Source organism: Mesorhizobium sp. B264B1B (assembly GCF_020165765.1).
Lineage (GTDB): Bacteria > Pseudomonadota > Alphaproteobacteria > Rhizobiales > Rhizobiaceae > Mesorhizobium.
The window spans coordinates 278,353-334,885 of record NZ_JAIUIS010000008.1 but is presented as its reverse complement, the minus strand read 5'-3'; the positions used below and the strand labels follow the sequence as shown (position 1 = coordinate 334,885).

At 64.5% G+C, this 56,533-nt stretch carries 52 protein-coding genes and 1 tRNA gene (2 of these 53 running past the window's edge); 36 read left to right on the top strand and 17 right to left on the bottom strand.

All coding sequences use genetic code 11. The annotated features are described in order from the left end of the window. Both LB547_RS19080 and htpX read right to left on the bottom strand, forming a co-directional pair. Positions 1-820, bottom strand: partial view of an RsmB/NOP family class I SAM-dependent RNA methyltransferase gene (locus tag LB547_RS19080; protein WP_224655911.1) — the 5' portion only. The gene continues 563 nt to the left of window position 1, outside the view; only the first 820 of its 1,383 coding nucleotides appear in the window; the start codon lies at positions 818-820; the stop codon falls past the left edge of the window. Next, positions 817-1,830, bottom strand: a complete 1,014-nt coding sequence (gene htpX / locus LB547_RS19075; RefSeq protein WP_140518224.1) for a zinc metalloprotease HtpX — start codon at positions 1,828-1,830, stop codon at positions 817-819. The genes LB547_RS19080 and htpX overlap by 4 nt, the downstream gene beginning before the upstream one ends. Positions 1,831-1,948: 118 nt before the next feature. On the opposite strand from htpX, the gene LB547_RS19070 reads away from it, so the two are divergent. Then, on the top strand, positions 1,949-2,167 hold the full coding sequence (locus tag LB547_RS19070; RefSeq protein WP_140524986.1) for a DUF1674 domain-containing protein: 219 nt from the start codon (positions 1,949-1,951) through the stop codon (positions 2,165-2,167). A 60-nt stretch (positions 2,168-2,227) separates the two neighbouring features. Here the strand turns inward: LB547_RS19070 and LB547_RS19065 are convergent, their stop codons facing one another. After that, positions 2,228-2,902 carry an HAD-IA family hydrolase gene (locus tag LB547_RS19065; RefSeq protein WP_140566723.1) on the bottom strand — a complete coding sequence of 225 codons (675 nt, stop codon included), beginning with the start codon at positions 2,900-2,902 and terminating at the stop codon, positions 2,228-2,230. A gap of 181 nt (positions 2,903-3,083) precedes the next feature. Here LB547_RS19065 and LB547_RS19060 point away from each other — a divergent pair, with 181 nt between their 5' ends. From LB547_RS19060 to LB547_RS19050, 3 genes are all read left to right on the top strand, one after another. After that, positions 3,084-3,953, top strand: a complete 870-nt coding sequence (locus LB547_RS19060) for a transglutaminase-like domain-containing protein (RefSeq protein ID WP_140759206.1) — start codon at positions 3,084-3,086, stop codon at positions 3,951-3,953. Positions 3,954-4,244: 291 nt separating this feature from the next. Next, complete coding sequence (locus LB547_RS19055) at positions 4,245-5,723, top strand: TadE/TadG family type IV pilus assembly protein (protein ID WP_140759208.1); 1,479 nt, start codon at positions 4,245-4,247, stop codon at positions 5,721-5,723. A gap of 363 nt (positions 5,724-6,086) precedes the next feature. Further along, positions 6,087-7,349 (top strand): SAM-dependent methyltransferase, encoded by a 1,263-nt coding sequence (locus LB547_RS19050; RefSeq protein WP_140686003.1) that lies wholly within the window; start codon positions 6,087-6,089, stop codon positions 7,347-7,349. A gap of 1 nt (position 7,350) precedes the next feature. Here the strand turns inward: LB547_RS19050 and LB547_RS19045 are convergent, their stop codons facing one another. Further along, the gene (locus tag LB547_RS19045; protein ID WP_140759210.1) at positions 7,351-8,091 is read right to left on the bottom strand and encodes an MOSC domain-containing protein; all 741 of its coding nucleotides are present in this window, start codon (positions 8,089-8,091) and stop codon (positions 7,351-7,353) included. An 8-nt stretch (positions 8,092-8,099) separates the two neighbouring features. Next, positions 8,100-10,055, bottom strand: a complete 1,956-nt coding sequence (gene acs / locus LB547_RS19040; RefSeq protein ID WP_140759212.1) for an acetate--CoA ligase — start codon at positions 10,053-10,055, stop codon at positions 8,100-8,102. Positions 10,056-10,360: 305 nt separating this feature from the next. Here acs and LB547_RS19035 point away from each other — a divergent pair, with 305 nt between their 5' ends. Next, on the top strand, positions 10,361-10,633 hold the full coding sequence (locus LB547_RS19035) for an usg protein (RefSeq protein WP_140492921.1): 273 nt from the start codon (positions 10,361-10,363) through the stop codon (positions 10,631-10,633). A gap of 231 nt (positions 10,634-10,864) precedes the next feature. Here the strand turns inward: LB547_RS19035 and LB547_RS19030 are convergent, their stop codons facing one another. Then, positions 10,865-11,899 carry an aldo/keto reductase gene (locus tag LB547_RS19030; protein WP_140628133.1) on the bottom strand — a complete coding sequence of 345 codons (1,035 nt, stop codon included), beginning with the start codon at positions 11,897-11,899 and terminating at the stop codon, positions 10,865-10,867. Positions 11,900-11,957: 58 nt separating this feature from the next. Then, positions 11,958-13,139, bottom strand: a complete 1,182-nt coding sequence (locus LB547_RS19025; protein WP_140759214.1) for an MFS transporter — start codon at positions 13,137-13,139, stop codon at positions 11,958-11,960. A gap of 124 nt (positions 13,140-13,263) precedes the next feature. Here LB547_RS19025 and LB547_RS19020 point away from each other — a divergent pair, with 124 nt between their 5' ends. Then, the gene (locus LB547_RS19020) at positions 13,264-14,169 is read left to right on the top strand and encodes a LysR family transcriptional regulator (RefSeq protein ID WP_140492931.1); all 906 of its coding nucleotides are present in this window, start codon (positions 13,264-13,266) and stop codon (positions 14,167-14,169) included. 154 nt (positions 14,170-14,323) lie between these two features. Here LB547_RS19020 and LB547_RS19015 read toward each other — a convergent pair whose 3' ends face one another. The 3 genes from LB547_RS19015 to LB547_RS19005 form a co-directional block, all read right to left on the bottom strand. Next, positions 14,324-15,373 carry an aldo/keto reductase gene (locus LB547_RS19015; RefSeq protein ID WP_140492934.1) on the bottom strand — a complete coding sequence of 350 codons (1,050 nt, stop codon included), beginning with the start codon at positions 15,371-15,373 and terminating at the stop codon, positions 14,324-14,326. Positions 15,374-15,489: 116 nt separating this feature from the next. Then, positions 15,490-15,744 carry a type II toxin-antitoxin system Phd/YefM family antitoxin gene (locus LB547_RS19010; protein ID WP_140492937.1) on the bottom strand — a complete coding sequence of 85 codons (255 nt, stop codon included), beginning with the start codon at positions 15,742-15,744 and terminating at the stop codon, positions 15,490-15,492. A gap of 100 nt (positions 15,745-15,844) precedes the next feature. Continuing rightward, positions 15,845-16,507, bottom strand: a complete 663-nt coding sequence (locus tag LB547_RS19005; RefSeq protein ID WP_140524995.1) for a YggS family pyridoxal phosphate-dependent enzyme — start codon at positions 16,505-16,507, stop codon at positions 15,845-15,847. Positions 16,508-16,660: 153 nt separating this feature from the next. Here LB547_RS19005 and leuS point away from each other — a divergent pair, with 153 nt between their 5' ends. From leuS to LB547_RS18990, 3 genes are all read left to right on the top strand, one after another. Continuing rightward, positions 16,661-19,285, top strand: a complete 2,625-nt coding sequence (gene leuS / locus LB547_RS19000) for a leucine--tRNA ligase (protein ID WP_140524996.1) — start codon at positions 16,661-16,663, stop codon at positions 19,283-19,285. Beyond that, positions 19,272-19,850: an LPS assembly lipoprotein LptE gene (gene lptE / locus LB547_RS18995; protein ID WP_140518239.1), complete on the top strand. Its 579-nt coding sequence runs from the start codon at positions 19,272-19,274 to the stop codon at positions 19,848-19,850. The genes leuS and lptE overlap by 14 nt, the downstream gene beginning before the upstream one ends. Positions 19,851-20,113: 263 nt before the next feature. Then, positions 20,114-22,675, top strand: coding sequence for a DNA translocase FtsK (locus LB547_RS18990; protein ID WP_140554876.1), 2,562 nt, complete (start codon positions 20,114-20,116; stop codon positions 22,673-22,675). Positions 22,676-22,748: 73 nt separating this feature from the next. On the opposite strand, the gene fsa is transcribed toward LB547_RS18990, so the two are convergent. Then, positions 22,749-23,405 carry a fructose-6-phosphate aldolase gene (gene fsa / locus LB547_RS18985; RefSeq protein ID WP_140518241.1) on the bottom strand — a complete coding sequence of 219 codons (657 nt, stop codon included), beginning with the start codon at positions 23,403-23,405 and terminating at the stop codon, positions 22,749-22,751. A gap of 90 nt (positions 23,406-23,495) precedes the next feature. Between fsa and LB547_RS18980 the strand changes: the two genes are divergently transcribed. Beyond that, complete coding sequence (locus LB547_RS18980; RefSeq protein WP_140759216.1) at positions 23,496-25,679, top strand: primosomal protein N'; 2,184 nt, start codon at positions 23,496-23,498, stop codon at positions 25,677-25,679. A gap of 38 nt (positions 25,680-25,717) precedes the next feature. Here LB547_RS18980 and LB547_RS18975 read toward each other — a convergent pair whose 3' ends face one another. After that, positions 25,718-25,891 carry a type II toxin-antitoxin system Phd/YefM family antitoxin gene (locus LB547_RS18975; RefSeq protein ID WP_140759220.1) on the bottom strand — a complete coding sequence of 58 codons (174 nt, stop codon included), beginning with the start codon at positions 25,889-25,891 and terminating at the stop codon, positions 25,718-25,720. Positions 25,892-25,953: 62 nt separating this feature from the next. On the opposite strand from LB547_RS18975, the gene LB547_RS18970 reads away from it, so the two are divergent. From LB547_RS18970 to LB547_RS18940, 7 genes are all read left to right on the top strand, one after another. Further along, entirely contained in the window at positions 25,954-26,649 is a 696-nt protein-coding gene (locus tag LB547_RS18970; protein ID WP_140628116.1) for an aspartate/glutamate racemase family protein, read from the top strand. A gap of 95 nt (positions 26,650-26,744) precedes the next feature. Then, positions 26,745-27,140 (top strand): DUF4345 family protein, encoded by a 396-nt coding sequence (locus tag LB547_RS18965; RefSeq protein WP_140518245.1) that lies wholly within the window; start codon positions 26,745-26,747, stop codon positions 27,138-27,140. 235 nt (positions 27,141-27,375) lie between these two features. Further along, on the top strand, positions 27,376-27,936 hold the full coding sequence (locus LB547_RS18960; protein WP_140654857.1) for a F0F1 ATP synthase subunit delta: 561 nt from the start codon (positions 27,376-27,378) through the stop codon (positions 27,934-27,936). Then, positions 27,936-29,465: a F0F1 ATP synthase subunit alpha gene (atpA, locus tag LB547_RS18955; RefSeq protein WP_140492971.1), complete on the top strand. Its 1,530-nt coding sequence runs from the start codon at positions 27,936-27,938 to the stop codon at positions 29,463-29,465. Before LB547_RS18960 ends, atpA begins: the two co-directional genes overlap by 1 nt. 46 nt (positions 29,466-29,511) lie before the next feature. Then, positions 29,512-30,396 carry a F0F1 ATP synthase subunit gamma gene (locus LB547_RS18950; RefSeq protein WP_140492974.1) on the top strand — a complete coding sequence of 295 codons (885 nt, stop codon included), beginning with the start codon at positions 29,512-29,514 and terminating at the stop codon, positions 30,394-30,396. A 70-nt stretch (positions 30,397-30,466) separates the two neighbouring features. After that, positions 30,467-32,053: a F0F1 ATP synthase subunit beta gene (atpD, locus tag LB547_RS18945; protein ID WP_181169578.1), complete on the top strand. Its 1,587-nt coding sequence runs from the start codon at positions 30,467-30,469 to the stop codon at positions 32,051-32,053. A gap of 114 nt (positions 32,054-32,167) precedes the next feature. Continuing rightward, positions 32,168-32,575, top strand: coding sequence for a F0F1 ATP synthase subunit epsilon (locus LB547_RS18940; RefSeq protein ID WP_140492977.1), 408 nt, complete (start codon positions 32,168-32,170; stop codon positions 32,573-32,575). Positions 32,576-32,628: 53 nt separating this feature from the next. Here the strand turns inward: LB547_RS18940 and LB547_RS18935 are convergent, their stop codons facing one another. Continuing rightward, positions 32,629-34,119, bottom strand: coding sequence for a mannitol dehydrogenase family protein (locus tag LB547_RS18935; RefSeq protein ID WP_140566759.1), 1,491 nt, complete (start codon positions 34,117-34,119; stop codon positions 32,629-32,631). Positions 34,120-34,426: 307 nt separating this feature from the next. On the opposite strand from LB547_RS18935, the gene LB547_RS18930 reads away from it, so the two are divergent. The 7 genes from LB547_RS18930 (at position 34,427) to LB547_RS18900 (ending at position 40,085) form a co-directional block, all read left to right on the top strand. Continuing rightward, positions 34,427-35,404, top strand: a complete 978-nt coding sequence (locus tag LB547_RS18930; protein WP_140560744.1) for a TRAP transporter substrate-binding protein — start codon at positions 34,427-34,429, stop codon at positions 35,402-35,404. Positions 35,405-35,483: 79 nt separating this feature from the next. Next, positions 35,484-36,035: a TRAP transporter small permease gene (locus LB547_RS18925; protein ID WP_140493500.1), complete on the top strand. Its 552-nt coding sequence runs from the start codon at positions 35,484-35,486 to the stop codon at positions 36,033-36,035. Then, entirely contained in the window at positions 36,036-37,316 is a 1,281-nt protein-coding gene (locus LB547_RS18920) for a TRAP transporter large permease (protein WP_140560745.1), read from the top strand. Positions 37,317-37,324: 8 nt separating this feature from the next. Next, complete coding sequence (locus LB547_RS18915) at positions 37,325-38,101, top strand: FadR/GntR family transcriptional regulator (protein ID WP_140518248.1); 777 nt, start codon at positions 37,325-37,327, stop codon at positions 38,099-38,101. Positions 38,102-38,123: 22 nt separating this feature from the next. Next, positions 38,124-38,975, top strand: a complete 852-nt coding sequence (gene kduI, locus LB547_RS18910; RefSeq protein WP_140560746.1) for a 5-dehydro-4-deoxy-D-glucuronate isomerase — start codon at positions 38,124-38,126, stop codon at positions 38,973-38,975. Next, positions 38,972-39,736, top strand: coding sequence for a 2-dehydro-3-deoxy-D-gluconate 5-dehydrogenase KduD (gene kduD, locus LB547_RS18905; RefSeq protein ID WP_140518250.1), 765 nt, complete (start codon positions 38,972-38,974; stop codon positions 39,734-39,736). Before kduI ends, kduD begins: the two co-directional genes overlap by 4 nt. 10 nt (positions 39,737-39,746) lie before the next feature. Continuing rightward, on the top strand, positions 39,747-40,085 hold the full coding sequence (locus tag LB547_RS18900; protein WP_140518251.1) for a cupin domain-containing protein: 339 nt from the start codon (positions 39,747-39,749) through the stop codon (positions 40,083-40,085). A gap of 238 nt (positions 40,086-40,323) precedes the next feature. On the opposite strand, the gene LB547_RS18895 is transcribed toward LB547_RS18900, so the two are convergent. After that, complete coding sequence (locus LB547_RS18895) at positions 40,324-41,745, bottom strand: coniferyl aldehyde dehydrogenase (protein WP_140685994.1); 1,422 nt, start codon at positions 41,743-41,745, stop codon at positions 40,324-40,326. 189 nt (positions 41,746-41,934) lie between these two features. Between LB547_RS18895 and recQ the strand changes: the two genes are divergently transcribed. Next, positions 41,935-43,776 (top strand): DNA helicase RecQ, encoded by a 1,842-nt coding sequence (recQ, locus tag LB547_RS18890; protein ID WP_224702938.1) that lies wholly within the window; start codon positions 41,935-41,937, stop codon positions 43,774-43,776. A gap of 79 nt (positions 43,777-43,855) precedes the next feature. Here recQ and LB547_RS18885 read toward each other — a convergent pair. Then, a tRNA-Ser gene (locus LB547_RS18885) sits at positions 43,856-43,945 on the bottom strand. A gap of 573 nt (positions 43,946-44,518) precedes the next feature. On the opposite strand from LB547_RS18885, the gene LB547_RS18880 reads away from it, so the two are divergent. The 3 genes from LB547_RS18880 (at position 44,519) to LB547_RS18870 (ending at position 46,282) form a co-directional block, all read left to right on the top strand. Then, positions 44,519-45,187 (top strand): 50S ribosomal protein L21, encoded by a 669-nt coding sequence (locus LB547_RS18880; protein ID WP_140517511.1) that lies wholly within the window; start codon positions 44,519-44,521, stop codon positions 45,185-45,187. A gap of 100 nt (positions 45,188-45,287) precedes the next feature. Further along, positions 45,288-45,557: a 50S ribosomal protein L27 gene (gene rpmA, locus LB547_RS18875; protein ID WP_140493012.1), complete on the top strand. Its 270-nt coding sequence runs from the start codon at positions 45,288-45,290 to the stop codon at positions 45,555-45,557. 137 nt (positions 45,558-45,694) lie between these two features. Next, a complete protein-coding gene (locus LB547_RS18870) occupies positions 45,695-46,282 on the top strand; it encodes a GNAT family N-acetyltransferase (RefSeq protein ID WP_181173480.1) in 588 nt (195 codons plus the stop codon). Positions 46,283-46,476: 194 nt separating this feature from the next. On the opposite strand, the gene LB547_RS18865 is transcribed toward LB547_RS18870, so the two are convergent. Further along, positions 46,477-47,346 (bottom strand): endonuclease/exonuclease/phosphatase family protein, encoded by an 870-nt coding sequence (locus tag LB547_RS18865; protein ID WP_140493018.1) that lies wholly within the window; start codon positions 47,344-47,346, stop codon positions 46,477-46,479. A 129-nt stretch (positions 47,347-47,475) separates the two neighbouring features. Between LB547_RS18865 and obgE the strand changes: the two genes are divergently transcribed. The 5 genes from obgE to LB547_RS18840 all read left to right on the top strand — a co-directional run bounded on the left by obgE (position 47,476) and on the right by LB547_RS18840 (position 53,180). Continuing rightward, positions 47,476-48,507, top strand: coding sequence for a GTPase ObgE (obgE, locus tag LB547_RS18860; RefSeq protein ID WP_140493021.1), 1,032 nt, complete (start codon positions 47,476-47,478; stop codon positions 48,505-48,507). 7 nt (positions 48,508-48,514) lie between these two features. Then, positions 48,515-49,654: a glutamate 5-kinase gene (gene proB, locus LB547_RS18855; protein ID WP_140517608.1), complete on the top strand. Its 1,140-nt coding sequence runs from the start codon at positions 48,515-48,517 to the stop codon at positions 49,652-49,654. A 3-nt stretch (positions 49,655-49,657) separates the two neighbouring features. After that, positions 49,658-50,944 carry a glutamate-5-semialdehyde dehydrogenase gene (locus tag LB547_RS18850; protein ID WP_140759224.1) on the top strand — a complete coding sequence of 429 codons (1,287 nt, stop codon included), beginning with the start codon at positions 49,658-49,660 and terminating at the stop codon, positions 50,942-50,944. 248 nt (positions 50,945-51,192) lie between these two features. Then, positions 51,193-51,780 (top strand): nicotinate-nucleotide adenylyltransferase, encoded by a 588-nt coding sequence (locus LB547_RS18845; protein WP_140670736.1) that lies wholly within the window; start codon positions 51,193-51,195, stop codon positions 51,778-51,780. Positions 51,781-51,881: 101 nt separating this feature from the next. Further along, positions 51,882-53,180 (top strand): MFS transporter, encoded by a 1,299-nt coding sequence (locus LB547_RS18840; RefSeq protein ID WP_140517515.1) that lies wholly within the window; start codon positions 51,882-51,884, stop codon positions 53,178-53,180. Here LB547_RS18840 and LB547_RS18835 read toward each other — a convergent pair whose 3' ends face one another. Continuing rightward, complete coding sequence (locus tag LB547_RS18835) at positions 53,181-54,032, bottom strand: mechanosensitive ion channel family protein (protein WP_140759226.1); 852 nt, start codon at positions 54,030-54,032, stop codon at positions 53,181-53,183. 242 nt (positions 54,033-54,274) lie between these two features. Between LB547_RS18835 and rsfS the strand changes: the two genes are divergently transcribed. The 3 genes from rsfS to LB547_RS18820 all read left to right on the top strand — a co-directional run. Beyond that, the gene (gene rsfS / locus LB547_RS18830) at positions 54,275-54,652 is read left to right on the top strand and encodes a ribosome silencing factor (RefSeq protein WP_135902362.1); all 378 of its coding nucleotides are present in this window, start codon (positions 54,275-54,277) and stop codon (positions 54,650-54,652) included. Positions 54,653-54,736: 84 nt separating this feature from the next. Continuing rightward, on the top strand, positions 54,737-55,219 hold the full coding sequence (rlmH, locus tag LB547_RS18825; RefSeq protein ID WP_140517517.1) for a 23S rRNA (pseudouridine(1915)-N(3))-methyltransferase RlmH: 483 nt from the start codon (positions 54,737-54,739) through the stop codon (positions 55,217-55,219). 167 nt (positions 55,220-55,386) lie between these two features. Continuing rightward, positions 55,387-56,533, top strand: the 5' portion of a protein-coding gene (locus tag LB547_RS18820) for a murein hydrolase activator EnvC family protein (protein WP_140662830.1). It continues 233 nt past the right edge of the window; the window shows 1,147 of its 1,380 coding nt (coding positions 1-1,147); its start codon is at positions 55,387-55,389; its stop codon lies off the right edge, out of view.

Genomic DNA, 56,533 nt, shown 5'->3' with positions numbered 1-56,533 from the left:
GCGCGGCGCAGAGATCGGCGACGCGAAGCCCGCCGACATCACCGAGCAACCGGGCAGGCAGGCCGGCTGCGGCATCCTGGACCCACCATGCGCCTTCGGCGAAGCCAGGCAGTTCGGCGACCGGGCCGGCAAGCTTCTCCACCCGAATCGTGCCGGTCGGCAGGGCAATGCCGCCGAGCCTTTCGGCCCAGTGCTCCGGATCGGCCTTGACCGAGAAATCGACCGGGGCCTCCTGGCGGTGGGCGGCGAGTATCCGTCTGGCCTCGTCCACGCCATAGGCGGCCTTCAAACGGTCGGAAAACCATTTCGGCGCTTCGTCGGTGGTAGCAAGGGCCTCTGGAAGTTCAGCCTCCTTGATCCGCGCGAGCGTGCGCAGCACACCGTTGACCAGGCCGGCAAAGCGCAATGTGCGGGGATCGGACTTGGCATGGGTGACGGCGAGGTCGACCGCGGCGCTGTCTGGAATGTCGAGGAACAGGATCTGCGCGGCCGCCACATGCAAAATATGCGACAGCGCGGTGGCATTGGCCGGCAGCGGTTTTTCCAGACGCCGCGCCAGCAGCCCGGCAATGGTCATGCGATAGCGCAGCGCGGTGACCAGAATGGCGCGCACAAGACCGCGATCGCGCAGATCTAGCGCCTTGTATTGCGGATGGCCGTTTTCATGGTCGGTCAGGCCGTCGAGCGGCGTCCTCGCATCGATGACAGCTGCCAGCAGGCGCGCCGCCGCCTTGCGGGCGGCAAGGCCGGCAACGAACTCGCCGTCCTTTTTGTCTTCCTGACCACCTGTGCGTCGAGGTGCTCTGCCCGCCACGCTCACGACCACGGGCCCTTGGGCCCGGTCGGATTGCGACCCCATGGATTGGATTTGGGCTCTGCCGGCGGTTCCGGCGCGGCCGGCTTGCCCCACGGTCCTGCCGATTGCGGCTCGTCGGCCTGCGGCGGCACTGGCGCCTGGCGCTGCGGGGACCGCGATACGCCCCCGTCCATGCGCTGCGCCATCGCTTGCAGCGCGGCGATGCGGTTCTCGGTGCTCGGATGGGTGGAGAACAGACTGTCCATGCGCTCGCCGTGCAGCGGGTTGATGATGAAGAGATGAGCCATCGCCGGATTGCGCTCGGCGTCCGGGTTGGGTATGCGTTCGGCGCCGCGGGCGATCTTGTCAAGCGCCGAGGCCAGCCATAGCGGGTGTCCACAGATTTCGGCGCCGCGCCGGTCGGCCTCGTATTCGCGGGTGCGGCTGACCGCCATCTGCACGATCATCGCGGCAAAGGGCGCCACGATCATCGCCGCCAGCACGCCGACAAAACCGAACGGGCTGTTGTTGTCGCGGTTGCCTCCGAGGAAGAAGGCGAAATTGCCAAGCATCGAGATGGCGCCGGCGAAGGTCGCGACGATCGTCATCGTCAAGGTGTCGCGGTGCTGGACGTGGGCGAGCTCGTGCGCCATCACCGCGGCCACTTCCTCATGCGTCAGCCGTTGCAAAAGGCCGGTGGAAGCGGCGACAGCCGCGTTCTGCGGGTTGCGGCCGGTGGCGAAGGCGTTGGGCTGCGGATTGTCGATCAGGTAGGTCCTGGGCATCGGCAGGCCTGCCTGCTCGGCCAGTGCCTGCACGATGGCGTAATATTCGGGCGCGTTCTTCTCGTCGACCTCGACGGCGCGGTTCATCGACAGCACCATCTTGTCGGCGTTCCAATAGCTAAACAGATTGGTGGCGGCGGCGATCAGGAAGGCGATCATCATGCCGCCCGTGCCGCCGATCAGGAAGCCGACGCCCATGAACAGCGCGGTCATCGCGGCAAGAAGCATGGCGGTGCGAAGTGTGTTCATCGTCTGCTCCCGTCCTGGTCGTGATGTAAGGGGGTCGATCCTCGTGAGCTCATCGCTATATGATGGGAAACGCCGGTACCCGTTTCAATCGGCCTGTTTCAATCCGCCGGAATATCGCATGAACGACGAGACCAGTAAAACACCTGCCACTGATGACGAAGCGCGGCTGAAGACGCTGACGCCCGCCGCCCACCGCGCGCTTGAAGAGGCCGCGGCGCGGCGCGAGGACTACCGCCGCAAGGAAGCCGCGGTGCCGAAGGAAGTCGGCGGCCGCGGCGGCAAGGAGCCCGGCCGCTACGGCGACTGGGAGATCAAGGGCCTGACCAGCGATTTCTAATATGCCGGCCCAGCAAACAGCTAATTTGCTGGCAATCGGGTGTTTGATTGTCGCCAGAGCCTAGAAGGCCGCTGCCGCCGCTCGCTGCGGCTGGAGCGCGATCCAGCCGCGCTCGTCGACGGTGACGCCGATGGCGTCGTAGCCAGCGATCGCGGCATGCCGCGTCGCCAAGGGATGCCGGTGGGTGGCGTTTATGACCATGACCGCTGCGCCCGCCGCCTCGGCCGCCGTGATGCCCGCCGGGGCATCCTCGAACACGAGGCAATCGCGCGCATCGACACCGAGCCGCGTCGCGCCGAGCTGAAAGCAGTCGGGCGCCGGCTTGCCGCGTGAAACATCTTCCGCCGCGATCAGCACGGCAGGGACGGGGATGCCGGCGGCCTTCATGCGCAAGAGCGCCAGTTCGCGCGGTGCCGAGGTTACGATCGCCCAGCGCCCCGGCGGGAGCGCGTTGAGAAACGCGGCGGCGCTGGCGATCTGAACAATGCCCTCCAGATCGGCGGCTTCGGCCTTGAGCAAGAGGTCGGCCTCATGCGCCGGATCGACGCCCGGGAGCGCCAGACCGGCGATCGTCTCGATCGCCCGCACGCCATGGATCGTCGGCAGGAAGGCGGCGACGTCGAGCCCTTGCCGCCGCGCCCAGTCGCTCCACACCCGTTCGGCCGAGGCAATGGAATTGATGAGCGTGCCGTCCATGTCGAAGAGGAAGGCGGCGAATTTTCTGCCTGCGTACATGATTTTCCTTGATTTCGGGGAGGTCTTTCGAGGGAGCGCCGATGGTAACGTCCCGGCGCCGGCATTGGAAGCCGCGCGGCCACCTTTTCGGCCAGTCCCCTTTTCCGCAAGTCAGGGAACCGCGGTCCGCCTCCGGCGTTTCACCTTCGCTGCTTTTCCACGACCATCGAAGGGGGACGCGATGCTGATTCGGCTCGGCTACGAACTGGCCATTGAATGCGCTGGCGCCACGCCGGTGATTTCGTTGCTCGAGATCCACAGGGACAGGCAGGCCGACATCAAGCGGCAGACGCGCATGTTGACGTCGCCCGCGGTTCCGACCAGGTGCTACAGCGATCTGCATGGCAATTCGTGCCGCCGCTTTACCGCACCCGCCGGCACCTTTCGCATCCTCTACGATGCCGTGGTCGAGGACAGCGGCGAGGCGGACGAGGTCAACACGCTGGCACGCGAGGTGCCGGTGGCAGAGCTGCCCGACGAGGTGCTGTTTTATCTGCTGGGCAGCCGCTATTGCGAGACCGATCACCTGAGCCAGCTCGCCTGGGAGCTTTTCGGCCGTTTGCCGTCCGGCTGGGCGAGGGTGCAGGCGATCGTCGATTACGTCCACAACCGGCTGTCCTTCGGCTATGGCTATGCCCGCTCGACCCGCACCGCGGCGCAGGCGCATGAGGAGCAGGTCGGCGTCTGCCGAGACTTCGCCCATCTGGCGATCACGCTCTGCCGCTGCATGAACATTCCGGCACGCTATGTGAATGGCTATCTCGGCGACATCGGCGTGCCGGCCGATCCGGCGCCGATGGATTTCTCGGCCTGGATGGAAGTGTTTCTCGACGGCAAGTGGTACACGTTCGACCCCCGCCACAATGTTCCGAGGATCGGCCGCATCGTCATCGCGCGCGGACGCGATGCCACCGACGTGCCGTTGCTGCACAGTTTCGGCCCGCACCGGCTCAGCCTGTTCAAGGTATGGACCTACGAACAGGAGAACAATCTGTTCAACCCGCCCTACCACGCCATCGACAGGACGGTCACCGCGCAGATGCTGGCCTGATCCGGGTTTCCATGCATCCCCATACTGCCTCGCTCTGGCACAGGTGCCGCTGTGCCGCGGCGGGACACGGCCGCGCGCCCTGTGCCGCGACATGCAGGATCTTGGTAAGCGCTTCGTAAATGCCGCGCGAACGCAGCATTGGCGTTTACCGGTCATTCACCTTTCCATCCTTGAAAGCGAAGTAAAAACAAGTGTCTAGTCCCTGGTGCGCGGCCGCTGGCCGCGCCCGGCCGGAATCCTGCATCGATCCGTTTGCCCGGCGACGAGGCCGGGGCGAGCGGAGAGAGAACGATGCGGATTTTCGGGGGTCTTGTGGACGCGGCCGGCGACTTTGCCAGGCATCGCGGCGGGAATTTCGCCATCCTGTTCGGATTCGCCGCCTCGGTCTTGGTGCTGGGCGTCGGCTTCGCCGTCAACATCACCCAGCTCTACAACGCCAAATCGAGCCTGCAGAGCGTGGTCGACGCCGCGGTGACGTCGACGGCGCGGGACCTGACGACCGGCGTCATCAAGGAGGCCGATGCCAACAAATCGGTGCAGGCCTTCCTCGACGCCAACAGCACGGCCGGCATCCTGCAGGCCAACCAGATCGTGCTCGACAGGCTGACGGTCGACAGGACCGCCAGGACGGTGCAGGCGGAGGCCCATGCCGACGTCGCCTTCTATTTCCCGCTGTTCGGCACGCGCGACATGCAGCGCGTTCCCGCCTCGACGACAGCGCTCTATTCGGACAAGCAGATCGAGGTGGCCATGATGCTCGACATAACAGGCTCGATGGCGAAGCGGGGCAAGGTCGACAAGATCGGCGATCTGAAAGCAGCAGCGAAAAACGCCGTTCGGACGATGCTCCGGAACCAGGATCCGAAGAACCCCCGCATCCGCGTCGCGATTGTGCCTTACGCATCCGGCGCGAACGCCGGCAAGCTGGCCGAAAACGTCTATGCCGAGAAGCCAGGGAGCTCTGAGCTGCCACCCGTCGCCGGCAGTTCGCTTCTCGTCGCCAAGACGGGCAAAAATTTGCTGCCGTCCTTCAGCGACTACATCTCCATTGTTGGCGCGGCGATGCCACGCCCCGATAATTGCGCCACGGAGCGCAAGGACAAAAATGGCGACGCGGATTTGAGCGCCGACGGCCCAGATGCTGTTCGCACGGACAAGAACGGCAAGAAGTACTACGCCCTGGTCAACCGGGATGATCATCTCGATGGCGGCGGAATGAACAAGTGCCCCGATGCGGAAGTGATCCCGCTGACCGCCGATTCCGGCGCATTGCTTGGTTCGATCGACGACTTCCAGGCTGAGGGTTATACCGCCGGCGCGATCGCCATTCAGTGGACCTACTATATGCTGTCGCCGCAATGGCGCGCTGCGATCAAGAATGCCGGCCTCGGCAACGGCGCCTCGGACGTCAACGCGAAGAAGATCGCCAAGGTCGCGATCCTGATGACCGATGGCCAGTTCAATACCGCCTTCGCCGGTGCCGGGGGCCGCTACAACAGCCAGGGCAATCTTGCGCGCGGCAACGCCGAAACGCTGTGCGGCAACATGAAAAATGACGGCATCGAAATTTTCACCATCGGCTTCGACCTGAACAACAAGGACATGTCGGCAACCGAGCGGGATCAGGCAAAGGCGGTGCTGAAGGACTGTTCGTCGAAAGATGCCTCCACCGCTCAAAAACACTATTTCGAGGTGTCGACCGGGGTGGAATTGGACGCCGCCTTTCAGGAAATCATCCGCAACACCGAAAAGGTCGCGCTGACGCAGTAGGCCGCACAAGGAAAAGGCCGCCGCTTCTTTCGAAGCCGGCGGCCTTCCGTGTTTCCGTCCATGGCGCGGCTCCTGGCGGCAACCCGAGGGGTCGCCCGCCGCGCATCTCGCGCCTTAACGGGAAGACTGCTTCCCGAAAGTGCAATCCGCTGAGGCCACGTTCTGGAAAACGAAATCACTCGACATCGGATCACCTCCTTTCAGTTTGTTGAACACGCACTGATGATGGGGTGCGTTGCAGCAAAAGACAAGACGCCGGACGGAAAAAGACGTTTTTCCGGCTTGGCCGCGTCCTTCGTGCAAGCGGGTTGCGGCCAGGGGTTCAAGCGGACAAGATCGGCCTACCGAATGCAGGGGGACGGCATGGACGCTACGGAAAGAGCAGCACGCATCGTTCGCACGGTCGTCCAGGCGCTGAAGCCGGGCTTTGCCGTCAGGCTTTGGACCGGCGAGCGCATCGGTCCGGCCGGCGGCCCGGTGCTTGCCATCAACGACCAGGACATCGTCTGGCAACTGGCCCGCCGGCCAAATTTCTCGACGCTGGTCGAGATGTGGATTTCCAAGGCGGTCGACGTGGAGGAAGGGTCGCTGTTTGACCTCTACGCGCTGCCTTCACAAGGCAAGCTGCGGTTCAAGGCGCTGCCGAAGCTCGCGATCATGCGCGACCTGCCGGCCGTGCTGTTCTCGCGAAGGAAGATGACGCAACGCGCCGACCTCGCCGGGCAAAACCCCTTTGTCAGCGGCTCCAACAAGCAGGCGATCCAGCATCATTACGACATATCGAACGCCTTCTACCGGCTCTTCCTCGACGAGCGCATGGTCTACAGCTGCGGGTATTTCAAGGATTTCGCCAATGACATCGACCAGGCCCAGGCCGACAAGCTCGAGCATATCTGCCGCAAGCTCCGGCTGAAGCCTGGCGACCGCCTGCTCGATATCGGCTGCGGCTGGGGCGCGATGCTGATCCATGCGGTGAAGCATCATGGCGTCGTCGGCCATGGCGTCTCGTTGTCGGAGGCCCAGACCGGACTCGCCCGCGAACGCATTCGGGCCGAGGGGCTGGAGGACCGGATCACAATCGAGATAAAATCCTATGCCGAGCTCACCGGAAGTTTCGACAAGATATCCTCGATTGGCATGTTCGAGCATCTGGGGCTGGCCAACCACGCCGCCTACTTCTCGACCGTCCATCGCCTGCTCAAGCCGGGCGGCATCTATCTGCATCATGCCATCACCAGGCGCAGCAAGGGCAGCATGAAGAAGACCTTGCGCAAGGGCTCGGAATACAAGGCGCTGATCAAATACATCTTCCCGGGTGGCGAGATCGACACGATCGGCATGACGTGCGGCAATCTGGAAGCACATGGCTTCCTCGTCCACGACGTCGAGAATCTGCGCGAGCACTACGCCCGCACCTGCCGGCTGTGGGCAGAGCGCCTGCATGCGCGCTTCGACGAGGCCATCGCCGAAGTGGGAGAAGCCAAGGCGCGGCTGTGGCTGCTTTACCTGACCGGCTGTTCGATCGCTTTCGATCGCGCCTCGGCGCAGATTTTCCAGACGGTCGCCACCAAGCGGACGCGGGGCCCGAGCGGCCTGCCGCCGACGCGGGCGGACCTTTACCGGTAATTCAGGCGAATCGCATCCCGTCGCCGACCTTGACGCTGGCCGCGCGGTCGACGGTGCAGTAGACGCCGAGATTGTGCGCGTTATGACGCACCAGATTGCGCAGGATCGCCGGGTCGTCGTCGAAACCGTCCTGGGCGATGATGGTGAAGCCGCAGCGGCGGCACGGCTCGGAGATGGTCAACAGCAGGTCGCCGACGGCGAGCTTCCTGCCGATCCATTCGGTTTCGGGGAAAGTGCCTTCGACCGCCGCCATGTCGATGACGATGTTGGGACGGAAGCGGCGTGGATCAGGAGTGCCTTGCGGATGCAGCGCCTTCAGGCGCGCCAGGGAGGCGGTGGTCAACAGATGGATCGGCGCCTTGCGGTAGCGCGCCTCGGTCAACGGGCCGGCATAGGCCGGCGGGGCGTTCTCCAGGCCGAACGGACGGATCGAGGCCGGAAAGCCTAGATAGTCGGAAACGGCACGGTCGCTTTCGACGCCGGGCGCTGCCAGCCAATCCGCGCCGGGAATCGCGATCTCGAGCCTGCGGTCGCCCGTCAGCCGGGTGCGGATGCGCGGCACCTTGTGCCACTTCGGCTCGCGATCGGGCCGGGCGATCTCATTGTCGGAGGCATCGACCAGGCCAAACATACGGTCGCCCTCGATGCTCTCGGTGCCGACCGCGATCGTCTCCAGGCGTTCGCCGGCGAGCGAACTCGCCGGATAGCGCCAGAGTTCGGCAACCCTGCCTATCGCGGCCATGGCCGGTGTCAGCCTTTCTTGTTCTGGCGGTTGGCGACGAGGTCGTCGACGACGGCCGGATCGGCGAGCGTCGAGGTATCGCCAAGGGCGCCGAAATCGTCCTCGGCAATCTTGCGCAGGATGCGCCGCATGATCTTGCCCGAGCGGGTCTTGGGCAGGCCGGGTGCGAACTGGATCTTGTCGGGCGTGGCAATGGCGCCGATCTCCTTGCGGACATGGGCGAGGAGCTCCTTGCGCAAGTCCTCGCTCGGCGTCTCGCCGGCCATCAGCGTGACGTAGCAGTAGATGCCCTGGCCTTTGATGTCGTGGGGATAACCGACGACGGCGGCTTCCGAAACCTTGTCGTGGCTGACCAATGCGGATTCGACCTCGGCCGTGCCCATGCGGTGGCCGGAGACGTTGATGACGTCGTCGACGCGGCCGGTGATCCAGTAATAGCCGTCGGCATCGCGGCGGCAGCCGTCGCCGGTGAAGTACTTGCCCTTGTAAGTCGAAAAATAGGTCTGCACGAAGCGGTCGTGATCGCCATAGACGGTGCGCATCTGGCCGGGCCAGGACTCGGTGATGCACAGATTGCCGTCGGCGGCTCCTTCAAGCACCTTGCCCTCGCCGTCGACCAGTTGCGGCTTGACACCGAAGAAGGGCCGCGTGGCCGAGCCGGCCTTGAGGTCGGTGGCGCCCGGCAACGGCGTGATCATGATGCCGCCGGTCTCGGTCTGCCACCAGGTGTCGACGATCGGCACCTTGGCGTTGCCGACGACGTTGAAATACCACTCCCAGGCCTCCGGATTGATCGGTTCGCCGACCGAGCCCAGCACGCGCAGCGATTTGCGCGACGCCTTTTTCACATGATTGTCGCCGGCGCCCATCAGGGCGCGCAGCGCCGTCGGCGCGGTGTAGAAGATGTTGACCTGATGCTTGTCGATGACTTCCCAGAAGCGCGACTGCGAGGGGTAGTTGGGCACGCCCTCGAACATCAGCGTGGTGGCGCCGTTGGCGAGCGGCCCGTAGACGATGTAGCTGTGGCCGGTGACCCAGCCGACATCGGCGGTGCACCAGTAGATGTCGCCATCATGATAGTCGAAGACATATTGGTGCGTCATCGAGACGTAGACGAGATAACCCGCCGTGGTGTGCAGCACGCCTTTCGGCTTGCCGGTCGAACCCGACGTATAGAGGATGAACAGCGGATCCTCCGCCTTCATCTTCTCCGGCTTGCACTCAGCCTTAACGGTCGCGGCCTCTTCGTGGTACCAGACGTCGCGGCCCGGCGCCCAGCCGATCTTGCCGCCGGTGCGGCGGACCACCACTACCTTTTCGACCCTGGTACCGGCTTTTGCCGCGATCTCGATTGCCTTGTCGGTGTTCTCCTTCAACGGGATCGGCTTGCCGCCGCGCAGGCCCTCGTCAGCGGTGATGACGATGGTTGACTTGCAATCGTCGATGCGGCCGGCGAGCGCGTCGGGCGAAAAGCCGCCGAAGACGACCGAGTGGATGGCGCCGATACGCGTGCAGGCGAGCATCGCATAGGCCGCTTCCGGGATCATGGGCATATAGAGGGTGACGCGGTCGCCCTTCTTGACGCCGTGCTTCTTCAGCACGTTGGCGAAGCGGCAGACATGCGCATAGAGCTCATTGTAGGTGATCTTGCGGTCGTCGTAGGGGTTGTCGCCTTCCCAGATGATGGCGGTCTGGTCGCCGCGCTTCTTCAGGTGGCGGTCGATGCAGTTGTAGGAAACATTGGTCTGGCCGTCCTCGAACCATTTGATGGAGACCTTGCCGTCGAAGGAGGCGTTGCTGACCTTGGAGAAGGGTTTGAACCAGTCGATGCGCTTGCCGTGCTTGCCCCAGAACCTGTCCGGATTCTTCACGCTGTCGGCGTACCATTTGAGATAGGTGTCGTTGTCGATCAGCGCATTCTTCTTCCAGGCCGGCTGAACGCGGTGGACATGAACCTCGGACATTTCCTGCTTTTCCTCCCGAAACTAACGCCGGCTTGAACCGCCAGCGGGATCGCGGCGACGCGGCCGCGAATTCGCGCGCATTATTAACAGTTCCGCGATGACGGCAACATTAGACGTTGGGTTTGCGCGGCGGGATGCCGCACATGGGCCCCGCGGCTGCTGTCAGCACTTGCACCGGACCGCTGCTAACTTCATGTTTTCGCGTGCTAAAGCCAGTTTCGATCAAGAAAAAATCAATAGACGGTTAAGCAACCGCGCGCACAATCCATTGTTGGGAGGAAGGAGAATCAACCCGGGGAGCAAAAATGCGCGACCAGCTTGAAATGGACCTGATGCTGCGGGGCTATGGCCTGACTACGGCCAATATCCTTTATCATTTCCCAGACCATCCGCATCTGTTGCAGAGCTTCATATGGCAGGACTACGACATCGCGCCGAAGTTTCCGGTGCTGATCCGCTTCATCGAGTTCTGGAAGACCAAGCTCGAGGGGCCGCTGCATTCGGTCAGCTACACGCACCAGAAGCTCATCGCGCCCAACGAGTGGCGCAAGGTCGACGGCGAATTCGTGCTGCATTAGGGGCCGCTGCTTCGAGGTCGTAAGGTCGGCACTCTACGGCGCCCCCCTCTGTCCTGCCGGACATCTCCCCCACGTGGGGGGAGATCGGCAGCTTTGCTAACAGCGCCATCCCTTCACGTTGGAAATTGGCGAAAGCCGAGGTGACATCCAATCTCCCCCGTGGGGGAGATGTCCGGCAGGACAGAGGGGGGCGCTGCCCCGCTAACCTTCGGCTCTAGCGGTCGGACACGCTCAAACCGCCGGCGGGCTCAGCCGGGCAAAGCCCTCCTGGCGGCGGTAGGGAAAATAAGGGTAGGGCGCGGTGACCTCGCTTGCCGCATCGAGCTTCCCGATCTGCTCCGGCGTCAACGTCCAGCCGACGGCGCCGAGGTTCTGGCGCAACTGCTCCTCGTTGCGGGCGCCGATGATGACGGACGACACGGTCGGGCGCTGCAACAGCCAGTTGATGGCGATCTGCGGCACGGTCCTGCCGGTCTCCTGCGCCACCGCATCGAGGGCCTCCATGACCCGGTAGAGATGCTCGTCCTCGACCGGCGGTCCGAAGCTCGCGGTGTCGTGCAGCCGGCTTTTGTCGGGCAATGGCTGGCCGCGACGGATCTTGCCGGTCAGGCGGCCCCAGCCGAGCGGGCTCCAGACCAGCGCGCCGACGCCCTGGTCGAGGCCAAGCGGCATCAGCTCCCATTCATAGTCGCGGCCGACCAGCGAATAGTAGACCTGATGCGCGACATAGCGCGGATAGCCGTGCCTGTCGGCCAGCCCGAGCGATTTCATCACCTGCCAGCCGGAGAAATTGGAGACCCCGACATAGCGCAATTTGCCGGCGCGCACGAGGCCGTCCAGCGTCGATAGCACTTCCTCGATCGGCGTGCCGGCATCGAAGGCGTGCAGTTGCAACAGGTCGATGTAATCGGTGCCGAGCCGCTTCAGCGCGGCGTCGACGGCCTTGATCAGCCGCGAACGCGAGGAACCATAGTCGGCCGGCCCGTCGCCCATCGGCAGCGAGGTCTTGGTCGAGATCAGCACGGCATCGCGCCGGCCCTTGATCGCCTCGCCGAGCACCTCTTCCGAGGCGCCGTTCGAATAGACATCGGCGGTGTCGAACAGATTGACGCCGGCCTCGAGGCAAATGTCGACCAGCCGCCGCGCTTCCCTGGCGTCGCTGTTGCCCCATGCGCCGAACAGCGGGCCGGAACCGCCGAAGGTTCCCGCTCCGAACGAGAGCACCGGCACCTTCAGGCCCGATGCGCCAAGATTTCGATAGTCCATTTTCTTACTCCTTGTGATTTTGAAAGAAGTCGAATCGATCCGGCTTTGCCGGCGAGCTTCACGACCGAACGCAGACGGGCGCGCCGAGCGCGGTGCCGCGGTCGAGACGCAGGGCCAGTCCCGCCACGGCGAGTGCCGCGACCGGCAGCAGCGCGGCGACCCAGGTGAGCGAACCCAGGCCAAGACCTTGGGCAATGACCGCGCCGCCGAGCCAAGCGCCGGCCGCGTTGCCGAGGTTGAAGGCGGCGATGTTGAAGGACGAGGCGAGGCTCTGGCCAGCACCTTGGGCCTTTTCCAGCACCCACATCTGCAAAGGCGCCACGGTGGCGAAGGCGGCGGCGCCCAGCAGGCCGACATAGATCACGGCCAACACCTGGCTGTGGATAGCAAAGCTCATGGTCGCCAGAACCAGGGCGAGCACCACAAGACTGCCGAGCACCGCCGGCACCAGCCAGCGGTCGGCGATCTTGCCGCCGGCGATATTGCCGGCGATGAGGCCGCCGCCGAAGACGAGCAGGATCAGCGAAACGGCCGCTTCCTTGAAGCCGCTGATCTCGGTCAGCAACGGGGCGATATAGGTGAAGACGGCGAAGACGCCGGCATAGCCGAGAACGGTGGTGGCGAAGCCGAGCAGGACGGGCGTACGGCGCAGCACGGCGAGATCGGCGCGCAGGTCGCTCTTCTCGGGAGCTGTCCGATTGCGCGGCACCAGTGCCAGGATGACGGCAAAGGCCGCGAGACCGACCGCGGTCACCGCCCAGAAGGTGGCGCGCCAGCCGAAAGCCTGGCCGAGCCAGGTGCCGAAGGGAACGCCGAGAATGTTGGCGATGGTCAGGCCGGTGAACATGAGCGCGATCGCCGACGCCTTCTTGTTGGGCGCGACCAATCCGGTGGCGACCACCGAGCCGACGCCGAAGAAGGTGCCATGGGCAAAGGCGGTGATGACGCGCGCGCCCATCAATGTCCAATAATCAGGCGCCAGCGCACAGGCCAGGTTGCCAATGGTGAAGATCGCCATCAGCGCCAGAAGCACCGTCTTGCGCGGCCAGTTGCCGGTGGCGATCGTCAGCAGAGGTGCTCCGATGACGACGGCCAGCGCATAGCCGGAAATCAGTTGGCCGGCGGCCGAGATCGAGACGCCGAGATCTTTGCTGACGTCGATGAGCAGGCCCATGATGACGAATTCGGTGACGCCGATGCCGAAGGCGCCGGCGGCGAGAGCATAGAGAGCGAGAGGCATGATGTTTCCACTTCGGCGGTGACGGGCGCCCTGTCCAGGCCGCGCCCCGACCGGGAAGATCGTGTGGCCATGCGATGTGAACCAGACTTGCTCCAGGCATACTTTCTGTGAAATAGATTCACAGATGGCGAGATCCGACATCAATCGTTCCGGCGAGATCGAAGTGTTTGTGCGCGTCGTCGAGGCGGGCAGCTTTTCGGCGGCGGCACGTGCCTTGCGCATGACCCCGTCCGCGGTGAGCAAATTGATCGCGCGGCTGGAGGCTAGGCTCGGCGCGCGGCTGGTCACCCGCTCGACGCGCAAGCTGCAACTGACGCCGGAAGGCACTGCTTTCTACGACAGCGGCATGCGCATCCTCGCCGACATGGACGCGGCCGAGCGCGAGGCGGCCGCCGGGGCGGCGCCGCGCGGCCGGTTGAGGGTCAACAGCTACGTGCCGTTCGGCCACCACCGGCTGATGTCGCTGCTGCCTCGGTTTCTGGAGCGTTATCCCGAGATTTCCGTCGACGCCGTGCTGACAGACAGCGTGATCGACCTTCTGGAGGAGCGCGCCGATGTGGCGATACGCGCCGGGCCCTTGCGCGAGTCACGGCTGGTAGCGCGCAAACTGGGGCAGAGCCGGATGGTGCTGGTCGCGGCACCCTCCTATGTCGAAGCGCGTGGGACGCCGCGCACGCTGGCCGATCTCGGGCGTCACAATATGCTGGCCTTCGGCTTTGCGCGGCATATAGACGGCTGGCCTTTTGTCGATGCGGCAGGTGCGCCGGTCATCGTCCCGGTTGTCGGAAACGCAACGCTGACCGACGGCGAGGCGATGCGGCGGATCGCGCTGGCGGGAGGCGGAATCGCTAGGCTGGCGCGCTGGCATGTCCAGCCGGACATCGACGCCGGGGCATTCGTCCCGTTGCTGGAGGAATTCAACCCAGGCGACGAGGAGGCCACCCATGCCGTCTATGTCGGCCAGGGCAAGCATCTGCCTGCGCGGGTGCGGGCTTTTCTCGATTTTCTCTCGGAGGCCGTTCGCCTCTAGAGCAGTTCACCGTTTCGTGGAAACGGCGAACCGCTCTAACTCTTTGTTTTGACGCAATTCTGGACAGAAAACCGCACACACTTTTCTTGGAATTGCTCTAACTGAGAAGCCGCGTACCTAAGGCACGCGGCTTCGAAGCAAGCTCGAAAAGCGATCAGGCCTTCGGCACGAACGGCGCCGGCCGCCGGCCGGCCGCCTGCCGCTCCAGCATCCAGCCGGGATATTCGGCCGGCAGCGCGCTCACCTCGTCCAGTCTGGCGAGATCATCGGTATCAAGTTTGAGGTTCGTGGCGGCAAGGTTCTGTTCGAGCTGATCCATGCGGCTGGCGCCGATGATCACGCTCATCACGAAGGGCTTGGCCAGGACATAGCCTAGTGCCACGGTAGCGACGCTGACGTCATGCTTTTTGGCGATCTCGCGCATGACCGCGACCGCCGCCCAGGCGCGGTCCTCGTTGACCGGTGGGAAGTTGAAGGAGGCGCGGCGGCCCTCGCCATTGCCGGGCGCACCAGGGCCGTATTTGCCGGACAGCAGTCCGCCGGCCATCGGCGACCAGACCATAAGACCGAGCTTCTCCTCGTTGATCAGCGGCACGATCTCGCGCTCGAGATCACGACCGGCGATCGAGTAATAGGACTGGATGGTCTCGAAGCGGGCAAAGCCCTTGCGGTCGGCTATGCCAAGCGCCTTGGCGATGCGCCAAGCCTGCCAGTTGGATACGCCGACATAGCGGACCTTGCCGCTGGCGACGAGATCGTCCAGTGCCCTGAGCGTCTCATCGATCGGCGTCACCGCGTCGGTTCCGTGCAACTGATAGAGATCGATATGATCGAGCTGCAGCCGTTCCAGGCTGGCATCGACCGAGTCCATGATGTGGCCGCGCGAGGAGCCGCGCTGGTTCGGGCCTTCGCCCATGGCGCCGTGAACCTTGGTGGCGACGACCACGCTCGACCTGTCAACGCCGAGATCCCTGAGCGACTGGCCGAGCAGGCGCTCGGATTCGCCGAAGGAATAGACATCGGCCGTGTCGAAGAAATTGACCCCGGCGGCGAGCGAGCGGCCGACGATCTCGTTGACGCCTTTCTGGTCGAGACTGGCGATCAGGCCCCATTGGGCATTCTGGCCGGCTGCACCGAAGGTCATGGTGCCGAGGCAGAGTTCGGAGACGAACATCCCCGTATTTCCAAGCTGGTTGTAATGCATGGCGAAAGCTCCAGAGATTTGTGATGACACAGATCAAATAGGAACGGTACGTTCGTTTCCAGCGCTGGCGTAATCAGCCGGTAGAACTGGACCATCTTGCCGGTGACAGAAACTTGTCAGAGATGGACCGCTCGGATCATTGTGTTCGGGCGGCGATTGACCTCCTCGACAAATTCGTCATCCCAGACGAGGACGGAGAGAAGATATTGCGCAAGGGAGGGCTTTGCGCCAACCCACCGTTCGTAGTCCTCAACCGCTAGCACCACGGCAGATGGCTGCCCTCGCACCGTAATGGTTTGCGGCCCTTTTTCGCGCGACTGTCTTACCAGCTTCGAGAGGTTGTTTCTTGCGTCCCGCAGCTGCCAGCTCAAGAAGACTACTCCTCGCTTGACTCGCAAGATGTGTTCAGTCCGTCTGTGTATCACAGGCTTAGAACTCACAGACGACAGGGCCAACCCAGGGCGGACGGTTTTATCGACTGCCGAAGATCGCCGAACCGACCCTGACACTGGTGGCGCCGAAGGCGATGGCCGTCTCGTAATCGCCGGACATGCCCATCGACAGTTTGGCGACGCCTGCCTCCCGCGCCAATTTTTCCAGCAGGGCGAAATGCGGGCCGGGGTTCTCGTCCGCCGGCGGAATGCACATCAGGCCTTCGATGGCGAGGCCGTGGACATCGCGGCAGCGGGCGACGAAGGTCACGGCGTCGCGCGGCTCGATGCCGGCCTTCTGCGGCTCGGAGCCGGTGTTGACCTGGACGTAGAGCTTTGGCGCCCGGCCTTGCCGGGCGATCTCCTTGGCGAGTTCGGCGGCGATCTTCTCGCGATCGACCGTCTCGATGACGTCGAACAGCGCCACGGCTTCCCTGGCCTTGTTCGATTGCAGCGGTCCGATCAGATGCAGTTCGACATCGGGGAAAGCCTCTTTCAGCGCCGGCCACTTGCCCTGCGCTTCCTGCACCCGGTTCTCGCCGAAGACGCGCTGGCCGGCCTCGATGACGGGCCTGATGTCGGCGGCGTCAAAGGTCTTGGAAACGGCGACCAGCGTCACCGCGCCAGCGTCGCGCCGGGCTTCGCGCTCGGCGGCGGCGATCTGCGCCTTGACCGCGAAAAACTGCTGAACGGCATCGTCCATGTCCAAATCCCGCTGTTTTGACCGCGTTTTTTCCAGACGCGATACCCATATGGTTGACGGGTTTGCCAAACCATGGTGAACACCCGGACCACATCCAATGGACTGCCGAGCTGTCGCCCGCAGTCCGCATGCTTTTTAAGTGAAAAACGTCCCATGGCAACCGAACGATACAATCCGCGCGCGTCAGAGCCCAAATGGCAGAAGGCCTGGGCCGACAGGAAGCTGTTCGAGGCGCACAACGATGATCCGCGCCCGAAATACTACGTGCTGGAGATGTTCCCGTATCCGTCGGGACGCATCCATATCGGGCATACGCGCAACTATACGATGGGCGACGTGGTGGCGCGCTACAAGCGGGCCAAGGGTTTCAACGTACTGCATCCGATGGGCTGGGACGCCTTCGGCATGCCGGCCGAGAACGCGGCGATGCAGAACAAGGTCCATCCCAAGGAATGGACCTATCAGAATATTGCCACCATGCGCGAGCAGCTCAAGGTCATGGGCCTGTCGCTGGACTGGGCGCGCGAATTCGCGACCTGCGATGTCGACTACTACCACCGCCAGCAGATGCTGTTCCTCGACTTTGTCGAGAAAGGCCTGGTGACGCGCAAATCCTCGAAGGTCAATTGGGATCCGGAGGACATGACGGTGCTCGCCAACGAGCAGGTCATCGACGGGCGCGGCTGGCGCTCGGGCGCGCTGGTCGAACAGCGCGAGCTGACGCAATGGTTCTTCAGGATAACCGACTTTGCGCAGGATCTCCTGGATTCGCTCGATCGCCTCGACGAATGGCCCGAGAAGGTCAAGCTGATGCAGCACAATTGGATCGGCCGTTCGGAAGGCCTGCTGATCCGCTGGCCGCTGGCGGCTCCCGTCGCCGGCGAGCAAGAGCTGGAAGTCTATACGACCAGGCCCGACACCATCTTCGGCGCCTCCTTCATGGCGGTCGCCGCCGACCATCCGCTGGCCCGGAAGGCCGCCGAGACCAATCCGGCGCTGGCGAGCTTTATTGACGAAGTCCGCCATATGGGCACTTCGGTGGCGGCGCTGGAGACGGCCGAGAAGAAGGGCTTCGACACCGGCATCCGCGTCGTGCATCCGTTCGACGAGAACTGGACGCTGCCGGTCTACGTCGCCAATTTCGTGCTGATGGACTACGGCACCGGCGCCATCTTCGGCTGCCCGTCCGGCGACCAGCGCGACCTCGACTTCGCCAACAAATACGGCCTGCCGGTGATCCCGGTGGTGATGCCGGAAGGGGCTGAGCCCAAGACCTTCCAGGTCATCGAGGAAGCCTATGTCGACGACGGCGTGATGATCAATTCGCGCTTCCTCGATGGCATGAAGCCGGAGCGGGCGTTCGACGAGGTGGCGAAGCTGCTGGAGCAGAAGACGATCGGCAACCGGCCGATGGCCGAGCGCAAGGTCAACTTCCGCCTGCGCGACTGGGGCATTTCGCGCCAGCGCTACTGGGGCTGCCCGATCCCGATGATCCATTGCGAGGATTGCGGCGTGGTGCCGGTGCCGAAGGCAGACCTGCCGGTGAAGCTGCCCGACGATGTCGAGTTCGACCGCCCAGGCAACCCGCTGGACCGCCACCCGACCTGGCGGCACGTCAAATGCCCGCAATGCGGCAAGGATGCGCGGCGCGAAACCGACACGATGGACACGTTCGTCGATTCGTCCTGGTATTTCGCCCGCTTCACCGCGCCCTGGGCGAACGAGCCGACCGACCCGAAGGCGGCGAACGAGTGGCTGGCCGTCGACCAGTATATCGGCGGCATCGAGCACGCGATCCTGCATCTGCTCTATTCGCGCTTCTTCACCCGGGCCATGCGCGAGACCGGCCATCTCGACCTGGCCGAGCCGTTCAAGGGCCTGTTCACGCAAGGCATGGTGGTGCACGAGACCTATCGCGTGGGATCGGCATCGAACGGGCGCTGGCTGGCGCCGACCGAGGTGCGGCTGGAGGACGTCGACGGCAAGCGCCGCGCCGTCGAGATCGCCACGGGCGAGACGGCGGAGATCGGCTCCCTGGAAAAGATGTCGAAGTCGAAGAAGAACACGGTCAGCCCGGAAGACATCACCGACGGCTACGGCGCCGACACCGCGCGCTGGTTCATGCTGTCGGATTCGCCGCCCGAACGCGACGTCGAATGGACCGACGATGGCGCCGCCGGCGCGCATCGCTTCATGCAGCGCATCTGGCGCCTGGTCTCGACCGCGGCCGAATCGCTGGCCGGCATCGCACCCATAGCGGGCGGTGGCGGTGAAGCCGGGGCGGTTTCCAAGGCCACGCACAAGATCCTGAAAGCGGTCGGCGAGGACATCGAGAAACTCGCATTCAACCGCGCCATCGCCCGCATCTATGAACTCGCCAACGTGCTGACCACGCCGCTCAATGACGTGGCCGAAGGCAAGGCCGATACCGCGCTCAAAGGCGCCTGCCGGGAGGCCGTGGAGGTGCTCGTGCACCTGATCGCGCCGATCATGCCGCATCTGGCCGAGGAATGCTGGGAGGCGCTCGGCGGTGCCGATCTGGTCGCCGAACGGCCGTGGCCGATCTTCGACCCGGCGCTGGTCGTCGACAATGAGGTCACCTATCCGGTCCAGGTCAACGGCAAGAAGCGCGGGGATTTGACAATTGCCCGCGACGCGGACCAAGGTGCGGTCGAAAAAGCCGTGCTCGCTCTCGACTTCGTGCAGAAGGCGCTCGAAGGCAAGGCTCCGCGCAAGGTGATCATCGTGCCGCAGAGGATCGTCAATGTCGTTGCCTGATCGGGAAAAGACAGAGCTGAGCCGTTTGCTGCGCCGTGCCGCGCTTGCCGGCCTTGTCGGCTCGCTTGCGCTCGTTTCGGCCTGCCAGGTGCGGCCGCTCTACTCGAGCGCGCCGCTGTCGACCGGCTCGAGCGCCAATGCCGAACTGGCGTCGATCGCCATCAAACCGGTCAGGACGCGTTACGGCCAGCAGGTGCGCAACAATTTGATCTTCGGATTTGGGCGCGGCGCCGGCGAACCGGCATCGCCGGCCTACTCGCTCGACCTCGGCGTGACCGAAGCCGTTGAATCCTCGGCGCTCGTGCAGGTCGGAACCGACCAGGACGAGCCGACCGCCGGTTCGGTGACGCTGACCGCCGGCTACAGGCTGACCGATGCCAAAACCGGGGCGGTGATCGCGACCGGCAAGCGGGCGATCACTTCGTCCTTCGACAGGCCGCGCCAGGAATTCGCCGCGTACCGGGCACAGATCGATGCCGAGAACCGCGCCGCGCGCGAGCTTGCCAACGCGCTGCAACTGTCCATCGCCCAGGATCTCGCACGGCACGGCAAGACGGCCGGTTAGCGCCGCTCTCCGTTTCATGGTGGCATAACAATCTGGTGCCTGAAGGCCGCCTTTGCCACGGCTCCGGAGCCGGTTCTCCGTTCGCCTTTAGCCGAAGCGCGCGGGTGTGTTGACGATCGTGGGATGACGATCGGCCGCACGGATCCGATCGTCCGACACCGCTGTGAAAGTCACGCTTCGCCGCTCTTGGGGGGCCGACGGGAAGCAACTGTTAACCACTCGCTCTCTATTGCTCAGCAGACATTTCAGCGTGAGTCTTGAGCATGGAATCCAAGCGTTTTCCTCGGGTCAGTTCATTGAAGGCAGCGTCGCCCGATGACCCCGGGGTGAAGCGTTTCACGGGTGTGGACAACAAGGCGGACAGCCAGCGGGCAAGAGCAGCAGGAGCCGGCCCTTCCCCATCCCCTGTCGATCTCGGCGGCAACGAAAGCCCTGCCTGGCAAGACTATTTCTTCCTGGCGCCCAATGTGCGGTTTACGCGCACGCCGGACTATGAAGCCAGCACGCGCCGTCCGCGGGACGAGGCGATTGCCGTCGAGCAAAGCGAATCACCAGCACCGCAGGCACCTGGCCAATCCACCGCGGCTGGGACGTCTTCATCGGCGCCGATACCAAGCCGAAACCTTTCTTCGGGCGCCGCCAGGCCGCCCGTCGGCAACAGAGCGGTGGTGCAACCGGCCCCGGCCCCCGTTCCGTCAGGGCATGCCGGCGAAAAGGCGCGGGCCGCCGCTACGCCTGCGGGCCACAGGATGACTGCGGCGGCGCGGGCGTCCGCACCGGCAGCGTCCGCCCAAGCAGCGACAGCCCCGGTCAAGACGACGGCGCGCGAAAATGTGCGCTGGCCCTATCTGTCGGATCACGTCTTTTTCGAGGTCATGGCGCCCTATTTGGTCGAAGGCCCGTCACCCGCGCCTCGGGCCGTTTCGGTTGCACGCACGACCGCGCCTGTGGTCACCGAGCGGATCGACAACCGCCCCGCGCCAACGGCCGATCCGACCGCGTTGTTCCGTGTCATCGAATGCCTTCCCGGGTCGCCAGCTCCGTCCGCCGTGCCGGATGTCCGTCCGGCCAACTCCAACCAGGCCGCGGTTCAGCCGGCGGCGAACCGCGTGCCGCAGCAAGCCCGGGCTCCGGCCGCAATTCCCGCCGTCGCAAGCAATGCCGTTCCGGCACTGGTCACGCAAAGTTTGGAGCAAGCCGTACCGGCTCCGGCTGCGCGCGCATCGTCGCGAGCGCCACTGGTCGGCAGGATCGTGCCGACCGCGACGGGCGAGACGTACGAACTCCCCTCAGAAGAATTGTTGCAGCAGCCGCCGGAGGGACAAGGCTTCTACATGTCGCAGGAGCGGCTCGAGCAGAATGCCGATCTTCTGGAAAGCGTGCTCGAGGATTTCGGCGTGCGCGGCGAGATCATCCATGTTCGCCCCGGTCCGGTCGTCACTCTCTATGAATTCGAGCCGGCGCCGGGCGTCAAATCCTCCCGCGTCATCGGTCTCGCCGACGACATCGCCCGCTCCATGTCGGCGATCTCGGCGCGCGTCGCCGTCGTGCCGGGCCGCAACGTCATCGGCATCGAGCTTCCGAACGAGGCGCGCGAAACCGTCTATTTCCGCGAGCTGATCGAATCGGAGGGCTTCCGCAAGACCGGCTGCAAGCTGGCGCTCTGCCTCGGCAAGACGATCGGCGGTGAGCCTGTCATCGCCGAACTGGCAAAGATGCCCCACTTGCTCGTTGCCGGCACCACCGGTTCCGGCAAGTCGGTTGCCATCAACACGATGATCCTGTCGCTGCTCTACCGGCTGAAGCCGGAGGAATGCCGGCTGATCATGGTCGATCCCAAGATGCTCGAACTCTCCGTCTATGACGGCATCCCGCATCTTCTGACCCCGGTCGTCACCGATCCAAAAAAGGCCGTTACCGCGCTCAAATGGGCGGTGCGCGAGATGGAGGACCGCTATCGCAAGATGGCGAGGCTCGGCGTGCGCAATATCGACGGCTACAATCAACGCGCCGCCCAAGCCCGCGAAAGCGGCGAGACGGTCGTCATGACCGTGCAGGCGGGCTTCGAAAAAGGCACCGGCGAGCCGCTCTTCGAGCAGCAGGAAATCGACCTCGCGCCAATGCCTTACATCGTCGTCATCGTCGACGAGATGGCCGACCTGATGATGGTCGCCGGCAAGGAGATCGAAGGCGCCATCCAGCGCCTGGCGCAGATGGCGCGCGCGGCCGGCATTCACCTGATCATGGCGACGCAGCGCCCCTCGGTCGATGTCATCACGGGCACGATCAAGGCCAATTTTCCGACGCGGATTTCCTTCCAGGTCACTTCCAAGATCGACAGCCGCACCATCCTTGGCGAGCAGGGCGCCGAGCAGCTGCTGGGTCAGGGCGACATGCTGCATATGATGGGCGGCGGGCGCATCGCCCGCGTGCACGGCCCCTTCGTCTCCGACGTGGAGGTCGAGCATGTCGTGGCGCATCTGAAGGCGCAGGGTCGCCCCGAATACCTGGAAACCGTGACGGCCGACGAGGATGAAGAGGAAGACGAAGGCGATGAGGGCGCGGTCTTCGACAAGGGCGCCGTTGCGTCGGAGGACGGCGATACCAGCTATGACGAGGCGGTCAAGGTGGTGTTGCGCGACAAGAAGTGTTCGACGTCCTACATTCAGCGCCGCCTCGGCATCGGCTACAACCGCGCCGCGTCCCTGGTCGAGCGCATGGAGAAGGAGGGTTTGGTCGGTGCACCAAACCATGTCGGCAAGCGCGAGATCATCATGGGCCGGCGCCCGCCGGTAACCGCAGTTGAGGATGACGGCACGGATTGACCGGGCCTCTTGATCCGCAGCGCATGAAAAAGGCCGGTTGCCCGGCCTTTTTTCGTGTCGGATATAAGCTCGCTCAGCCGATTTTCTGGCCGGTCTTGGCCCAGTCGGCGAGGAAGGCGGCAAGACCCTTGTCAGTCAGCGGGTGATTGACCAGCGCCTTCAGTGTCGCGGGCGGCGCGGTGACGATATCGGCGCCGATGAGCGCCGCCTGCTTGACGTGGTTCACGGTGCGCACGGAAGCCGTCAGGATCTCGGTCTGGAAATCGTAATTGTCGTAGATCTGACGGATCTCCTGGATCACTTCCATGCCGTCCGAGCCGGTATCGTCGATGCGGCCGACGAAGGGCGAGATGAAGGAGGCGCCTGCCTTGGCGGCGAGCAGCGCCTGGTTGGCCGAGAAGCAGAGCGTGACATTGACCATGCGGTTCATCTGGGTGCGGATCGTCTTGCAGGCCTTCAATCCATCCAGCGTCAACGGCACCTTGATGGCGACATTCGGCGCGATCTTGGCCAGCACCTCGGCCTCCGCCATCATCTGCTTGTATTCGGTGGCTACGACCTCGGCCGAAACCGGACCTTCGACGATGTCGCAGATTTGCTTGGTGACCTCGGAGATCTTGCCGCCCGATTTGAGAATCAGCGACGGGTTGGTGGTGACGCCGTCGAGCAGCCCCAGATCAATCAGTTCGCGGATTTCCTTGATGTCGGCGGTGTCGGCAAAAAATTTCATGGCGGTCTCCTGACGATTTCCTCGTGCTTGGGAAGGCACGTTCAGCGTTGCCCTTTGATCTAGAGCAAAGTCGGGGCAAGGTCACGCCTCATGATCGAAGATTCGCCCTTTGTCGCAGCCGCACCGGTGCTGGTGCCGATGCCGGCCGAACGCCCCTACACCTATGCCGTGCCCGCCGGCATGCGGGTGGTGCCGGGCTCGATCGTGCGCGTGCCGCTCGGCCCCCGCCAGGTCGCCGGCATCGTGTGGGACGGCGCGGTCGAGACGGTCGACGCGAAAAAGCTGCGCCCGATCGAACAGGTCTTCGACTGTCCGCCGATCGATCGGGCGATGCGCCGTTTCGTCGACTGGGTGGCGCAGTATACGCTGTCGGCGCCGGGCATGGTGGCGCGCATGCTGCTGAGGGCGCCGGAGGCCTTCGATCCGGAACCGTGGATCGAGGGATTGCAGCGAACCGCGGCCGTTCCGGACCGGATGACGGATGCGCGGGCCCGCGTGCTGGAGACGGCCGAAGGCGGACTGGCCTGGACGCGATCCGGCCTTGCCCATGCGGCCGGCGTGTCGTCGACGGTAATCGAGGGGCTGAAGGCGCAAGGTGTGTTCGAAACGGTGATGATCCCGCCGCGGCCCGTGGTGGCGGAGCCTGACCCAGCCTACGCCGCGCCGGAATTGATGCCCGACCAGAACGAAGCCGCACGGCTGCTGCGAGCCAATGTCGCGGGCGGTGGCTTCAACGTCGCACTGCTCGACGGCGTCACCGGTTCGGGCAAGACGGAGGTTTATTTCGAGGCGGTGGCGGCGGCACTCGACCGGGGCAAGCAGGTGCTGATCCTGCTGCCCGAAATCGCGTTGACGCATGCTTTCCTCGAACGCTTCCAGCAGCGCTTTGGCGCCAAGCCCGCCGAATGGCACTCCGACCTGCCGCCGAGGATGCGCGAGCGGGTCTGGCGGCAGGTGGCGGAAGGCGGCGTGCGGGTCGTGGCCGGCGCGCGCTCGGCGCTGTTCCTGCCGTTCAAGGAGCTTGGCATGATCGTCGTCGACGAGGAGCACGACCCCGCCTACAAGCAGGAAGACCGCGTCTTCTACAATGCCCGCGACATGGCTGTCGTGCGCGGCCATATAGGTGGCTTCCCCGTGGTGCTGGCATCGGCGACGCCATCGGTCGAGAGCCGCGTCAATGCCAGCCAGGGCCGCTACGCCAGGGCGGTGCTGTCCGCCCGCTTCGCCGAGGCGGCACTTCCCGACCTGAAAGCGATCGACATGCGGCGCGCGCCGCCGGCGCGCGGCGGCTTCCTGTCGCCGGTGCTGCTCGACCACATGCGACGGACGCTGGAGAGGAAGGAACAATCGCTTTTGTTCCTCAACCGGCGCGGCTATGCGCCGCTGACGCTGTGCCGCGTCTGCGGTCACCGCTTCGGTTGCCCGGTCTGCTCGGCCTGGCTGGTCGAGCACCGCTTTCGCGGCCAGCTCGTCTGCCACCATTGCGGGCACAATGAGCGCCGTCCGGAAGCCTGTCCGGAATGCGGCACGCTCGATCATCTGGTCGCCTGCGGGCCGGGCGTCGAGCGCATCGCGGAGGAAGTCGTCACCCATTTCCCGGATGCGCGCACAATCGTTTTGTCGTCGGATCTGATGGGCGGCGTGCGGCGGCTGCGGCTGGAGCTGGAAGCCATCGCCAATGGCGAGGCCGATATCGTCATCGGCACGCAACTCGTCGCCAAGGGCCACAATTTCCCGAACATGACCTTGGTTGGTGTCGTCGATGCCGATCTCGGCCTTGCCAATGGCGATCCGCGCGCCGCCGAACGCACCTTCCAGCTGCTCAGCCAGGTGACCGGCCGCGCCGGGCGCACCGGCAAGAAGAGTCTCGGCCTGCTGCAGACCTTCCAGCCCGACCATCCGGTGATGCGGGCGATCGTCTCCGGCGATGCCGATGCGTTCTACGAGCGCGAGATTTCCGAGCGCGAGCGGGCGGCTCTGCCACCCTTCGGCCGGCTCGCCGGCGTCATCGTCAGCGCGGTGACGCGGGCGGAAGCCGAGGGCCATGCCCGCGCCCTGCGCCGTGCCGCGCCCGAGGCATCCGACCTGTTCGTGCTCGGGCCGGCCGAAGCGCCGCTGTCGCTGCTCGGCGGCCGTCACCGTTTCCGCCTGCTGATCCAGGGCGAGCGCCGCGCCGACATGCAAAGGTTTATCCGGACCATGCTCGCCAACGGGCCGAAGCAGCGCGGCTCGGTCCGGGTGCAGGTCGACATCGATCCGCAGAGCTTTTTGTAAGGTCGCTCAGCGTTCGCGCGGATTGCTGGTCGTGTCCTTCAGTTCGGGACGTTGCCTAAACTCTTCAGGATAGAGTCGACGGGCGTCTCGATCGATATCACTATGGCCACGGGGCGTCCCCGCTTGCTGATTGTTGTCGGGCTGCCTTTGCTGGCTTCAGCGACCACGGCGCACAGTTCGCTGCGTGCTTTGCTGCTGGATTTTGTTTTCATCGAGTAGCCCTCAACATCGCCTTGGACTGTATCATAAGTCGCTGCAAGGAAAGGAAACCGTTTTGAAAACCCTTGGCCTTCTGGGCGGCATGAGCTGGGAATCGACGGCGATCTATTATCGCCTGCTCAACGATCTCGTGAGGCAGCGTCTCGGCGGGCTGCATTCGGCGAAATTGCTGCTGTGGTCCTTCGACTTCGCCGAGATCGCCGAGCTGCAGCATCACGGGGACTGGGACGGCGCCGGCGCGCTTCTGGTCGATGCCGCGCGCAAGCTCGAGTCAGCTGGCGCGGAAGGCCTGCTTTTGTGTACCAACACCATGCACAAGCTCGCCGACCAGGTGCAGGCCTCGGTATCGGTCCCGCTGACCCACATCGCCGACGCCACCGCAGCCGCGGTCAAGGCGGCCGGCATGCGGCGCCCGGCGCTGCTCGCAACGCGGTTCACCATGGAGCAGGATTTCTACAAGCGCCGGCTTGCCGACACATATGGATTGCAGCCGATCGTGCCGGACCAGGCAGGACGCGACATGGTCCATCGCATCATCTATGACGAGCTCTGCCAGGGCATCGTCACCGAGCCATCGAAAACCGCCTATATCGCCGAGATCAACCGCCTGCGGCGCGATGAAAATGTCGACAGCGTGATCATGGGCTGCACCGAAATCACGATGTTGATCGGCCAGCAGGATTTCGACATTCCGGTCTTCGACACGACGCGCATCCATGCTGAAGCGGCGGTCGCCTTCGCGCTCTCCTGATGCGTTTGGCCTAAAGTGCCGGCCGCCATCTGGCGCGCGGCTTTTCCTCCGCTAGAATGCCCGCGATTTCAGAGCGGCATTTACGAGGGGACACTATGGATTTTGCGTTTCCATGGCCGGTGAGCCAGGGCGAATGGCTGGCCTGGTCGAGCGCCGTCGTCACGGTGCTGCTAGGCCTGGTGCTTTTCCTGGCGCCGGGGCTTGCCTTCCGCATTCTGCGCTTGCAGGTCAAGCCGGAGAAGGCGGCGGCGATCGCCGAAGGGCGCGGCCGCATGTCGGGCTTCTATCTCGGCGTCGGCCTGTGCTGCATCCTGCTGGCGCAGCCGCTGATCTACATGGCGCTCGGCTTCTCCTGGCTGTTCACCGCCTTCGGCCGGTTGCTGTCGATGATGTCGGATGGCGCCAACACGCCCTTCAACTGGGTTTCCATCGTCGTGGAACTGGCGCTGGCGGCGTTGCCGCTTGCCTTTGCCTTCGGCTTCCTGCCCTGAATCCGCAGGCAATCCAGGGACTTCGTCCCCGGATGCGACAATAGTGCCTGAAAACCATGCGGAACGACGCATTGCGGTCTTAAAAGGCCTGTGCTAGACGGCAATCGACTTTCGGCCGGGGATAGCGGAAGCCGCGCCTCCGTGCTTGAAAAAATGCAGTAAGGTCAAAGATTTAGCCAGAGTTTTCGCTCGCGCCAACAATCTGCGGCCTGTCAGACAAGAGAAAAGACGGTCCGTGGCCCAATCGTCATCGCCAATCTCAGGTGTCGCAGAACGCTATGCGGGTTCGCTGTTCGAACTGGCATCGCAGGCGAATTCCGTCGCCAAGGTCGAAGCCGACCTCAACAGTTTCGAGGCGATGCTCGCGGGCAGCGCCGACTTGACCCGGCTGATCAACAGCCCGGTGTTCTCCAGCGAGGACCAGGCCAAGGCCATCGCGGCGATCGCCGACAAGGCCGGGATCACCGGCCTGACCGGCAATTTCATGCGCGTCGTCGCCAAGAACCGCCGGCTGTTCGCCGTGCCCGGCATGATCAGGGCATTCCGCCAGATCGCCGCCGAACATCGTGGCGAGACGACCGCCGAGGTAACGTCGGCTCACCAATTGAGCGCTGCCCAGCAGACTGAACTCAAGGCGGCGCTGAAGAGCGTTGCCGGCAAGGACGTTTCCATCTCCGTCACCGTCGATCCGTCGCTGCTCGGCGGGCTGGTGGTCAGGATGGGCTCGCGCCAGATCGATACGTCGCTCAAAACCAAACTCAATTCGCTCAAGCTTGCACTGAAAGAGGTCGGCTGATGGACATCCGCGCCGCGGAAATTTCCGCAATTCTGAAAGACCAGATCAAGAATTTCGGCAAGGAGGCCGAGGTCTCCGAAGTCGGACAGGTGCTGTCCGTCGGTGACGGTATCGCCCGCGTCTACGGCCTCGACAATGTCCAGGCCGGCGAGATGGTCGAATTCCCCGGCGGCATCCGCGGCATGGCGCTCAATCTCGAAGCCGACAATGTCGGCGTCGTCATCTTCGGCGCCGACCGCGACATCAAGGAAGGCGACACCGTCAAGCGCACCGGCGCGATCGTCGACGTTCCGGTCGGTCCGGGCCTGCTCGGCCGCGTCGTCGACGCGCTCGGCAACCCGATCGACGGCAAGGGCCCGATCAAGGCGACCGAACGCAAGCGCGTCGACGTCAAGGCGCCCGGCATCATTCCGCGCAAGTCGGTGCATGAGCCGATGTCGACGGGCCTCAAGGCCATCGACGCGCTGATCCCGGTCGGCCGCGGCCAGCGCGAGCTGGTCATCGGCGATCGCCAGACCGGCAAGACCGCCATCATCCTCGACACGATGCTCAACCAGAAGTCGGTGCACGACAACGGCCCCGAGAAGGAAAAGCTCTACTGCGTTTATGTCGCCGTCGGCCAGAAGCGCTCGACCGTGGCGCAGTTCGTCAAGGTGCTGGAAGAGCGCGGCGCGCTCGAATATTCGATCATCGTCGCCGCCACCGCTTCCGATCCGGCGCCGATGCAGTTCCTGGCGCCGTTCGCCGGCTGCACCATGGGCGAGTATTTCCGCGACAACGGCATGCATGCGCTGATCAGCTACGACGATCTGTCGAAGCAGGCCGTCGCCTATCGCCAGATGTCGCTGCTGTTGCGCCGCCCGCCGGGCCGCGAAGCCTATCCGGGCGACGTCTTCTACCTGCACTCGCGCCTGCTCGAGCGCGCCGCCAAGCTCAATGACGACATGGGCAACGGTTCGCTGACGGCGTTGCCGGTCATCGAAACCCAAGCCAACGACGTGTCGGCCTATATCCCGACCAACGTGATCTCGATCACCGACGGCCAGATCTTCCTCGAAACCAACCTGTTCTTCCAGGGCATCCGTCCGGCCGTCAATGTTGGCCTGTCGGTGTCGCGCGTCGGCTCCTCGGCGCAGATCAAGGCGATGAAGCAGGTTGCCGGCTCGATCAAGGGCGAGCTCGCGCAGTACCGCGAAATGGCGGCCTTCGCGCAGTTCGGCTCGGATCTCGATGCCGCCACGCAGCGCCTGCTCAACCGCGGTTCGCGCCTGACCGAGCTCCTGAAGCAGCCGCAGTTCTCGCCGCTGAAGACGGAAGAGCAGGTCGCGGTGATCTTCGCCGGCGTCAACGGCTATCTTGACAAGCTGCCGGTCAACCAGGTCGGCAAGTTCGAGCATGGCCTGCTCAGCCACATGCGTTCGGCCGGCAAGGACGTCCTCGACGCCATCCGCAAGGAAAAGGCGCTGTCGGACGATCTGCGCGGCAAGCTGAAGGCCGAGATCGACGCTTTCGCCAAGACCTTCGCCTGAGCGAAGCGCCAGTCCGGATGAGACAAGACGGGATCAGGTTTGAAGCATGCCTTCATTAAAAGACCTTCGTAACCGTATCGCCTCGGTCAAGGCGACGCAGAAGATCACCAAAGCGATGCAGATGGTCGCCGCGGCGAAGCTGCGCCGTGCACAGGAGGCCGCGGAAGCGGCGCGCCCCTATTCGGAGCGCATGGGTTCCGTGCTGGCCAACATCACCCAGGCGATCGGCGGCGGCGGCGATGCCCCGGCGCTGATGACCGGCACCGGCAAGGACGACGTGCACCTGCTCGTTGTCTGCACGGCCGAGCGCGGCCTGTGCGGCGGCTTCAATTCGCAGATCGCCCGTCTTGCCCGTGACCACATCCGCAGGCTCCTCGCCGACGGCAAGCAGGTCAAGATCATCTGCGTCGGCAAGAAGGGTTTCGATATCCTGCGCCGCGACTATGCCTCGATGATCCTCGACCGGATCGACCTGCGCGAGGTCAAGACGCTCGGCTTCGTCAATGCCGACACGATCGCCCGCAAGGTCATCCACCTGTTCAACGAGGGCGGCTTCGACATCTGCACGCTGTTCTATTCGCAGTTCAAGTCGGTGATCAGCCAGGTTCCGACCGCGCAGCAGATCATTCCGGCCGCTGCTTCGTCCGCTCCGGCCGAGGCTGCTGACGGCGCCAGCGCCGTCTACGAATACGAACCCGAGCCGGGTGAAATCCTGTCCGAGCTCATTCCGCGCAACATCGCGGTGCAGATTTTCCGCGCGCTGCTCGAAAACGCGGCTGGCGAAATGGGCGCCAAGATGAGTGCGATGGACAACGCCACGCGCAACGCCGGCGAGATGATCAACAAGCTGTCGATCACCTACAACCGCCAGCGCCAGGCGCAGATCACCAAGGAACTGATCGAAATCATTTCGGGCGCCGAGGCGCTCTAGGCGCGGTTTCCCGGGGTCGACGACCTCGATCCGACCGCGCGAGAAACAAAGGACGAAAAGGGTAAAGACGATGGCGAAAGCAGCGACCCCCAAGACGGCGGCTCCCAAGGCGGCAGCCCCGGCCAAGGCGGCACCGGCAAAGGCTCCGGCCGCAGCAGCGAAGGCGGCTCCGGCCAAGAAAGCGGCAGCGCCGACCAGGGCCGCCGCGGTAAAAACCCCGGCCGTGGCCAGCAAAGCCACCGGCATCGTCGGCAAGGTCCGGCAGGTCATCGGCGCCGTGGTCGACGTGCAGTTCGGCGATCACCTGCCGCCGATCCTGAATGCGCTCGAGACCACCAATGTCGGCAACCGCCTGGTTCTCGAAGTTGCCCAGCATCTGGGTGAAAACACCGTGCGCTGCATCGCCATGGATTCCACCGAAGGCCTGGTGCGCGGCCAGGAAGTGCGCGACACCGGCGGCCCGATCGCCGTGCCGGTCGGTCCGGGCATGCTCGGCCGCATCATCAACGTCATCGGCGAGCCGGTCGACGAAGCAGGCCCGGTCGACGCGGTCGAGTTGCGCTCGATCCACCAGCCGGCCCCGGCCTATATCGAACAGTCGACGGAAGCACAGATCCTGATCACCGGTATCAAGGTGCTCGACCTGCTCGCGCCCTACGCCAAGGGCGGCAAGATCGGCCTGTTCGGCGGCGCCGGCGTCGGCAAGACGGTGCTGATCCAGGAACTGATCAACAACATCGCCAAGGCGCATGGCGGCTATTCGGTGTTCGCCGGCGTCGGCGAGCGCACCCGCGAGGGCAATGACCTCTATCACGAGTTCATCGAATCCGGCGTCAACAAGAAGGGCGGCGGCGAAGGCTCCAAGGCGGCGTTGGTCTATGGCCAGATGAACGAGCCGCCGGGCGCGCGTGCCCGCGTCGGCCTGACCGGCCTGACGGTCGCCGAATATTTCCGCGACCAGGGCCAGGACGTGCTGTTCTTCGTCGACAACATCTTCCGCTTCACGCAGGCTGGTTCGGAAGTGTCGGCGCTGCTCGGCCGTATCCCGTCGGCCGTGGGCTACCAGCCCACGCTCGCCACGGACATGGGTGCCCTGCAGGAACGCATCACCACCACCACCAAGGGCTCGATCACCTCGGTGCAGGCTATCTACGTGCCGGCCGACGACTTGACCGACCCGGCGCCGGCGACCTCGTTCGCCCACCTCGACGCGACGACGACGCTCAACCGCTCGATCGCCGAAAAGGGCATCTATCCGGCCGTCGATCCGCTGGACTCGACCTCGCGCATGCTCGACCCGCTGGTGGTCGGTGAAGAGCATTATGGGGTCGCGCGCCAGGTGCAGTCGATCCTCCAGCGCTACAAGTCGCTGCAGGACATCATCGCCATCCTGGGCATGGACGAGTTGTCGGAAGAGGACAAGCAGACGGTGGCTCGCGCCCGCAAGATCGAGCGCTTCCTGTCGCAACCCTTCTTCGTCGCCGAAGTGTTCACCGGCGCGCCGGGCAAGCTGGTCGACCTCGCCGACACCATCAAGGGCTTCAAGGGCCTCTGCAACGGTGACTACGACCACCTGCCGGAAGCCGCCTTCTACATGGTCGGCGGCATCGAGGAAGCGGTCGAGAAGGCACAGCGCCTCGCGGCTGAAGCGGCTTAATCAAGGGAAATAGGGAGTAGTCAGTAGTCAGTAGTGAATGGCAGGCAGGTGACCGGGGGCAATTGCCCTTTCTCCCTACTTCCCTACTCACTATTCCCTACTCGCTAAATCGACATGGCAGAAGCTTTCAAGTTCGAACTGGTCTCGCCGGAGCGCCTGCTGGTTTCCGCAGAGGTCGAGGCAGTCGTCATTCCGGGTGCGGAAGGCGAGATGACCGTGATGGCGCATCACGCACCGGTCATGACAACCATCAAGCCGGGCGTCGTCACGGTGAAGGCTGCATCGGGCGGTGAAGAGCGTTACGTCGTCTTCGGCGGTTTCGCCGACATCGTTCCGGCCGGCTGCACGCTGCTGGCGGAATCGGCTGTCGCGGTGAAGGATGTCGACCGCGCCGATCTCGCGCGCCGCATCCAGGAAGCCAGGGAAGACGCCGCCGACGCCAAGGACGACCGGTCGCGCACGAAGGCCGAACAATTCCTCAGCCAGCTCACCACGCTGGAAGGCGCCATCCTGCCGGCTTGAGGCTGGCACCAGTAGTCGACTGAAAAGCGGGGCCTTGCCTCGCTTTTTTGTTTTTAAATGCCCAATGCCGCGAAGGCCTGAGCCGGTCCGCCACAGCGCAACTGCTCGAGATGGACGGCCGCAAGGTCCATCAATCCTGGCCGCTCAGGCGCCCCGGTCGCGAAGCCGGCGAGATCGAACACTGCCGCGACGGTTTCGGCAGCGGGCAGATTCCGGTCAATGATCGCCGTCATCGGCATGTCAAGCGGATCGGTAAAATGGCCGTCGGGCAAGGATTTGCCGCGCGCTTCGCAGGCGGCGATCCAGGCGGCAACCGCCAGCATGAGATGTCCGGGCGCGGCGCCTGAATGGAGGCGCTCGATCGCGGAGGCCATGATGCGCTGCGGCAGTTTCTGGCTGCCGTCATTGGCGATCTGCGCGGTGCGGTGGGCAAGTGCTGTGTTGGAGAAACGCTGGGCAAGCTCTGCCGTATAGCTCGCGGTATCCAGCCCGGCATCGGTGGGCAGCGTCGGGATTGCCTCGGCCCACAGCGCATCGACAAAGCGCCTGATCGCCGGATCGGCGAAGGCGCGGTCGACGGTGGCGTGTCCGCTGAGCAGGCCGAGATAGGCAATGGCCGAATGCGCTCCATTGAGCAGTCTCAGCTTCATGTCCTCGAAGGGCCTGACATCCCCGACCATGGTGACGCCGAACTTTTCCCAGGCCGGGCGGCCTGCCGGAAAATTGTCCTCGACCACCCACTGGCGGAACGGCTCGGTCATGACCGGCCAGGCGTCGTCGACGCCGAGCTCGAGAGCGATCCGCGCCCGGTCGGCATCGGTCGTGGCCGGCACGATGCGATCGACCATGCTCGAGGGAAACGCGACCTCGTCGGCGATATGGCCGGCAAGCCTGGTAGCGCCCTTCTCACCGAGGCTGGCATCGCGCAGCGTGGCGAATTCCACCAGCAGCCTGTGCAAGGTCGCCCCGTTGGCAGGCAGGTTGTCGCAGCAGAGCACGGTGAAGGGCTGAAAGCCGGTCGCGCGACGGCGTGCAAGCGCCTCGGCCAGAAAACCGTGCGCGGTCTTCGGCAGATGCGGGTTCGCCAGATCGTGGGCGATATCAGGGTGGGCTGCGTCGAGCCCGCCGCCGGCGGCCCGCAGATAGGCTTTCTCGGTGATGGTCAGCGTCACGATGCGGGTGCGCGGATCGGTCAGCGCGGCCAGCACGGCGGCGGGATCTTCCGGCGCCACCAGCATCGCGCCGATGGAGCCGATGACATGAAGACTTTCCTCGCCCCCGCTGCGGATCGCCAGCGTGTAGAGCCCGTCCTGCGGCGCCAGCGCATCGCGCGTCTCGGCACTGCGCAGCGACACGCCGACGATGCCCCAATCCGTTTCTCCGGCAGCCAGGCAATCGTCGACATAGGCTGCCTGGTGGGCGCGATGAAAGGCGCCGACCCCCAGATGCACGATGCCTTGCGTGACCGATGCGCGATCAAAACGCGGCACGGCGATCCTCGCCGGCAACGTCGTGATCGTATCCTTCGAAAGACGCCTGTTCATTGCTGTGCGAAGTCCCCGATTGGCCTTTGGGAGCCGCCCCGTAAGGTCGGCGAAGGAGAAACGGCAGCGGCGTAACATCCACTGCCGTCCCACACAATGGCCGGTTGCCGATCCAAAGTCATCATACAACAATCCATTTTTTGTATGTTGACATTATTTCCTTGCGACCCTACCGATAGCGCCTCTTGGGAGGATCACCGTGGCACTGACCGATGCGGATTTGCTGTTTCGCGCCGACGTGCGTCCACGCTCGCTCGCCCGCACCGGCTCTGAGTCGGCGCCTTGATTTTTGAAAAGGGAGGAAGTCATGTTGCATTTTTCGAAATTGACGGCGGCTACATTCGCGTTCGGCTCGCTGCTGATCGGCATCGCCAACGCGCAAACCGTGCTGCGGTCGGCCGACACGCACCCCGACGGCTATCCGACGGTCGAGGCGGTAAAATACATGGGCGAGCTGATCAAGCAGCGCACCGATGGCCGCTATTCGGTCGAGGTCTATCATTCGGCGCAGCTCGGCGAGGAGAAGGACACGATCGAGCAGACCCAGACCGGCGTCATCGACCTCAACCGTGTCTCGATGGGGCCGTTCAACGGCATCGTGCCGGAAACCGCGGTGCCGTCGCTGCCCTACATATTCCGCTCGGTCGAACATATGCGTCATGTCATGGACGGGCCGATCGGCGACGACATACTGAAAGCCTTCGAGGCACATGACCTGGTCGGTTTGGCATTCTACGATTCCGGCGCGCGCTCCTTCTACAACACCAAGAAGGACATCGCCTCGATCGCCGACCTGAAGGGCATGAAATTCCGCGTCATCCAGTCGGACGTGTTCGTCGACATGGTCAACGCACTGGGCGCCAACGCCACGCCAATGGCTTATGGCGAAGTCTATTCGGCACTTGAGACCGGCGTCATCGACGGCGCGGAAAACAACTGGCCGAGCTTCGAATCCGCCAAGCACTATGAGGTCGCCAAGCACTACACGCTCGACCAGCACCAGATCGTTCCGGAAGTGCTGGTGATGGCGAAGGCGAGCTGGGACAAGCTCTCGCCGGAAGACCAGACGATCGTGCGCCAGGCGGCCAAGGACAGCGTCGTCAAGATGCGCGAACTGTGGGACGCGCAGGAGAAGAAATCCCGCGACATCGTCGAAAAGGCAGGCGTCAAGGTCAGCGAGATCGACAAGCAGCCGCTGATCGACGCGATGAAGCCGGTCTACGACAAATACCTGTCGACGCCGGCGCTGAAGGACCTCGCCGCCCGCGTCCAGGCAACCAAGTGAAGTCGGCCGCGGGGCGGGCAATGCACGCCGTCCCGCGCCTTCGTGACCGGCCGGCGATCGGGAGGATCAGATGGCGACAATGACAAGCAGCGCGGCGCCGCCACGGTTCAGCGTCGTGCTTTCGAGGATCTGCGACGGGGCACTCTACCTGGCCGGCATCGGCTTGGTCGCCATGACCGCGCTCGTCGCCTATCAGGTCTTCTTCCGCTTCGTGCTCAATTCGTCGCCGAGCTGGACCGAAACCAGCGCCATCATGCTGATGAACTGGTTCATCTTCCTCGGCGCCGCCGTCGGCGTGCGGGAGAACTACCATATGGGGTTCGACGTGCTGCTTTATGTCCTGCCGAAAGGCAGCAAGGGAGCGTTGCGCACGCTGTCCGACCTGATCGTGCTCGGCTTCGGATTCGGCATGGTCTGGTACGGCTGCAAGCTTGTCGGCCTGACCTGGCACACCATCATCCCGGCGCTCGAGCTGCCGGGCGGCTTCGACTATCTGCCGCTGGTCGCCGGCGGCGTGCTGATCTGCCTGTTCTCGGCCGAGCGCATCGCGCTGCGCTGGTCGGGCGTCGATATCGACAAGGACATCAATCTCGAGGACGTGCCGGAGATGCCGGCGGTGCAGGAGGCCTAGATGGAGCTCTGGATCCTGTTCGGCGTCTTCACGCTGCTGATGTTCGGCGGCACGCCGATCGCGTTCTGCCTCGGTGCGGCCTCCTTCGCCACCGTGCTCTATCTCGGCCTGCCGCCCCTGGTCGTGTTCCAGCAAATGAAGTCGGGCATGAGCGCGTTCTCCCTGATGGCGATCCCGTTCTTCATCTATGCCGGCGATCTGATGGTGCGCGGCGGCATCGCGCAGCGCATCGTTTCCTTTGCCGGCTCCCTGGTCGGCCATGTCCGAGGCGGTCTCGGCCAGGTCAACATCATCGCCGGCACGCTGTTCGGCGGCATTTCCGGCTCGGCCGTGGCCGAGGCCGCGGCCGTCGGCGGGCTGATGATCCCGCAGATGAAGGCACGCGGCTATGGCGCCGACTATGCCGTCAACGTCACCTCGATGGCGGCGCTGATCGCGCTGCTTTTGCCGCCATCGCAGAACATGATCATCTATTCGATCGCCGGGGGCGGCAAGATTTCGATCGCCGACCTGTTCACCGCCGGCATACTACCGGGCCTTTTGTTCGCCGCCTCGCTGATGGTCACCGCCTATTTCGTCGCCCGCAGCCGCGGCTATCCGGTCGAGGCCTTCCCCGGTTTTTCGCGCGTCGGGCAGCTGGCGCTCATCGCTATTCCCGGACTGCTCCTGATCGGCATCATCTTCGGCGGCGTCCGCTCCGGAATCTTCACAGCGACGGAGAGTTCGTGCATCGCCATTCTCTACGCCTTGCTTGTTACCGTCCTCGTTTATCGTTCGATGGGCTGGAGCGATTTCGTCCACGCCACCAAGGGCGCCGTGCGCACCACTTCCATGGTGCTGTTGATCATCGGTACGGCGGCTTCTTTCAGCTGGCTGATGGCCTATCTCAAAGTACCGGTGCTGCTGATCGCCGGCATGAATGCGATCTCCACCGACCCGCTGGTCGTGCTGCTGCTGCTCAATGTCCTGATGCTGGTGCTCGGCACCTTCATGGACATGGGGCCGATGATCATCATCTGCACGCCGATCTTCCTGCCGCTTGTCACGCATTATGGCGTGGATCCTGTGCATTTCGGCGTCATCACCATTCTCAATCTCGGCATCGGGCTGAACACGCCGCCGGTCGGCACGGTGCAGTTCGTCGCCTGCGCCGTCGGCAAGATCACGGTCTGGGAAGCGATGCGCTCGATCTGGCCGTTCTATGGCGCCGGTATCGTGGTTCTCGGGCTGGTGACGTATATTCCGGCCATCTCGCTCTGGTTGCCGAGCGTGTTCAAATAGAGGACGACATGGCATTGGATAGCGCAACCGACCTCAGGGTCGAGAGAAAACCCAAACTGTCGGAGACCGTCGTCGCGGCAATTCGCAGGCAGCTTCAGGCAGGCGAGATCCTGCCCGGCCACAAACTGCCGACCGAGGGCCAGTTGACCGAAACCTTCGGCGTCAGCCGCACCGTCATCCGCGAAGCCCTGGCCAAGCTCGCCGCCGATGGCCTGGTCGAGCCGCGGCAGGGCGCCGGCGTCTTCGTCACAGAGCACATCTCGACGATGTTCGGGGCGCTCGCGGCCGATATGGGCAGCAAGGATTCGATCGCACTCAACGTGCTCGAAGTGCGGCTCGCCATCGAGATCGAATCGGCCGGGCTCGCCGCTATCCGCCGCAACGCGGCCCAGGAAGCGGCGATCCAGGAAGCCTTCTTCGAGTTCGAGCGGCTGTTGCTCGCCAGCGAGCCGACCGGTCCGGCCGATCTCGCCTTCCATCGCGCCATCGCCAGCGCCACCAATAACCCGTTCTATGTCGAGATGCTCGACGTGCTCGGCCGGCGCGCCATTCCGTGCGATGTGACCTCGCCCTGGTCGACCGAGCTTGTGCAGTCCGACAGCTATCAGCGCGGGCTGCAGCGTGAGCACCTGGTGATCCTGAACGCGATCACATCGGGCGATGCCGAAGCCGCGCGCGAGGCGATGCGCACGCACCTCTCGGCCAGCCAGCAGCGCTATCGCGAGCGCCTGCATGCGCGGCAGGTCTATTATTCCGACTCGGTCAAGGCGGCCGGCGGCGAATGATCCATCTCAAGTCAGGACAGCAATGAGCCAGAACCATACCGACTACACATCGCGCTTTGCCATCGACCCCGCCGCCGCCGCGGCCATGGGGACCGACGAGTTGCGCCACAATTTCCACATCGAAGACCTGTTCCAGCCCGGCCGCGTCAGCCTGACCTACACACATTACGACCGCATGATCGTGGGCGGCGCGATGCCGGCCGGCGCGCCGCTTCGGCTGGAGGCAATCAAGCCGACTGGAACGAAAGGCTTTCTCGAGCGCCGCGAGTTGATCGCCGTCAATATCGGCGGCGCCGGCACGATCGAAGCCGGAGGCCAGCTCCATGAGCTGCAGGCGCGCGACATGCTCTATCTCGGCATGGGCACGCAGGATGTGTCATTCGCCTCAGTCGACAAGGCGGCGCCGGCAAAGTTTTATCTGCTCAGCGCGCCGGCGCATCAAACCTTTCCCAGCCGGCTGATCCGCATCGGTGACGCCAGGCGTCTCGATCTCGGCAGCAAGGAGGCCTGCAATGAACGCTCGATCTTCCAGTTCATCCATGCCGACGGGGCCAGGACCTGCCAGCTCGTCGTCGGGATGACGCAACTCGCGCCGGGCTCCATCTGGAACACCATGCCGTGCCATGTGCACGACCGGCGCATGGAGGCCTATCTCTATTTCGACCTGCCGGAGGCGGCGCGCGTCTTCCATTTCATGGGCGAGCCGGACGAGACCCGCCATATCGTCATGCGCAACGAGGAGGCCGTGCTGTCGCCCGGCTGGTCGATCCATTCAGGCGCCGGCACCTCCAGCTATGCCTTCATCTGGGCGATGGCCGGCGACAATGTCGACTACACCGATGTCGATCCGGTTGCGATGGAAGACCTGCGGTGAGCGATTTCTCCGCCTTCAGCCTGACCGGTCGGCGCATCCTCGTCACCGGCGCCAACACCGGAATCGGCCAAGGCATTGCCGTCTCGATCGCGCGCGCCGGCGGCATGGTCGTCGGCGTCGGCCGCTCCTCGATGGATGAGACGGCCGCAAGGATCGCCGCGGCGGGCGGTCGGTTCGAGGCGGTCGCGGCCGACCTTGCCGACACATCCGCCGCAGGTCCGATGCTGGAGCGCGTCTGGGACGAAAGCGGGCCGCTCGACGGGCTGGTCAACAATGCCGGCATCATCCGGCGCGCCGACGCCGTCGATCTCTCGGAAGCCGATTGGGACGAGGTGCTCGACCTCAACCTGAAGACGGCTTTTCTGCTCTGCCAAGGCTTCGCCAGGCGCGTCCTTGCCGGCGGACGCAGGGGCAAGATCGTCAACATCGCCTCGGTGCTGAGTTTCCAGGGCGGCATCCGCGTCGCGTCCTACACCGCCTCGAAGCACGGCGTGCTCGGCATCACCCGGCTGCTCGCCTGCGAATGGGCAGCGAAAGGTATCAACGTCAACGGCATCGCGCCGGGCTATATCGAAACCAACAATACGCAGGCGCTGCGCGCCGATCCCGACCGCAGCGCCTCGATCCTGGCGCGCATTCCGGCCGGCCGCTGGGGCCGGCCGGAAGACATTGGCGATGCGGCGGCCTTCCTGCTGGCGTCGGCGTCGGACTATATGCATGGCGCGGTGGTGCCAGTGGACGGCGGCTGGCTGGCGCGATGAGGATATTGCGATGAGCGAAACGAAAATCTTCTCCCAGGCCGGCGCGGGCGCCTGGACGGCGACGCCGGATGGCAACAGGCGGCGCGTTCTCCTGCACACGGATGAACTGATGATGGTCGAGTTCGCCTTCGACAAGGGCGGCGTCGGCGCCCTGCATTCGCATCCGCATGTACAGGCAAGCTACGTCGCCGAGGGCCGCTTCGAGGTGACCATCGACGGCCGGACCGAAATCATCGAGACAGGCGGCAGCTTCATCGTGCCGTCAGGCCTGGTGCATGGCGTCAAGGCGCTCGAAGCCGGCCGGCTGGTCGACAGCTTTACGCCGCACCGCGCCGATTTCCTCGCCTGAGGGCCGGCCATGCGATGAGCGATGGACGCTCGTTTCGGCGCGCTGTTTCCAAATGAAAAACCCGCGCCTCCGGAGAGGCGCGGGTCTGTTGCCTGGGCGCTTGCGCGCCGCGGTACTCGAAACGTGGCCGCAGGAAATGGAGCCTGCCGAATCATGGTGAAGATAGGCTTAACGCGCGGACGCCATGTGATAGCGCCGCCATGTGATCGCGTCGCCGGCGGCGGGCGCCGCACGGCGTTCAAGTGATGTGCCTGAGCAGGCCGAAAAGCCGTTCGAAGGTCCTGCCATAGGGCGGACGCAGAAGGCTCCCCGCGCTCAAGCGCGACTGCAGGAAAACCGGCTTCACCTTGCTGAAGGTGCGAAAGCCCCATTCCCCGTGATAGGCGCCCATGCCGCTGGCGCCGACGCCGCCGAAGGGTTGGTTCTCCTGCACCAGATGCAGCATGCAATCGTTGATGGTGACGCCGCCGGCGATGGTCTCGTGCAGGATGCGTTGCTGGTTGCCGCCGTCTCGCCCGAACCAGTAGAGCGCCAGCGGCCGGTCGGCCCGGTTGACATGGGCGATGGCGTCGTCGATCCCGGCATATTCGAGGATCGGCAGCACCGGCCCGAAAATCTCTTCGCGCATCAGCCGCAGGTCGGGATCGGCGTTCCTGACCAGGGTCGGCGGCAATTTGCGGCCTGCGGCGCCGAACGCCTCGCCGGCCGGGTTGATTTCGATGACATCGGCGCCGGCGTCTCGGGCCTCCGCGATCATGGCCCGCAGGCGCTGATAATGCCGGTCGCTGACGATGGCGGTATAGTCCGGATTGTCGCGCAGGCTGGGGTAGAGCTTCGCCATAGCCGCCGCGAGTTTCTCTGCCACGATGCCTGACTGTCCCTTGGGCACCAGCAGGTAGTCCGGCGCGATGCAGGTCTGCCCGGCATTGAGGAGCTTGCCATAGGCGACGCTGGCCGCCGCCGCATCGAGGTCGCATGAGGGGTCGAAGATTGCCGGCGACTTGCCGCCGAGTTCCAACGTGACTGGAGTGAGGTTGGCCGCGGCGGCCAATGCGACCTCGCGGCCGACGGCCGTCGAACCGGTGAACAGCAGGTGATCGAAAGGCATCGACACGAAAGCCTTGCCGACCTCCGCGTCGCCGGTGATGATGCCGAGTTCGTCCGGTGCGAAATGCTCGGCGGCCAGGCGCGCCAGCAGCGCTGAAAAGGCGGGCGTCAATTCGGAGGGTTTGACCAGCACGCGATTGCCGGCGGCGAGCGCCGCGGTGACCGGCGCGACGGCGAGCTGGAAAGGGTAATTCCAGGGCGATACGATGCCGACGACACCGAGCGGCTGCGGGACGAGGCGGTTCCTGCCCGGCAGAAACGGCAAGGTGGTGGCGACGCGGCGTTCCCGCATCCAGCCTTTCAGGTGAGACAGCGCGTGGCGGATGCCGGCCCGCACCACGAACAGCTCGGCAAGGCGGGTCTCATGAGCCGAGCGGCCGCCGAAGTCGGTGTCGATTGCCGCGCAGATGTCGGCCTCATGCTTTTCCGTGAGCGCCAGCAGCCGGACGAGGCGATCCTTGCGGACATCGAGGCCCGGAAAGGGCTGCGCCTCGAAGGCGGCGCGCTGCTGCTTGAAGCGTTCGCCGAGAGCATCCTGTCTGGTCTGCAGCATCGCTCTCTCCCTGGTCGTCCCGGGCAAGCTTACATCGCAGCACGTGAGAGAATCCAGCAGGGGTGCTGATGTCGGAAGGGAAGGCACGAATTGGGGCCGGTGGACATGCCACCCCGCGCATCCGCGGATAGCGTTCCGGCGATCTTCGCTTTAAGAACGTTGCCTCAGCCAAACGGGGACCATTGCGAGATGCCAATATCGACGGCGAGCGTTCCGCCGGATGCACCAGACCCCAAGCAACGCGTGTTGAAGGACGTGTTCGGCTTCGACGATTTTCGTCCCGGCCAGGCCGAAATCATGGACGCGCTGCTGGGCGGACGCCATGTGCTGGCCGTCATGCCGACGGGTGCGGGCAAATCGCTCTGCTACCAGGTTCCGGCGCTGGTCCTGGGCGGCCTTGCCATCGTCGTCTCACCGCTGGTTGCGCTGATGCAGGATCAGGTCGCGGCGTTGCGCCTTGCCGGCGTGGCAGCCGATACGATCAACTCCTCGATCGAGCGCGAGGCCAATGTCGCGGCATGGCGCCGTGTCGCCTCCGGCCAGACGCGCCTGCTCTACCTCGCGCCGGAGCGGCTGATGACGGAGCGGATGCTCGACGCGCTGGCCAGGCTCGACGTCAGCCTGATCGCCATCGACGAGGCGCATTGCATCTCGCAATGGGGTCCGGCGTTCCGGCGCGAATATGAGGATCTGTCGCGGCTGCGCTCCATTTTCCCGCAAGTGCCGATCATCGCGCTGACGGCGACGGCGGACGAGGCTACCCGCATCGATATCGAAGCGCGTCTGTTCGCCGGGCGCGCCGAAACCGTGGTGCTGGGTTTCGACCGGCCGAACATCAAGCTTGCCCTTGAGGCCAAGCAGGACAGCAAGCGCCAGTTGCTGCGCTTCGTCGAGCGTCACGCAGGCAAAAGCGGCATCGTCTATTGCCTGTCGCGCAAGAAGACCGAGGAGATGGCGGCCTTCCTCGAGAAGAACGGCGTCACCGCGCTCGCCTATCACGCCGGGATGAGCAAGGAAGCGCGCGAGGCGAATCAAAACGCCTTCATGACGCTCTCCGGCGTCGTCATGGTGGCGACCATCGCCTTCGGCATGGGCATCGACAAGCCCGACGTCGCCTATGTCTTCCACACCGACCTGCCGGGCAGCCTCGAAGCCTACTATCAGGAGATCGGCCGCGCCGGCCGCGACGGGCGGGCAGCCGAGGCGCATATGCTCTACGGGCTCGGCGATATCCGCATGCGGCGCCTGTTCATCGACGACGAAGAATCATCACCTGAGCACAAGAGGCGCGGGCATCGCCGGCTCGATACGTTGATCGGCTATTGCGAGGCGGTACAGTGCCGTCGGCAGATCCTGCTCGGCTATTTCGGCGAACAGGCAGCGCCCTGCGGCAATTGCGACAACTGCCTCGACCAGGCGCCGCGCGCCGATGGCGGAGCGGAAGCGCGGATCATCCTGGCGGCCGTCGCGCAGACCGGCGAGCGCTTCGGCGCCGCCCATATCATCGACATACTGCTCGGCCACGAGACGGAGAAAGTACTGGCGAGAGGCCATCAAACGCTGACCAGTTTCCGGGCCGGCGCGGCGCATAGGAAAACGGTCTGGCTGTCGCTTATCCGGCAACTGGTCGCCGGCGGATTCCTTGTGCCGGATCCGGACGGCCATGGCGGCCTCGCCATTTCCGAAAGCGGCCGCGCCCGCGGGCGCGGCGAGGTTGCGTTCCATTATCGCGTCGAGATGCGGGACCCTCTCGCGCGCGGCAGGAAGCGATCCGGGGAAGGCTCCGCCGCCGGCGCCGAGGGTGTGGATGCATCGCTGCTGGGCGCGCTCAAGGCGCTGCGGCTACGGCTGGCCAAGGAGCGGCAGGTGCCGGCCTATGTCGTGTTCTCCGACCGCACGCTGATCGACATGGCCGAACGCCGCCCGCGCGATCTCGACGCGTTCGCCGAGGTGAATGGCGTGGGAGCGGCAAAGCTTAGGGAATTCGGGGAGATTTTTCTGGGCGCAATCGCGGGACATCATCCGAATTGAGCTGAACCGGTTGGCGCGTCACGCCCAGGCTACAGCGGGTAAACTGTTACCCATGTCTCCGGGCTGTACAGAAGCAGGATGGCGGAGAGGGAGGGATTCGAACCCCCGATGGGCTTGCACCCATGCCGCATTTCGAGTGCGGTGCATTCGACCACTCTGCCACCTCTCCGCGGTCATGGTCGGCCGTTGCCGGCGCGGCGCACTAGATAACGGCTGAACGGGCAGGTTACAAGGCCAAATCCGCCGGAAAGTCAGCTTGCGTCAGAGGCTGGCCCGGAGCGACGCCGTCCCGACCGCGGTAGACGATGCCGGACACTGCGCCGGCCAGGAAACCGGCCAAGATTTCGAACTCCGATTAACGAGGCATAGGGACGCCAGTCCGGCGGTGCCGGCGACCTCCTGATAGGAATTTTTTCTTGACGGGATGAAGGCAACTATGGTAGAGATCTGGTTATGGTGCTGAGTTGCGCCAGGGACCCGCCGCACAGGCGGGTTTTTCCGTTCAAGGCTCCATCACCAGCGCGCCGACGAAGCTCCGAAGGAACCCGTTAGCCCGGATTCGTTGCCCTGAGAATCTGGCCGTTTGCCTTGACTCGCAACAAACCTTCGGTTAGGGACAGCGCGCAATCGGCGTGGAGGGTTCTTCCGCGCCGCTTGTTTTTTGAACCCGCAGACTGACAAAAAGACGGCCGAACCGCCACAGGCGGTTCATCGAGGCCGACCGAACAGCGAAAGGCAAAAAATGTTCGCAGTCATCAAAACGGGCGGCAAGCAGTATCGCGTCGCCGCCAACGATCTCCTGAAGATCGAAAAAGTCGAAGCCAATGTCGGCGATATCGTCGAGATCGGCCACGTGCTCGCGCATGGCGAGGGCGAGAATGTCACGTTCGGCGCACCGTTCGTCGACGGCGCGGTTGTCACCGCCGAGGTCGTCGAGCAGGGCAAGAACCGCACGGTCATCGCCTTCAAGAAGCGCCGCCGCCAGAATTCGCGCCGCAAGATCGGCCATCGCCAGTTGCTGACCACGGTCAGGATCTCCGAGATCCTGCTGGGTGGCGCCAAGCCGGCCAAGAAGGCCGCTGCCAAGGCGGAAGCCAAGGCCGAGGTAGCCGCCGACGCGGCGCCGAAGGAAGCCAAGGCCAAGAAGGACGCCCCGAAGGAAGAGGCAAAGGCCGAGACCGCGGCAGCGCCGCTGTTCAAGGCGCCGAAGGGCGAGCCGGACGATCTGACCGTGATCAAGGGCATTGGCCCGGTCGCCGCCAAGGATCTCAACGAACAGGGCATCATCACCTTCGCGCAGCTCGCCAAGCTGACCGAGAAGGATGTGGCCAAGATCGACGAGAACATGCCGTTCAGCGCCGACCAGATCAAGGACTGGCGCGAGCAGGCCAAGGAACTGGCGAAGAAGTAAGGCGAACCGGCGCGAAACGTCGCCGGATCGGACTTGAAACGGAACGCGAACGCGTTCATAAGACCATTCAAGCGCCCCTGGGCGCATCGGAGTTAGTTAAATGGCACACAAGAAAGCTGGCGGCTCGTCGCGCAACGGTCGCGACTCGCATTCCAAGCGTCTGGGCGTGAAGAAGTTCGGCGGCGAAGCCGTCATCCCGGGCAACATCATCATTCGTCAACGCGGCACCACCTGGCATCCCGGCGTCAACGTTGGCATGGGTACCGACCATACGCTTTTCGCGCTCGAAGCCGGCGCCGTGACGTTCAACAAAAAAGCCAACGGCCGAACCTACGTATCGGTCAACCCGATTACCAAAGCAGCGGAGTAGCCGGTTCCGCACCACAACACCGGCAGCCCATCTCGGGAACCGGTGTCTGGAAGCCAGAAGGTTTGGCAAAGCCAGGAAAAGGATCAAGGGAGATGGGTTTCCATCTCCCTTTTTTCTTGTGCCTGGAGGACTTTGACATGGTTGCCGAAGCGGAAGACTCAGAAGACGAAAGTTATGCGATCGATTGCCCGGTGCTGGCCACCGAGCGGCTGGTGATGCGGGCTCCGCGCGAAAGCGACATCGCGCAATTGGTCGAGCTCGCCGACAACCGTCATGTCGCCGAGATGCTGGCGCGCATGCCGCATCCCTATGGCGAGGCCGAGGCACGCGCTTTCCTGGCCATGACCAAGTCGCGCCGCGCCGGCATCGCCTATGCGCTGACGCTGGCGGGCACCGAAACCTTCGTTGGCTGCGCCGGATTGAATACCACCGACCGCGGACTGGAGCTCGGCTACTGGATCGGTGAGCCCTATTGGAAGCGCGGCTTCGCCACCGAGGCGTCGCACGCCCTGGTCGATCTCGCGTTCCAGCGGACAAACATCCAGGTGCTTCATGCCTCGACGCGGGTCATCAATCCGGCCTCGCGCCGGGTGATCCACAAATGCGGCTTCCAGTACGCCGGCCAGGGCATGCTGAACTCGATCGTCGCCGGCCAGGTGCCCGTCGAGCGTTACCGCCTCGACCGGAAGACATGGACCAGCCTGCGCAACTGGGTACATTTTTGATGTGTGCCGATATTCAGGTGAGGCCGGCCTGCAAACGCTGATTTTCTGCGCTTCCGGTGCTCGCGTACGTTAAGTACGCTCCGCTCCGGTTCTCGAAAACCAACGTTTTCGGCTCGGCCTGACCTGAATCTCAGCACACATCGGCGCTGGGCCTCTGGTTAAAGGTTCGGAAAGAATCGTGCATCGATTTGGGCTCAGCCCAGTTCGGCCCATACCGGCAGATGGTCCGAGCCAACAGCCTTTCGGTCGACCCACAGGCGCTTCAGCGACCGGGCAAGCGAGGCGCTGGTGAAGATATAGTCGATGCGCTTGTGGCGGTCGGTATTGCCGGGGTCCTTGGGGTCGACCCAGCTGACGAGATCGTCGCCGGCGACATTGAGGCGCACGGCGGCGTCGACGGCGAAATCAGCGGTCAGCGGCATGCCGAATTCGTGGTCCGGCCGGCCGGCGAGTTCGACATATTCAGGCGATCCGGCCAGCATGTTGAAGTCGCCCATGCCGACGAAAGCCTCGGGATGCGGCAGTTCCGGCAGGCCGATCTCGGCGACGCCGGACAGCGCGCCGCCTTCAAGCGCATAGTTCAACAGGCGCCGGCGCAGGAACTGGATCTGGCTGGCGCGCTCGACCGGGCTGCGGTGATCGAGATGGATGGAATAGAAGCGGATGAAACCAAGCGGCGTCTCGATCAGCGCCTCCAGCGCGCCGCGCTGGAAGTTCATCATCTCGAAGCTGCGGCTGCGCGGCAGGAGCAGGTTGCGCGACAGATGAATGGGCGTCTTCGACAACACCATGTTGCCGAGCTGGAAGGTGGTGGTGATGGCGCGGCCGTTCTCGATGCGCGAGCCGATATTGGCCTCGAAATTGCTGCCATAGACGGCGAAATAGTCGGGCAGCGCTTCGCCGATCTCGGCGACCATGTCGCGTCCGCCGTTCCTGGGATTGTTGCGGGTGACCTCCTGCAGCGCGATGACATCGGCGCCGCGCACGGCGTCGGCGATACGCCCGACATCGTACTGCCCATCGAGGCCGATGCCGTACTGGATGTTGTAGGTTACAAGCTTCATGCCGACATCTCCGGCCAACCCCACGCGGCCACTGTCACAAAACGGCCTCGCCCTTCGCCGCGCCTTGGTTTAGAGCAAGGCGCAAGGTTTAGAGCAATGCCGCAAGGCCAATAAAGAAACTGCTGTCCGATGAAATTTCTCGATCAAGCCAAGGTCTATGTCCGCTCCGGCGACGGGGGCGCGGGTTCCGTGTCGTTCCGGCGCGAGAAATTCATCGAGTTCGGCGGACCGGACGGCGGCGATGGCGGCCGCGGCGGCGACGTCTGGCTGGAAGCGGTCGACGGGCTGAACACGCTGATCGACTACCGCTACCAGCAGCATTTCAAGGCCAAGACCGGCACTCATGGCATGGGCCGCAACATGACCGGCGCCAAGGGCGCCGACGTCACGCTGAAAGTGCCTGCTGGAACGCAGGTGTTCGAAGAGGACAACGAGACGCTGATCTGCGACCTCACCGTGGTCGGCCAGCGCTTCCTGCTGGCCAAGGGCGGCAATGGCGGCTTCGGCAACCAGCACTTCAAGACCTCGACCAACCAGGCGCCGCGCCGCGCCAATCCGGGTCAGCCCGGCGAGGAGCTCAACATCTGGCTCAGGCTGAAGCTGATCGCCGATGCCGGGCTGGTCGGGCTGCCCAATGCCGGCAAATCGACCTTTCTCGCCTCCGTCACCGCCGCCAAGCCGAAGATCGCCGACTATCCCTTCACCACGCTGCATCCCGGCCTGGGGGTGGCACGCATCGATGCGCGCGAATTCGTCATCGCCGACATTCCCGGCCTCATCGAAGGCGCGCATGAAGGCGTCGGCATCGGCGACCGCTTCCTTGGCCATGTCGAGCGCACGCGCGTGCTGCTGCACCTGGTCTCGGCGCAGGAAGAAAATCCGGGCAAGGCCTACAAGACCGTGCGCGCCGAACTCGAAGCCTATGGCCATGGCTTGACCGACAAGGCCGAGATACTGGCCCTTTCGCAGGTCGACACGCTCGATGCGGATGAGCGCAAGAAGAAGGTCGCGTCGCTGAAGCGCGCCGCCGGCCGTGCGCCGATGCTTCTGTCGGCGGTCACCGGCGAAGGGGTCGAAGCGGTGCTGCGCGCGCTGATGGCGGTCGTGGCCGAAGCGCGCGACGCGATCGCGGCGCCGGTCGACACGCGCTGGGAAAAATAGCATGACCGTGCAGTCGCTGAAGAAATACCGGCGCATCACCGTCAAGATCGGTTCGGCGCTTCTGGTCGACCGCACCGCCGGGCTGAAGCGCGACTGGCTGGCGTCGCTGGCCGACGACATTGCCGTGCTGGCTCAAGGCGGCGCGGAAATCCTGGTCGTGTCGTCGGGCGCCATCGCGCTGGGCCGTACCATTCTGGATCTTGGAAAAAGGGCGCTGAAGCTCGAGGAGAGCCAGGCGGCCGCAGCCGTCGGCCAGATCGCGCTGGCCGGCGCCTGGTCGGATGCGCTCGGCAAGGGCGGGTTGAAATCGGGCCAGATCCTGCTCACGCTTGGCGACACCGAGGAGCGCCGCCGCTACCTCAACGCCCGGGCGACGATCTCGACGCTCTTGAAGATGAAGGCGGTGCCGGTCATCAACGAGAACGACACCGTGGCGACCTCCGAGATCCGCTATGGCGACAATGACCGACTGGCCGCGCGGGTGGCGACGATGATGGGCGCCGACCTTTTGGTGCTGCTCTCGGATATCGACGGTCTCTACACCGCGCCGCCGGCGCGTGACCCGGAGGCCAAATTCGTCGCGGTGGTCGATCGCATCACGCCTGAGATCGAAGCGATGGCGGGTGCCGCGGCTTCCGAACTGTCGCGCGGCGGCATGCGCACGAAGCTCGACGCCGGTAAGATCGCCACTGCGGCCGGCACGGCCATGATCATTACCGCCGGCACGCGGCTTTCGCCGCTGATGGCGATCGAGCGCGGCGAGCGCGCCACCTTCTTCCGGCCGAGCGCCAACCCGGTGAAAGGCTACAAGAGCTGGATCGCCGGCCAGCTCGAACCGGCGGGAAGGCTCACCGTCGATGCCGGCGCCGTCGGGGCGCTGACATCGGGCAAGTCGCTGCTGCCGGCCGGTGTGAAGCTGGTCAGCGGCAATTTCTCGCGCGGCGATACGGTGGCGATCCTGTCGCCCGAGGGTCGCGAGATCGCCCGCGGGCTGGTTGCCTATGATGCCGCGGATGCCGTAAGGATCGCAGGCCTGAAGACAACCGAAATCGAGACCGTGCTCGGCTACGAGGCGCGTTCGGCGATGATCCACCGCGACGACCTTGTGGTCAGCCTCGCGGGCGACCAAGTAACGAGCGGAGGATGAGCCATGCTGAAGCTGCATGAAAAATCCCGGAACGATACAGTGGCGACCATGGCCGACCTCGGCCGCCGTGCCCGCGCCGCCGCACGACCGCTGGCCATCGCCACGACAGCCGCCAAGAACGCGGCACTTGCCGCCATGGCGCAGGCGATCATCGCCCGCGAGCGAGCCATACTCGACGCCAACGCCAACGACATCGCGAACGGGCATGAAGCCGGCCTCTCGGCGTCCTCCATGGACCGGCTGAAACTCAATCCCGCCCGCATCCGCGCCATGGCCGAAGGCATTCGCGAAATTGCCGAACTCGGCGATCCGGTCGGTGACGTGATCGCCAGTTGGGAGCGGCCGAACGGCCTCAGGATCGAGCGCGTGCGCACGCCGCTCGGCGTCATCGGCGTCATCTATGAGAGCCGGCCGAACGTCACGGCGGATGCCGGCGCGCTCTGCCTCAAGGCCGGCAACCCGGTGATCCTGCGCGGCGGCTCGGATTCGCTGAACTCGTCGTCGGTGATCCACGCCTGCCTGGTCGACGGCTTGAAGGCAGCCGGCCTGCCTCAGGACGCCATCCAGCTTGTGCCGACCGCCGACCGCGCCGCCGTCGGCGAAATGCTGAAGGGCCTCGGCGGCAATCTCGACGTCATCATCCCGCGCGGCGGCAAGAGCCTGGTCGAGCGGGTGCAGACCGAGGCGCGGGTGCCGGTCTTCGCGCATCTGGAAGGCATCTGCCATCTCTATATCGACCGCTCGGCCAAGCTCGACATGGCGGTCGGCATCGCCGTCAACGCCAAGATGCGGCGCACCGGCGTCTGCGGCGCGGCCGAAACGCTGCTGGTCGACCGTGCGGTTGCCTCCACCCACCTGGTGCCGATCCTCGACGCCTTGCGCGCCGCCGGCTGCGAGATCCATGCCGATGCCGAGGTGATGAAGCTGTTCTTCGACGCCAAGCCGGCGACCGATGCCGACTGGGTCACCGAATATCTCGACGCCATCATCGCGGTGAAGCTGGTCGACGGCGTTGATGACGCGATCGAGCATATCGAGACTTTCTCCTCACACCATACCGAGGCGATCGTTGCCGAGGATGCGCAGGCGGTGGAACGGTTCTTCAACGAGATCGACTCGGCGATCCTGTTGCACAATGCCTCAACACAGTTCGCCGATGGCGGCGAGTTCGGCATGGGCGCCGAGATCGGCATCGCCACCGGCAAGATGCACGCGCGCGGGCCCGTTGGCGTCGAGCAGCTGACCTCGTTCAAATACCGCGTGCGCGGCTCCGGACAGGTGAGGCCTTGACGCTTTTCGTCCAAAGGGCCTGAAGCTTGCGCCCAGCCACCCCCCTCTGTCCTGCCGGACATCTCCCCCGCAAGGGGGGAGATTGGCTGACATTTTTGGTTTCGCCGATCTTCAATGCCCCAAGATTTGTGCCTTCACCGAAACTGCCAATCTCCCCCCTTGCGGGGGAGATGTCCGGCAGGACAGAGGGGGGTGCCTAGCGAATGCTTTCCCTGCTTGAGCAACCTATCCCGTCCAGCTACCTCAAAATGCCGCATGCCGGCAAAGGCCTTGCCGTCGGCCTGTTCGGCGGCTCGTTCAATCCGCCGCATGCCGGCCACGCGCTGGTCGCCGAGATCGCGCTCAGGCGGCTGGCGCTCGATCAGTTGTGGTGGATGGTCACCCCGGGCAATCCGCTGAAGAACACGCACGAGCTGGCGCCGCTGGCCGAACGGCTGCGCCTGTCCGAGAAGATCGCCAAGAACCCGAAGATCAAGGTCACCGCCTTCGAAGCGGCGCATCATGTGCGCTACACCGCCGACGCGCTGGCGCTGGTCAAGGCGCGCAATCCCGGCGTCGACTTCGTCTGGATCATGGGCGCCGACAGCTTGCGCGATTTCCACCGCTGGCAGCGCTGGCGCGAAATCGTCATGACCTTCCCGATCGCGGTCATCGACCGTCCGGGCGCGACGCTGTCGTTCCTGTCGTCGGTCGTGGCCAAGACCTTCGACTATGCCCGCGTCGACGAAGGCGATGCGCCGAGGCTCGCCCGCATGAAGGCGCCCGCGTGGACCTTCATCCACGGCCCGCGCTCGTCGCTGTCGTCGACGGCTATCCGCGAGCAGGCGAAGGGCTGATCGGTACGCACAGCGCCCTTTCTTCGCAAGGAGGAAGGCAAGTCCGGCAATGTCGCTTTTGCGGCGGCCTTTCGTCATCGAATGGATGATCTTGCGCTGATATGACCACTCTCGTGAAAAGCCAAACCGAAACGGAACCGAGGCACGGCGACACGCCCACGCCGCTGATCGCGATTGCCAGCGTCGTGGTGTCGATGGCGCTGATCGCCATCGGCAACGGGCTGATGTTCGCCTACATCCCCGTCCGGCTCGGCGTGGAAGGCTTCGATCCGACCTGGGCCGGTCTGATCGTCACCGGTCTGTCGGCGGGTGGTCTCGCCGGCTGCATCCTGACCGGACCGCTGGTGCGCAGGGTTGGCCATGCCCGTGCCTTCATGGTGCTGTCGGCGCTGATCGCGCTGTCGAATGCCGCAATCGGCGCCGGGCCGCACCCCCTGTTGTGGATCGCGGCGCGCGCTCTCTACGGCTTTGCCATATGCGGGCTTTTCATCGTCGCGCAGAGCTGGCTCAACGATGCCGTCGCCAATGCCATACGCGGCAGGGTAATGGCCGTCTTCTACGTCGCCTATGTCGGCGGGCTCGGCATCGGCTATGCGACGCTGGCGCTGGTCGACATCAGGACGGCGGATGCATCGCTGATCGGCATAGCCTTCACCGCGCTATCCATCCTGCCCGTCGGGATGACCCGGCTGGCCCAGCCGCCGGCGCCGCAGGCGGCATCGGTGGCGCTGCGCCGGGCCTGGCGGATTTCGCCGGTCGGCGTCGCCGGCATGCTGGCGGTCGGCGGCCTGTCCATGTCGATTTCCGGCTTTGCGCCGATCCACGCCACCGCGAAGGGGTACAGCCAGGCCGACGTGGCGCTGCTGCTTTCGGTGATGCCGCTCGGCACGCTGATCCTGCAGGTTCCGCTCGGCTGGATTTCCGACCGCACCGATCGCCGCTATGTGCTGGTCGCGGCATCCGCGATCGCCGCGGCGGCAGGGATGTTTGCGCTCGGCTTCGACGGCGGTACGCTGGCGGTGCTGCTGGTGATTTATGTGATGTGGGACGGCGCCTCGGAATCGATCTACTCGTTGGCCAGTGCCCACGCCGCCGACCGCGCCGGCAAGGACGACATGGTGGCGCTGTCGAGTTCCTTGTTGTTTGCCTGGTCGCTGTCCGGCTTCATCGTGCCGGGCATCGTGACCGCGCTGTCAGCCGTCTTCGGCACGCAGGCCTTCATCTATGTAACAGTGGTCATCGCCTGCGTCTTCTGCCTGTTCGTGCTTTTGCGCGTGTTCACCGCGCGGCCGGTGCCGGCAACCGAAACCGGCAGCTTCGCGCCGATGACGGCGCAAGCGCCATTGCCGGTGGAACTCGCCTTCGCGCCGGACGAACAGCACCGGCACAGGGGCGATTGACTATTGCCGGCGGGTTTCCGGCGCCGGGACCTGCGGTGGCGGCAGCGGGATCGATATGCGTTCGCGGTCGAACTCCTGCTTGGCCCGCTTGGTGAGGTCGGCCTGGGCGGCGAAGAAATCCGCCGATGATGTCCAGTAGCGCAAGGTGATCGAGACGGTGCTTTCGCCCAATGCTGCGACAAAGGCGGTCGGCGCCGGCTCACGCTTGATGCGGCGCTCGGCGGCGGCGATCGCAAGCAGCGTCTTCTGGGCGCGGTCGATGTCGTTCCAGGAGCCGATCGAGAGGGTGATGTCGCCGCGCCGCACGCCGTTGCGCGAAAAATTGCGCACCGGCTGGTTCCACAGCGTCGAGTTGGGCGCCAGGATGTAGACGCCTTCGGCGCTCCGGAGCTTGGTGGCGAAAAGGCCGATTTCCTCGATCGAGCCGGCAATGGACCCGACTTCGACGGATTCGCCGATGCGGAACGGCCGCAATGCCAAAAGCATGATCCCGGCGGCAATGTTCTGCAGCGTGCCTTGCAGCGCCAGGCCGATGGCCAGGCCGATGGCGCCGATCGCGGCGATGATCGAGGCCGTCTGCACGCCGAACTGGCCGAGCACCATGATGACGACCAGGACGAGGATGGCATAGCGGACGATCTTGGAAAAGAAGTGCCGCAGCGTCTGGTCAAAGCCATGGATGTGGCCCAGGCCGGCAAAAATCGAACGCTCGGCAAAGCCGGCGACGATGTAGCCGACAACCAGAAGGATGACGGCGCCGACCGCCGAAAGGGAATAGGAGACAATGAGCGCGCTGAGCTGAGAGAGCCCCGCCTGCACGGTCAGGAGGGCATTTTGCGGGTCGATCGGCATAATGGGATTCCGGTTGATCAATCAGCCGATAACCCCTGCGGAACGCCTGGGTTCCGATCTTTTGCGTGTCGCGCGGAACAAGCGGAGCCTCAATGAGTTCGCATGGAAGCGGGGCTCCGTCTTGAAACTGCAACGGAACTCTGCCTATCTAAGCGGTGTCACCCGCTTTCAGGGGTGATTTGGTTGTTCTTGCTGCGAAAGGAAATACACTGAGAACAGCACTGCGGAAGAAGGCCGACATCGTGCCTTCGCCGGCCGGGATCAGCGTAAACGACGCCGTGTCCCGCGCCATCAAGACAGTCCTTGCCAGTCTGGAAGACTCCAAGGCCGAAAACATCGTCTCAATCGACATTCAGGGAAAATCGAGCCTCGGCGACTACATGGTCGTCGCGTCGGGTCGATCGCACCGTCATGTCTCGGCTGTTGCCGATCATCTCCTCAAGGCGTTGAAGGATGCCGGCCTCGGCACGGCGCGTGTCGAGGGGCTGTCCGGCGCCGACTGGGTCCTGATCGATTCAGGCGACATCATCGTCCATGTCTTCCGCCCCGAAGTCCGCGAATTCTACAATCTCGAAAAGATGTGGCAGGCGCCGGACCTCGAGGAAGAGACCTTGCACTGAGCCGGTTGGTTTGGATGCGTGCCGTGGTTCCTGGCCCATTGACGATTTTCGGGCGACACGCATCGGCCGCCCTCTGAGGCGAGGATGAAGATTACCGTTCATGCCGTGGGCCGGATGAAAAGCGGCCCCGAGAGAGAACTCGCCGACCGCTATTTCGAGCGTTTCTCCAAGAGCGGCCCGGCTGTCGGCCTCGAATTCTCCGGCATCGCCGAGATCGCCGAAGGCCGCGCCCAGAACGCCGATGAACGCCGGCGCGATGAAGGCGCAAGGCTGCAGGCGCAGTTGCAGCCCGGCTCGGCGCTGATCCTGCTCGACGAGCGCGGCAAGAACCTGTCCTCGGAAGATTTCGCCGGCCGCATCGGCCAGTTGCGCGACGCCGGCCGCAAGGCGCTGGCGCTGGCCATAGGCGGCGCCGATGGCCATGATCCGTCGTTGCGCGCCCAGGCTGAGCTGGTGATGTCTTTCGGTGCGCTGACATGGCCGCACCAATTGGTGCGGGTGATGCTGGCAGAGCAGCTCTACAGGGTCTCGACAATCCTGTCCGGCCACCCCTATCACAGAACCTGAAGGTCGCATCGCACCGAATTCCGCCCCAATGCCGCGCAAGATCACGGCTTCGGGCCGGCTTTCCCTATTTTGCTCACCGGTGTGCGAAACCGCTGCACAGTTTTGGGCGATGCGCATTAATATGGTTGATGGTTCGTTAACGAAGCCGCAGATAGAGTCCGTCCCGCATGGCTGAAGGCTGGAAATCGACGACAGGCTCATCGACAGCGGGCTCCTGGCGCGCGCGCTGCGGCATCGCGGCGGCGGTGGTCATCCTGTCGCTCAATGCCGCATGGGCCGAGAACACGCTCGACATGGCCCCCGATCCGGACCAGAGCCGCGCCGAATACGAACAGATCTCCAAGGAGATAAGCCTGTCGTCCGAGCGGCTGGCCAAGCTGGCCGCCGACATCGCCGCGGTCAAGAAGGACCACGCCTCGATCACCGCCGCGCTGATCCAGTCGGCGATGACCGAACAGAAGCTTGGGCAGGATATCGAGGACATCGGCGCCAAGCTGGAGGGGCTGAAGACCCAGCAGCAGAAGATCCGCGCCTCGCTGATGGCGCGGCGCGACGTGCTGGCGGAGGTGCTGGGCGCATTGCAGCGCATGGGGCTGAACCCGCCGCCGGCGATCCTGGTCAAGCCGGAGGACGCGCTGTCGTCGGTGCGCAGCGCCATCTTGCTTGGCGCCGTGGTGCCTGAATTGCGCCAGCAGACCGACAGGCTCCTGGCCGACCTCAAGGAGCAGACAAGAGTGACGGCCTCGATCGAGGCCGAGCGGGCACGGCTGACGGCGGCGGTCGGCGAGCAGACTGCGGAAAAGAAGCGGCTCGGCATGCTGCTGGAAGCCAAGCAGAAGCTCGAAGCCGACACGCAGGCGCAGTTGTCGGCCGAGCGACAGCATTCCGAGGCGCTCGCGGCCAAGGCCAGCAGCCTGAAGGAATTGATCGCCTCGCTCGAAGCCCAGGCCGAACGCAACCGCAAGGCCGCGGATGCCGCAAAGGCCGCGGAGGCCGGCCAAGCCGGCGGCGACAAGGCGGGCGGCGACAAGGCGGGCAGGGATAAGGCGGGCGGCGATATGACGGCGTCGCTGCCGGTTCCCGAGGCCAACCGGCTTGCCGCTGCGGCACCCTTCTCGGCGCTGCAAGGACAGATCGCGCTGCCGGTCATCGGCCGCATCAAACGCCGGTTCGGCGCCGAAGACGGTAACGGCGCGGTGATGCTTGGGGACATGGTTGCGACACAATCGGGCGCCATCGTCACCGCACCGGCGGATGGGAATGTGCTTTATGCGGGGCCGTTTCGCTCCTACGGTCAACTCTTGATCCTGAATG

Coding starts and splice junctions, on each gene's coding strand:
- htpX (WP_140518224.1), bottom strand. CDS start 1,830: ATGAACACACTTCGCACCGCCATGCTTCTTGCCGCGATGACCGCGCTG.
- LB547_RS19070 (WP_140524986.1), top strand. CDS start 1,949: ATGAACGACGAGACCAGTAAAACACCTGCCACTGATGACGAAGCGCGG.
- LB547_RS19065 (WP_140566723.1), bottom strand. CDS start 2,902: ATGTACGCAGGCAGAAAATTCGCCGCCTTCCTCTTCGACATGGACGGC.
- LB547_RS19060 (WP_140759206.1), top strand. CDS start 3,084: ATGCTGATTCGGCTCGGCTACGAACTGGCCATTGAATGCGCTGGCGCC.
- LB547_RS19055 (WP_140759208.1), top strand. CDS start 4,245: ATGCGGATTTTCGGGGGTCTTGTGGACGCGGCCGGCGACTTTGCCAGG.
- LB547_RS19050 (WP_140686003.1), top strand. CDS start 6,087: ATGGACGCTACGGAAAGAGCAGCACGCATCGTTCGCACGGTCGTCCAG.
- LB547_RS19045 (WP_140759210.1), bottom strand. CDS start 8,091: ATGGCCGCGATAGGCAGGGTTGCCGAACTCTGGCGCTATCCGGCGAGT.
- acs (WP_140759212.1), bottom strand. CDS start 10,055: ATGTCCGAGGTTCATGTCCACCGCGTTCAGCCGGCCTGGAAGAAGAAT.
- LB547_RS19035 (WP_140492921.1), top strand. CDS start 10,361: ATGCGCGACCAGCTTGAAATGGACCTGATGCTGCGGGGCTATGGCCTG.
- LB547_RS19030 (WP_140628133.1), bottom strand. CDS start 11,899: ATGGACTATCGAAATCTTGGCGCATCGGGCCTGAAGGTGCCGGTGCTC.
- LB547_RS19025 (WP_140759214.1), bottom strand. CDS start 13,139: ATGCCTCTCGCTCTCTATGCTCTCGCCGCCGGCGCCTTCGGCATCGGC.
- LB547_RS19020 (WP_140492931.1), top strand. CDS start 13,264: ATGGCGAGATCCGACATCAATCGTTCCGGCGAGATCGAAGTGTTTGTG.
- LB547_RS19015 (WP_140492934.1), bottom strand. CDS start 15,373: ATGCATTACAACCAGCTTGGAAATACGGGGATGTTCGTCTCCGAACTC.
- LB547_RS19005 (WP_140524995.1), bottom strand. CDS start 16,507: ATGGACGATGCCGTTCAGCAGTTTTTCGCGGTCAAGGCGCAGATCGCC.
- leuS (WP_140524996.1), top strand. CDS start 16,661: ATGGCAACCGAACGATACAATCCGCGCGCGTCAGAGCCCAAATGGCAG.
- lptE (WP_140518239.1), top strand. CDS start 19,272: ATGTCGTTGCCTGATCGGGAAAAGACAGAGCTGAGCCGTTTGCTGCGC.
- LB547_RS18990 (WP_140554876.1), top strand. CDS start 20,114: ATGGAATCCAAGCGTTTTCCTCGGGTCAGTTCATTGAAGGCAGCGTCG.
- fsa (WP_140518241.1), bottom strand. CDS start 23,405: ATGAAATTTTTTGCCGACACCGCCGACATCAAGGAAATCCGCGAACTG.
- LB547_RS18980 (WP_140759216.1), top strand. CDS start 23,496: ATGATCGAAGATTCGCCCTTTGTCGCAGCCGCACCGGTGCTGGTGCCG.
- LB547_RS18975 (WP_140759220.1), bottom strand. CDS start 25,891: ATGAAAACAAAATCCAGCAGCAAAGCACGCAGCGAACTGTGCGCCGTG.
- LB547_RS18965 (WP_140518245.1), top strand. CDS start 26,745: ATGGATTTTGCGTTTCCATGGCCGGTGAGCCAGGGCGAATGGCTGGCC.
- atpA (WP_140492971.1), top strand. CDS start 27,936: ATGGACATCCGCGCCGCGGAAATTTCCGCAATTCTGAAAGACCAGATC.
- LB547_RS18950 (WP_140492974.1), top strand. CDS start 29,512: ATGCCTTCATTAAAAGACCTTCGTAACCGTATCGCCTCGGTCAAGGCG.
- atpD (WP_181169578.1), top strand. CDS start 30,467: ATGGCGAAAGCAGCGACCCCCAAGACGGCGGCTCCCAAGGCGGCAGCC.
- LB547_RS18940 (WP_140492977.1), top strand. CDS start 32,168: ATGGCAGAAGCTTTCAAGTTCGAACTGGTCTCGCCGGAGCGCCTGCTG.
- LB547_RS18935 (WP_140566759.1), bottom strand. CDS start 34,119: ATGAACAGGCGTCTTTCGAAGGATACGATCACGACGTTGCCGGCGAGG.
- LB547_RS18930 (WP_140560744.1), top strand. CDS start 34,427: ATGTTGCATTTTTCGAAATTGACGGCGGCTACATTCGCGTTCGGCTCG.
- LB547_RS18925 (WP_140493500.1), top strand. CDS start 35,484: ATGACAAGCAGCGCGGCGCCGCCACGGTTCAGCGTCGTGCTTTCGAGG.
- LB547_RS18920 (WP_140560745.1), top strand. CDS start 36,036: ATGGAGCTCTGGATCCTGTTCGGCGTCTTCACGCTGCTGATGTTCGGC.
- LB547_RS18915 (WP_140518248.1), top strand. CDS start 37,325: ATGGCATTGGATAGCGCAACCGACCTCAGGGTCGAGAGAAAACCCAAA.
- kduI (WP_140560746.1), top strand. CDS start 38,124: ATGAGCCAGAACCATACCGACTACACATCGCGCTTTGCCATCGACCCC.
- LB547_RS18900 (WP_140518251.1), top strand. CDS start 39,747: ATGAGCGAAACGAAAATCTTCTCCCAGGCCGGCGCGGGCGCCTGGACG.
- LB547_RS18895 (WP_140685994.1), bottom strand. CDS start 41,745: ATGCTGCAGACCAGACAGGATGCTCTCGGCGAACGCTTCAAGCAGCAG.
- recQ (WP_224702938.1), top strand. CDS start 41,935: ATGCCAATATCGACGGCGAGCGTTCCGCCGGATGCACCAGACCCCAAG.
- LB547_RS18880 (WP_140517511.1), top strand. CDS start 44,519: ATGTTCGCAGTCATCAAAACGGGCGGCAAGCAGTATCGCGTCGCCGCC.
- rpmA (WP_140493012.1), top strand. CDS start 45,288: ATGGCACACAAGAAAGCTGGCGGCTCGTCGCGCAACGGTCGCGACTCG.
- LB547_RS18870 (WP_181173480.1), top strand. CDS start 45,695: ATGGTTGCCGAAGCGGAAGACTCAGAAGACGAAAGTTATGCGATCGAT.
- LB547_RS18865 (WP_140493018.1), bottom strand. CDS start 47,346: ATGAAGCTTGTAACCTACAACATCCAGTACGGCATCGGCCTCGATGGG.
- obgE (WP_140493021.1), top strand. CDS start 47,476: ATGAAATTTCTCGATCAAGCCAAGGTCTATGTCCGCTCCGGCGACGGG.
- LB547_RS18850 (WP_140759224.1), top strand. CDS start 49,658: ATGCTGAAGCTGCATGAAAAATCCCGGAACGATACAGTGGCGACCATG.
- LB547_RS18845 (WP_140670736.1), top strand. CDS start 51,193: ATGCCGCATGCCGGCAAAGGCCTTGCCGTCGGCCTGTTCGGCGGCTCG.
- LB547_RS18840 (WP_140517515.1), top strand. CDS start 51,882: ATGACCACTCTCGTGAAAAGCCAAACCGAAACGGAACCGAGGCACGGC.
- LB547_RS18835 (WP_140759226.1), bottom strand. CDS start 54,032: ATGCCGATCGACCCGCAAAATGCCCTCCTGACCGTGCAGGCGGGGCTC.
- rlmH (WP_140517517.1), top strand. CDS start 54,737: ATGAAGATTACCGTTCATGCCGTGGGCCGGATGAAAAGCGGCCCCGAG.